This is a genomic window from Cytobacillus sp. FSL W8-0315, from assembly GCF_038002905.1.
Lineage (GTDB): Bacteria > Bacillota > Bacilli > Bacillales > Cytobacillaceae > Cytobacillus > Cytobacillus pseudoceanisediminis.
In genome coordinates this window covers 171991-229661 of the sequence record NZ_JBBOOC010000003.1, presented here as the reverse complement: position 1 = coordinate 229661, position 57671 = coordinate 171991, and the positions used below count along the sequence as shown (strand labels likewise).

Below are 57671 nucleotides of genomic sequence, written 5' to 3'. Positions count from 1 at the left end.
AAATCACCCTGGAAAAGCTGAAGCAGGAAAACTTTCTGCTTGAAACAGAAAAAATGAAGCTCGAGCTTGAGCAAATGAAAATTGAAGGTCCTAAGGATCATACAAAAATCATATAAGAAAAAAATCCCCATCTTTAGCAGAAGGGGATTTTGGTTTATATACGATCAATAATTTTTCTGGCAGTTTCTGCCCCATTTTCGATGCAATCTGGAATTCCTACACCATAATAGGAGCAGCCTGCAAGCCATATTCCAGGGTATTCCTGGTCCAGCCTGTTTTCAAGTGCAGCTACTGTCTGCGGATGGGATATCAAATAGTTTGGCATTTTTTCAGTCCATTTCGTCACTTCACTGGCAGCGGGAACAGATGTAATGCCAAGGCTTTTTTCAATATCGGCCAAAGCCGTCTGCAGCAAATCTTCATCGTTCATTTCCTTTAGAGATGCAAAGGCCGGATGGCTGCTTTTATAAAATAATCTAACAAGCAGATTACCGCTTTCTGAGGTATGCTCCCATTTACGGCTTGTCCATGTACAGGCATTGCAGGTCAATTCATCCGTATTTGCAGTGATGAAGCCTGTCCCGTCTTCAGGCAGCTCGCTGTCTGGAATATCATAAGCAAGATAGATAGAGATTAAGGAACTGTTCTTCAAAAGTTCGAATTCCGCCTTCAGCTCCTCATGATCGAACAGCGCTGCAGCGGCATTATGCGGAATGCTCAGCACCACATGATCGGCCTCCAGGGTTTCGCCATTCGAGAAATCGACTATATATTTACGATCACTTTTCTCTATTTTAACTGCCTTCGTGTTTTTAAATATTTCTGATTCATCCAATTTCTCCTCATAAGCATCTATTAATCCATCCAGACCTTTTTTAAAGGAGAGGAACTTCTTTCCCCCTCCGCTCTGGAACACCTTTTTATTTTCTTCAAAACCTTTAATGATGCTGCCGTATTTTTCTTTATAATCAAACACCTGCGGAAGAGTCGAAGCAATGGTTAAGTCACTGAGATTTCCGGAATATACACCTGAAAGAACAGGCGCAATTTGCTTTTCCACCAGTTCTTTTCCGAAAAAATGCTCCAGGAAATCGCCGATGGAATCGTTTTTTGTAAATCTATCATTTTTCGTATAAAAATCTTTCAGGGCTTCAACCTTTCCTTCTGCTGAAACAAGAGCAGATTTGGCAAGAGATTCAACACTGGCCGGTATCCCAAACACAGAATCTGCCGGTATCAGCTTCAGCTCACCATCACTGTATATATAAGACCGCCCCGCAGCATTGTAGACAACGTCTTCCTCCAGCCCCAGCTCCTGGATAAAGTTCATCGCATTCGCTTTACGGGCAACAATCGAATCAGCTCCCGCTTCTATTACAAATCCGCCTTCCCTGACAGTGCGGATTTTCCCGCCAAGCTGTTCTGCTGATTCTGCCAGTACAAGCCTTATATCCTGATCATTTTCTTTTTTCCACTTATTCAGTTCATACATAGCGGACAATCCTGTTACACCGCCGCCTATGACCAATACTGTTTTCACTCGTATGCACCTCAGTTTACATCCAATTCATATATAAAGTGTACCATAACATGAAGTGATGAAAGAATGTGATGGTTTGTACAAATGATGAATTTATTTTTTCAAAAAAGGAAAAAACGGAGAACACATCTCTCCGTTTCATTATTACCTGAACCAATTCGCCTGTTCATCCATATGCAAAAAAGGAATGTCCGTATCAACTTCACCAGTGATTCTATTCATTTCAATATCCTGTCCATCGAGCCAATGCCCAAAATCAAAAATACTCGGCTCTCTGTCGCCGCCGAGCGCAAACCAGGCCTTCATCTCCCCCGGCAAATAGGCGGATGTATGAATCGTCCCGGCCCAGCTTCCATAAAGATCCGAGAAAACGCCTTTATCGCTATCATTCAAGAGGCGGAAAGCATCATGTGCATCTAATCGCTCACCCTGATGGCTTTTCATGACATCCAGCCTGCGCAGGCTGTCAGCTAGATGGTTGCGATTTTCATCCTTCATGATTTCAAAATGGTTTGTGCAGGCAGTTGTCTGACGGACCTGTACACCTCTCGGAGATGTTTCCACTGCATAAGTCTCTCCGCTTGTATCATGCACCACATATGTAAAGGAATGACGGTGCGGTATTTCCTTTAGCATCTCAACCGCTTCTTCCACATTTGCACATGCCTCCAAAATCAGGCGGCCGATCATACAGCAGATAAAGCCATCAGCAGGCTTTTTCCGATTCATAAAATTATATCCAATCGCAAGTCCTTTTTCGTTCATGCCATCCATCCGCCCGGTCACCCTCTGGCTGGGGCCAATCATCGCATATCCCTGATCTGTTGGCTGATAAAAAGTATAGCGCCCCTCATAGGTTTTCGGATGGTAATCATAATTGCGGATCAGGTAATCAGCCCCTGTAAGGATGGAACAGCCCGAGCGGACATAATCGAGGCGATAGCCGCCAAACTCCTGCATAACCCGCTCCATCGGCCATTGCAATGCTTCCCGTATCCCAAGCAGTTCATCCCAAATACCAGGGGCAAACCTTGTAATCGCTTTTTTCACTTCTGCTTCATTTATTGAAAATCGCGGCTTTCTTACCTTCCATTGATCCTCCCGATTTTTCACAGAAAGAGAATCCTTTATAAGTTCTCCCTGCATGAAACCAAAATCAAAGTGGGTTCCACGGAATTGAATTATATCACTGTAAATCTTTTTCAAGATAAATCCCTCTTCTATTCGTTTCTTTTATTAAGAATAAATGAAGCCTGCATGAAATTCCAGCAGATGGCTTTTAGATATTAATTCACTTCAAGTACCGGACTGCTGCTAGACCGAAATAATACTAACACACGGTGGACAGGGATAATTGATTACGGTGAAAAACCGGATTCATCTAAAATTCTTTCAGTTTAATGCTATAATACCTCATACTTTTCGGAATTCCTTTTATGGCTAATATTCCGTTATAAATTAAGGATCTTACTCTATACTCTGCAAAGCCATCACCAATTGGCTCATCCAGATGCCCAATCACTTCACCAATTAATCTGGCTGATTTTATAAAACCTTTGTTGCTTTTATGCAGCTTTTTGGCTGACTCGATGATAGATTCATCAAAATAACTCTCTGGTACACTATGTATTTCATTATCTTCCCATATACGCAATACTTCCCTTGTTTTGGAGAGGGACTGCCAATCAGATACAAACCTACTTTTTTCTTCTGCAGATAAAGGGCTTCCTAAGTGTTTTTCCAGCATCATCTTCAGCTTCTCAGGAGCTGCTTCGCCTGAGTGCCTTAAAATGGATTGATGCTTTTTCGCAGGGAAAAGCTCCTTATATGACTGAGCAGTATTAATAACATGCACATTATTTTCTTTGTTTCTTAATAAGTGAAGGAAATACCGTAAACCAGTTTGTTCATCTGCATTGTCAGCTGTCCAGATAACGATCGGTTTTCCCGCTGGAATAGAATCTATCTCTTCAAGTGCTTTAGCTACTTTTCTTTCATATCTCATTTCCAGGTAATCTTCATGCATATTAATGTGATCCATCAGCCATTCTAATCGCTTTTTTCTGCCCTCTTCTTCATGCAGCTTCCAGAGAGGTCCGTTACTAAAAAAATCAGGATAGCCAATGACCTTATTTTCTTTACTAAGCCCAACCTTTAAAGCGCCTGCCGGTGATTCTCCGCACACAATATGGTATGTTTCATATTCCCGCTCCAATTTTCTTTCTTGAGAATAAAAGAGTATCCTTTTTTGAATATCATTTAGCAGTTCGAGTATCTCTTCCTGGGAATCAACACTGTTATTCAATAAGTGAACCCGAAGCAATATGTGGAATAAATAGCTCTTCGCTCCCCTCTCCGGGAGTTTCTCAATCGCTTCCCGTAATTCGTCCATCATCATGATCACCCTTTGTAAATGAAATTGAAACCTACCTTTCCTACGAATAAACTTAATGGTAGTTTCATAAAAAGCTGATTTGTTTACAAAAGGAGTTTAGATCGCTTAAGATTAAATCGTACACGATTAAAAGTAGGAGGTATCCTAATGACAACGGTTTATGATTTTGAAGTCAAAAAAACAACTGGTGAATTGAAATCTTTGAAAGAATATGAAGGCAAGCCTCTGATTATTGTAAACACAGCCAGCAAATGCGGATTAACACCCCAATTCAAAGGACTGCAGGAGCTTTATGAAAAGTATAAAGACAGCGGCGTTGAAATTCTTGGGTTTCCTTGTGATCAGTTCAATAACCAGGAATTCGATAATATTGAGGAAACAACTGAGTTCTGCCAGCTTAATTATGGTGTATCCTTTCCGATCTTCGCTAAAATTGATGTAAATGGTGACAATACGGATCCATTATTTGCTTATCTAAAAGAACAGAAAAAGGGAATTCTGTCTAAAAACATTAAGTGGAACTTTACTAAATTTCTTGTGGACCGGAATGGCCAGGTTGTAGAACGGTATGCACCTACAACTGAACCAGGAAAAATCGAGGATGATTTGACGAAATTATTGTAATGCTAGAGATTAGAATCAGGTGATTATGTGAAAGACTTTTTTACACTGGACAAACAGCTATGCTTTGCTGTTTATGAAACAGCAGGCGAATTTACAAAACTGTATACAAGTGCCCTTCAGCCATTTGGCTTAACCTATCCCCAATATCTGGTACTTCTGGCACTTTGGGAAAAGGATGGCGTGACAGCAAAGGAGCTTGGAGAAAGACTAAATCTTGGCACGGGGACACTCACACCTATGATCTCCAGAATGATTTCTAATGGCTGGCTTCGAAAAGAGCGTTCCAAAGCTGATGAACGCAAGGTGTATATCTTCCTCGAGGAAAAAGCACGCAAAGAAAAAGAGGTTATCACCCAAAATGTCGGAGAGGCCATTCAGGCTTGCAGCATTCAGCTGGAAGAATATGAAGAGCTTATGGAGCTTCTCGGAAAACTTAAATTTAAGTTAAGGAGCAGAGTACTTCGCTGATGCGGAGTACTCTTTTCACAGTTCCGTGTTTAATCCCTGCAAAAAAAGCCATATTAAGGGATAGATAATCGGAAGGGAGCATACGTCATGGAGTTTTTACCAAGAGAGCAAATTATCAGTGCATTGCAGGAGCCATTTCAGTCATATTTAGACAAATATGAAATCGATGATATTGGTATTTTCGAGGAAGAAGGCCAGGATCATCATTGCTATATAGGATACACGGTGAAAAAGGCAGGGAAAACTTATCACGTACATAGTCCATTCATTAAAGATGGTAATGGCGGATTAACTCCTGCAGAAAATGAGTGGACAATTGAATCGGATGAACCAGATAGCATTGACCGAAGAGGCTTCAATAATGTAGATCAAGCACTTCAGGAATTATAAAAATTGTCCTGATTTTCACTTTTTGACTTTTGAGCTATATTAAATTTAGAATATTTTGTCTATAATGGAATTGTATTAGGAAGGAGTGAAAGGGATGGCTGTTAATGCCTATCTTAATTTCGAGGGAAATACACGTGAAGCAATTGAATTTTATGTAAAGGCTTTTGAACTGGAAATGCCTGAGATTTCAACTTTTGGTGAATCACCGCAAAATCCTGAATATCCTCTTCCAGAGGAAGCAAAGAATTTGGTCATGCATTCAAGCCTTAACATATGCGGCAGTAATGTTATGTTTTCAGATACTTTTCCCGGTATGCCATTTACAGTAGGAAATAACATTAATCTCGCAGTTGTCATTAATGACCTGGATAAGCTGAGAAAGTATTTTAACAATCTGCAGGCAGGCGGCACAGTAACAATGGAGCTGCAGGAAACTTTCTGGAGCAAGAGCTTTGGCCAGTTAACAGATAAATTTGGTGTAAACTGGATGTTCAGCCACGAAAGTGAATAAGATACATAGACAAAAATGGAGGCATGAGGCCTCCATTTTTATTATTCATCCAGCAAATGATGAAGCATCCTTTTCTTATCATCAAAGAATTGTTTCATGATGCGGTAATGATTCGTTTCCTCCAGCTTCTTTTCTGAAATGCCTTCCTCGCTGAATTCATATATCGCTGCCTCCGGATAGGCCATAATGATCGGAGAATGTGTAGCGATAATAAATTGTGAGTGTTCCCTGACCAAATCATGAATTCTTGTCAGCATGGACATTTGCCGCAAAGGAGAAAGTGCTGCCTCCGGCTCGTCCAGGATGTAAATCCCATTGCCGCGAAACCGGTGAAGAAACGTAGAGAAAAACGCTTCTCCATGAGATTGCTCATGTAAAGAACGGCCTCCAAAGGAGTCGATTACTTTTGGTGCGCCACCTTCCCGATCCATTTCCTCAATATTAGAAGCGACATTATAGAAACTCTCTGCCCTTAGAAAAAAACCATCAGACGGCCTATCTATGCCTTTTATCACCTTGAGATAATCTCCCAGCACAGAATGCGAATCGAAGGTTGAAAAGTTAAAATTGAAAGATCCGCCTTCTGCATTAAATCCTAGTGCAACCGCTACTGCCTCGAGCAGTGTCGACTTTCCCATTCCATTCTCTCCAATCAGAAAGGTTACTTTCGGGTGGAAAGGCACCTCATCCATGGTTTTCAAGCTGGGAAGGTTGAAGGGATACTGATTGAAGGAAGGAATTTCTTCTCTTTTAAGGCTAATACCTCTTACATAATGTGAACTTAATAGATCCATAAAAATACCTCATATATTTTATAGTCAGCTATTTGCCATCAGGGCTGAAGCCAGCCTTGGATACACCTAATTGAATGGGTGCATCTTGAAATTCCCGGTCCAGCATTTTAAGAACCACTTTATATGCAGATGGACTATACCATTTCTCCAAACCAAGCTCATCAAAGATCTTGCGGATTCCAAGTCTCTCAGTCCTGCGTCCGCCGCTTCCATCCCCCATCCAAAAATCGTCAATTGTAACTCGATTTGCAATAGACTTAAGTTTTGCAGGAAATTCTCTTGAACAAGGCAGTAACGGGGCTATTGTTGCTTGAGTTATAATTCCTGCATCTTTTATGTCTTTTAGTGCAGCCATTCTTGCCGGGATGGGAGGGGCCGCTGGTGCAAATGCCTTTCTGACTTCTTCTTTGTCTGTCTCGATTGTCATGGAGATTCTGATACTATCTCCGAATTGCTGAAATAAATCAATATCCCGCTTCACCATAGGAGAACGGGTTTGTACATGTAAAAAGTCAGGCTGATTTTTAAGCATAACTTCCAATAAACTTCTTGTCAGTTTTGAGGCATATTCAATCGGCTGGTAAGGGTCTGTGGAAGAGGACATAAATAAAGCAACTTTTCCCCTCTTTTTAGCTTTAACCAATTCTTTCTCCAAAAGTTCGGCCGCATTTGATTTTATATCAATCCACGCACCCCATTCCTCTTCACGAAAAATGGAAACAGGAAGCTCCCTAACGTAGCAATATTTGCAGCCAAAGGCACAGCCCGCATAGGGGTTCAATGAATGAGTAAAGTTGTCAATTGCACCTTTGGCAGGTGTTAAGATACTTTTTGATATGATTTCTTCAAGATGTATATTCAGGATAATCACCAAATCGAATGTATGTTCTGTCTTAAAAATAACACCGTGATTTCCTGAAGTCAACAATAAAGCACTAACTGCTTAAATAAAAAATGCCTGCCCCACTAATGGGGCCAGGCTTTGCAAAATTACAGCCAACGCTCTAATTGTTCATTTCTCTATATTAAGTTCCGCAAAATGTTCGATATGGCATGCCGGATGGCTCTGGCAGCTTGCAGTATTCTTCCTGTTCTATTGTATAGGCATAAGGATCCTTCAGTGCTGCAAGAAGCTTTTTCATCACGCTGTAATCCCCTTTGGTAACAGCTGCTTCAAGAGCTTCTTCAACTCTGTGATTCCGGGGGATGACGGATGGGTTGCTCTTCCTCATTAATTCATTCACTGCTTCTTTCGATTCCTTTTGCCTGTTCAGCCTTTCCTGCCATTGTCCATGCCAGTTTGCAAATTCTTGATCATCAAATATCGAAGTTTCCTCAGGCTTGTCTAATGTTAATAAACGGAAGGTGTTTGTATAATCTGCTCCAGACTTCTGCATCATCTTTAGAAGGCTGGTAAATAGGGCTTCATCTTGTGCTTCTTCATTAAAAAATCCGAGTTTTGCCCTCATCCCTGCAAGCCAATGGTTTTGATAAATTTTATTGTATTCCGAAATTGCATCCTGGGCTATATTTACAGCATCTTCCTCATTTTCATGCAGCAGGGGCAAGAGGGTTTCAGCAAACCTTGCCAGATTCCATCCGCCTATATAAGGCTGATTTCCATAGGCATACCGGCCTTCTCTGTCAATGGAACTAAATACGGTTGCCAAGTCATACTTATCCATAAAGGCGCACGGACCATAATCGATGGTTTCTCCGCTAATTGTCATATTGTCGGTGTTCATGACTCCATGGATAAAACCTGTTAGCTGCCATTTCGCAATGAGTGCAGCCTGACGTTTGATCACTTTCTGCAAGAGTGTCTTGTAAGGATTTTCATCGCCTTTAATTTCTGGGTAGTGGCGCTGAATCGTGTAATCTGCCAGTGTTTTAAGCTCATCAGCCGGCCTCCAATTTGCCGCATATTGAAAAGTGCCCACCCGTATATGGCTATCAGCCACTCTTGTCAGTACAGCACCTGGAAGCTCAGTTTCCCGGATAATCGCTTCACCTGTTGTTACAACTGCCAGACTGCGGGTAGTGGGAATTCCCAGAGCATACATGGCTTCGCTGATAATGAATTCTCGGAGCATCGGGCCTAGAGCCGCCCGCCCATCTCCCCCGCGTGAAAACGGAGTTCTGCCGGAGCCCTTCAGCTGAATGTCCACCCGTTTATCCTCAGGAGTTATCTGCTCGCCGATCAGCATGGCCCGGCCATCTCCAAGCATATTAAAGTGTCCAAACTGATGCCCTGCATAAGCCTGAGCAAGAGGTTCAGCGTCTTTTGGAACTCGAGAGCCAGAAAGTACCTCAATGCCAGTTTCGCTTGTCAATGCATCAATGTTTAGTCCCAAAAATTTCGCCAGTGGCTCGTTAAGGATCACCAGCTCAGGTGATTGTACAGGATTTGGCTTTACTTTTGAAAAGAATGTCTGCGGCAGCCGTGAATAGCTATTATCAAAATTCCATCCGGTTTCATTAATAGTCGTCATTCTATCTCCTTCCTGTCTGCATGGATTTAGTGTCATTTTCATTTATTATACCCTTTCCGGAGAAACATAGCGGTCTTAATAATCTTCTCTTTTTGTATGTAAAAAAACCTGACGGCCGGGATCGTTAAAATTCTCCAGCAGTCAGGCCTACTCAATCTTATTCACGATGCTCAAACGTTTTACAGGCTGTTTCCTCTACATCATCAGCTTCTCGGCCATTTTGGCCAATCACATAAATAGAGTCGGCAACGCACTTATCACCTTCAGCCCAATACTTGCAGTTCTCAACATTACATAAAACTTCTACTTCCATTCTTGGCCACCTCCTTTTGGATTACTGATCAATACCCCTTTTCCAAGTGAATTAACCATATGGAATTTAATTCCACACACAGGTGAAATGGCTGGGCTGCTGTTATTTGGAGAGAATTAGGCTTCTTAGTTTTATCGTCATTTCTGGAGAAGTTAGGTAAACAGATTCATCTGTAATATACATGAAGGCGCTTTTTTCATTGTCTTCTCCAAGCCACAAATGAATGCCGTGAGAAGGAAGTTCTCCTTTATATTCTACTGCTATATCATACTCAGGTTTACTAATATCTGCATTCCCTGACTGTTTTACAGCAGATGTTATTGCCTTTTCAAATACAGCGATCGATTTTCTATCCTTGAAAGAAATAAAACTTTCTTCATTAATTCCGCCTAGACCCTCCGATTTTGAAACTTTGATTTCTCTGACTTCCTCATCCAGCAGAACCATTGTTTCAGCTGATTGACAGCCTGCTATCATTGCAAAAGAAAATACCATGAATGTGCATAATAAAAAAGCTTTCATCCTCATCCCTCAAGTTTAAAATTTAGGCTCTTTTCGTATAAATTGTTGTTTTTTGCTTATCAATGCTGTCCGTTGATTTCCGCTCCAGGCTGCTCGCTTTCCGCGGGGCGGGCGGTGAGCCTCCTCGACGCTGTGCGTCTGCGGGGTCTCACCTGTCCGCTACTCCCGCAGACATTGAGTAAGCTCCCTTGAGTAAACACCGCACGAAGAAAATGCGAATGCATTTTCAAGGATCTCGCACCTTCCGCTACAATCAACTCAGTAAATATAATACAAAAAGCAACAAACCTTGTGAAAAAAAAGGAGGATGGACCGCTTGCCCATCCCCATTTAGAATTCAGTTATTATTTTCAAGATTCTTTGACACAAACGCATCAAGCAATTCACGCACTTCATCTGTAGACCTTGTGTTCATCAATTGATTTCTTAGTGCACTTGCCCCTGGAAATCCTTTGGCATAGATCTTGAAAAAACGGTGAAGAGCCGTGAACGGCCGCAGCTCTAAATGCGAATATTGATCATGAAGATCCATATGCAATCTTAAAAGGTCCAGCAATTCCTCACTGCTATGATCTTTCTTCTCCGTTTCAAAAGCAAATGGATTATGGAATATGCCGCGCCCAATCATAACTCCATCAATACCGTATTTCTCGGCCAGCTCCAAGCCCTTCTGACGGTCAGGAATATCTCCATTGATCGTCAAAAGGGTATCTGGTGCCACCTGGTCGCGAAGTTTCTTAATCTCCGGGATCAGCTCCCAATGCGCAGGCACTTTGCTCATTTCGTCCCTTGTACGCAGATGAATGGAAAGATTAGCAATGTCCTGCTCCAAAATGTGTTTCAGCCAGACCTTCCATTCGTCTACTTCCGTGAAGCCAAGCCTTGTCTTTACACTTACCGGCAAACCTCCTGCTTTGGCTGCCTGGATCAATTCAGCTGCCACTTCCGGGCGGCGGATCAGGCCGCTTCCCTTCCCGTGCTGTGCCACATTGGGTACAGGACAGCCCATATTGATATCCAATCCCTTAAAGCCCAGTTCCGCCATCCCAATACTCATTTGCCGGAAGTATTCAGGCTTATCCCCCCATATATGGGCTACAATTGGCTGTTCATCCTCTGTAAAAGTCAAACGCCCACGCACACTATTAATCCCCTCAGGGTGACAATAACTATCTGAGTTTGTAAACTCAGTAAAAAACACATCAGGTCTGGCTGCTTCACTCACCACATGGCGAAAAACAACATCCGTCACCTCTTCCATTGGTGCCAGTATAAAAAATGGCCGCGGTAACTCACGCCAAAAATTATCTATCATAGTAAAATTCAAATCCTCTCAATATGGGAAACCAACTTTTAATCCCAAAATTAAAAAGCAGAATATCCCTGCTTCTTTTACACTTATACCATGCTTAAGCACTTTTTATCAAACTGATTAAATAATGTAAATTTTAACTGCACAATTTTTGTACAGCTAAAATATCTCCTGCTGGCATCCATCCCATTAAACAGTATTCCACTGGCTGAGTAAAAAATAAAGCTTTGCTAAAACATCCTAAAAAACAGCAGGGATTAACAGAAAAAAGACCCCGAAACCGCAAAAATATTTTTTACGAAATCAGGGTGGATCAGCAAAAGCTTATGTTTGGGTTACACGTTTAAAACAAGTTGTGTCACACTCTCCACGTGTGCGGTCTGCGGGAACATATCCACAGGCTGTATGCCATTTACTTTATATTTGGGGCTCAGGACCGAAATATCCTTTGCCAATGTAGATGGGTTACATGAGACATAAACCACTTTCTTGGGCTGGACTTTTAAAATAGTCTTTAACAGCTGATGATCAAGTCCTGTTCTTGGCGGATCGACGATAATAACATCCGGACGCCATCCATCTTTTGTCCATTTAGGAAGCCATTCCTCTGCTTTGCCGACAACATATTGGGCATGTTTAATTCCATGGCGGGCAGCATTTTTCTTTGCATCCTCAATGGATTCCCTGATGATATCCATGCCGCGGATTTCCGCTGCCTGATCGGCTACCCATAATCCAATCGTTCCGACGCCGCAGTATGCGTCAGCTACTTTTTCCTTGCCGGTTAAAGCCGCTGCTCTTTTGACTTCATTATAAAGCTTAACGGTCTGTTCAGGGTTCAGCTGGAAAAATGTCCGTGCAGATAGTTCAAACTGCAAATCTCCGAGTGTTTCCTGGATAAAGTCCCTTCCGTCCAGATTCATGGTTTCCTGTCCAAAAATAAGGGAGGTTTTTTCACCATTCACATTTTGGATGATTGATTTTACTTCAGGAAGCTCGCTTTTGATTTTTCCTATTATGATCTCTTTCTTTGGAAGCTCTTTTTGAGTTGTGATCAGTACAATCTGAAGCTCTCCTGTCTGGATTCCCACCCTGGCAACGATTGTTCTTACTATACCCTTTCGGCTTCTTTCATTATAGATTGGGATTCTCAAATCCTGGAGAATTCGTTTCACTGTTTCAGTCGCCTTTGTTGTTTGCGGATGCTGCACTGCACAGTGCTCAATATTAATCAGGCGGTGCGAATTCATGCCATATAATCCGGCAAGCACCTTCCCGTCTTTTTGGCCAACCTGGAACTGGCTTTTATTTCTGTAGCTCCACGGATCTTCCATTCCAATGGTTTCTTTGATATCCAGCTTCTCGGGATTCAGCTTAGTATGGCGTTCTAAAGCTTGAATAATGATATCCCGTTTCTCCTTCAGCTGCTGATCATACCGGAGATGCTGCAGCTGGCAGCCTCCACACTCATGATATACCGGGCATGGCGGCTGAACACGGAATTCCGATTTTTTACGGATATTTTTTATTTTGGCCTCAGCAAACTTTGGGTTTACCTTTGTTGCTTCTGCTGTGATTTCCTCGCCAGGCAGTGCTCCTGGAACAAATACGACTTGCCTTTTAAAATAACCGACACCTTCCCCATTGATGCCAAGCCTTTTGATTGTCAGCGGGAATGTTTGCTTTAGTTTTAATTTAGCTGTTTGTTCTTGTTTCATGGTGCTTCATCACTCCAAATTACTCGATACTCCTCCACAAATAAAGAGAAGCATAGCTCAAATAAGGATCCCAGCTCTTCGAGAATGTCTCCATTTCCTCAAGAGTCGGTTTCGCTTCTAATTTATATAGTTTTTTTAAGGCATTCTGGATGCCAATGTCTGCAGCTGGAAAAAGATTTGGCCGGCCCAGCCCGAACATCAAGAAGTTTTGAACAGTCCAGGGTCCGACACCGCGCAATTTGATAAGTTTATCATAAATTTCTTCATCTGAAAGGTTTTTAAGCTCGTCAAAGTTTAAATTTCCCGAGGCCGTTTCTTTTGCGATGCCAATTACATACTCAGCCTTTCGTCCACTGAACTGCAGCTCTCTTAATTCATCCACTTTCAGTTCTGCAACTTTTTCGGGAAGCGGATAAAACCACACTCCATCCTTTTCGAATCCAAATGCTTTTACAAACCGTTCTGTTAACGTGTGTGCGAAAGCAAGATTAAGCTGCTGGTGAATAATGCATTTTAATATACAGCTATACGGATCAAAATCAAGAACAATTGGAGTACCATAATGAGCATCGAAAATTGGCTGTAATTCTGTGTTTTGAAAATGTTCGTGAATCCTCTCAAGAGGCAGATGCCATTGAAAAATTTCCGATAAACGCTCTGCTGCTTTTTCTTTAAAAGCGCCATCAGTTCCGGTTATTAAAAATTCTGGCTTATCAGTTGTACCGATTGCTTTTACATTTGCAACAACTGGATGTTGGCCGAGCAGCATAGGCACTTTCACAGACCGATTTTCTATATCAACCTGATTAAGAGGGTCATTCGAAAGCCTGTCCAGTACCAGATCAAAATTATAAGGTCCTTCTACCTGAATCTTTTCCAAGAAGAATCCGTCCTTTATCATTTTCCCCGATTATAGCATTTTTTGCCGTTATTTTACTAAAATTGTTGGACTATATACAAAATAGACCCTGAAAAGTTGGGTCTATTTCATGCAATTTATAAATTCCTGCAGTGTTACCGGCCGAAATTGGGCATTTACCGGCCATCTTAAAAAAATATCGGCCAAAGCACATAATTTACCGGCCTAATCTTAAGTTTTACGGCCAATATCACTTTGTTGTGCCCATCCAAATTTTTTATCGGCCGAAACTATCGTTTATCAGCCAAATCTTGGATTTATCGGCAAAATGTCCAGCTTTAACGGCCTACCACAATATTTATCGGCCAAACATATATTAGTACAGCATCCGCTCCCCAATTGCCTGTTCCCATGTCAGATCATCAAGGCTCTTAAAGGTGTACCCGCGTTTTTTCAGATCCTGTATGGCCTTTTGGAGAGCATCGGCATTGTCCTTTGAAACAGTATGCAAGAGAAGGATACAGCCTGGATGGATCTGACGCATAATATTGTCGTAAGAATACTGCCAGCCTTTCTGCCGGTCTGTGTTCCAGTCGACAAAGGCCAGTGACCAGAATACATGCGTATAGCCTTCCTTTTTAGCCAAAGCCAAAGTGCGTTCGCTGAAAATGCCTCGAGGCGGCCGCAAATATGCCATATGCTTAACACCTGTAAGCTTTTCGTTTTCAGCACGGACCATTTCAAGTTCTTTAATAAATTTCTCATCGCTCACTCTTGTCATATCAGGATGATGCCAGGAGTGATTGCCTATGATATGCCCTTCATCCGCCATCCTCTTTACAAGATCGGGTGCGCTTTTTAAATAATGTCCTGTTACAAAAAAGGCAGCAGGAACATTTTCCTTTTTCAGAACATCCAAAATTTGCCCTGTATAGCCGTTTTCATATCCATTATCAAATGTTAAATAAATGTCTTTTTTGCTTGGATCGCCTTTATAATAGGAGCCATGTCTTTCAAGCAGTGAGTCGAGCGGCTTTCCTGCTTCGGCAGGCACCTCATTTTTTGCTTTTTTGAATCCCCAGTGAACCGGCGAATTGCCATAATTCGCATAAGCTGTTCCGGAAAAAAACAAAATAAAAACACTCAGGAAGATACTTAATTTTTTCATCTGAGCTCCTCCAATATTTTTTTCTTAGTGTTTGTGAATGAAATAAAAACATTCGCAGGGATCATTGGCAAAAAAATGCACAAAAAAGAGAGGCCGCAAACAGCCTCTCTCCCGTTCATCTATTAGAATACACGCTCTTTGAATTGAGCCAATTTCTCAAGTGAAGATTTATCTACATCCCTATGAAGACTGTTCCCGTGGGAATCCATCGTCACAACTGCAGTAAAGCCTTCAACCTTAAGGTGCCACATAGCTTCCGGAATACCGAATTCCATGAGGTCCACGCCTTCAACCGACTTGATGCAGTCAGCATAATATTGTGCAGCACCGCCGATTGCATTTAAGTAAACGCCGCCATGTTCCTGAAGTGCTTCCAATGTTTTTGGCCCCATTCCGCCTTTACCGATAACAGCACGGATGCCGAACTTTTTCATGATATCTCCCTGATATGGCTCCTCACGAATACTTGTAGTCGGTCCAGCAGCTTTTACATGCCACTTGCCGTCTTCGTCCTTCATCATGACCGGGCCGCAGTGGTAAATGACCTGCCCATTCAGATCGACTGGTGCATCATGGTCCATAAGGTGATGGTGGATGGCATCGCGGCCCGTGTACATCATGCCGTTGATCTGTACCACATCACCAACCTTAAGGTTGCGGATCTGTTCTTCAGTAATCGGCGCCTGCAATGTTACGATGTTTGTTTGCTCTGCTGTTTCTGCTGCTGCCGCTGTCTCTAGTTCAGCTTCAGAAGCACCAAAGTCGATGTGCTCGCCTTCCTGATACATCCATTCATTAATTTCGCCTGTTTCCATGCTGATGGCTGCTCCTAGGCGGCGGAACGCCCAGCAATTATAGGCAACAGATACGAAGAAGCTTGCCGGAATACGGTTCATAACACCGACTTTACAGCCTAAAAGCGTGGTTTCCCCGCCGAAGCCCATTGTTCCGATTCCTAACTCATTTGCATTCTCCATCACGTAATCCTCGAGTTTGCGGAGATCTTCATTAGGATTTACATCATCTACAGAACGGAACAGCTGCTCTTTCGCCAGGTCATAGCCTGAAGAGCGGTCTCCCCCGATGCCGACACCGATAAAGCCGGCGCTGCATCCCTGTCCCTGCGCCTGGTATACAGAGTGCATGATGCATTTGCGGATTCCATCTAGGTCGCGTCCAGCTCGGCCAAGGCCTTCAAGTTCGCAGGGAAGGCTATATTGGATATTTTTATTTTCACAGCCGCCGCCTTTAAGAATCAGGCGGGCGTCTATATAATCTTTTTCCCATTGTTCAAATTTAATGACAGGTGTTCCGTAGCCAAGGTTGTCCCCGCTGTTGGCGCCAGTTAAGGAATCAACAGAGTTCGGGCGAAGCTTTCCGTCCTTAGTTGCCTGGGCGATTGCGTTTTTGATTGCTTCCTTCATGACCAGCTGGTTAGCACCGACTGGCGTCTTGATTTTGAAAGTCGGCAATCCGGTATCCTGGCAAATTGGCGACACATTATCATCAGCCATTTTAATATTATTCGTAATGGTATCTAAGCTCATCGCTGCTCTAGTGCCGGCATTTTCTCTTTCTTTCGCTGATTTGATTGCACGGCGCACATCACGCGGAAGATTAGTAGATGTCTCAACAATCAGCTGATACATGCTTTCCTGAAATTTGTCGATATTCATTGCTTTAGTCCCCTTCCCTTTGCTCCCTATATAGCTCATATCTTTTATGAAAATTACAATTATTAATCGTAATCATTATACTCCTATCTGATGCGTATTTAAAGACAAAGGTTGCAATCGTTTACAGGATGAAAGAGGAAATTCCCAAAGCAATTTCCATAAAAAAAGAGCCCTCAGGCTCCTGTTTTAATCGCGGTTATTAAATTCACGGCATTTGGATTCGAGGTCATCGATCATAGCAATTAAACGGTCGATGTCTTCGATTTCGGTGTCTTCCGGCTCAATAGCTTCCAGTACGTCCAGGAACATATTTAAGCGCTGTTTTAGAAAAGTAACCTGTGAATTCTTATCTTGAATCGGACTGCCCAAAACGTTCTCTCCTTTCGTCTCGATAACATCCTACATGAAATTAGTTATTTCAGCAAATAAGTATTTTTATTTAATATACCCTTCAATTGCCTCCATGCAACATGAATGGAGATAAAAATCTTCCGTTTACTGTCTTCCTATAAAAGGAATAAAAACCATATAGAAGGGAGGCAATCATGTTTTTTCAAGCTGGCAAGATTTATGGAGAGTTCTTTCAAATGGAGCTATAAGCTATATTTTTCTGATTCTGTTCCTGAGACTATCAGGAAAACGGACCTTAACAAAAATGATGCATTTGATTTAGTGGTAACAGTTGCCCTTGGGTCTACCCTGGCGACTATTTTCCTTAACAAACAGGTATCACTTGCAGAGGGTCTGACTGCATATGCACTTTTGATCGGCCTATATAGTAGCCTGGCTTTCTCTTCATTCAGCCACATTCAATAAAGCAAGTCCTGACCTGCTTTATTATCAAGGTCAATTCATAGAGTCAGCCTTATATAAAAACAGGGTTTTGAAATCAGTAATTATGCAGGCTATTCGTTCCAATGGGTTTTCCTCAATGGAAGATGTGGAAGCAGTTGTATTCGAGACTAACGGCAGTATGTTAGTCATTAAAAGGAGCAGCTCAAACAGCAAAACGAGCACACTATCTGATATTGATTCAAAGAAAAGCTGATGCCAGGCGGCATCAGCTTTTTATTTGCTCCTCTGTAATTCCGGCTGCCTTTCCTTCACGGCTGGAGTCAGCCGCACCATATAGACGGCCCTTCTCCCGGTCAATCTGAATGGCCTGAACATTCCCGATTCGGCTTGGCTTGTCTCCAAATTCAAATCCGCTTGACTCCATTTCGCCTTTGGATTCCATGCTTATTCCCGGCTCCCATTCAATAAGCGGGCCTGTTGTGGCAAAGATCCGGGGCTCTTCAATGGCTTCCTTTAGATTCATTTTATGGTCAATGATATTCACGATCGTCTGAAAAACCGAGCCAATAATGGTCGGTCCGCCTGGAGAACCAAGAGTTAGAACGGGCTGGTCATCCTTAAATAAGATCGTCGGGCTTTTGCAGCTGACCGGCCTTTTGTCCGGTTTTGGTTCATTGATTCCGCCAGGGTTGGCATCAAAGTCTGTAAGTTCATTGTTTAATAAAAATCCGTAGCCCTTTACTATAATCCCTGACCCAAATGGATGCTCAACGGTTGATGTACATGCGGCAATATTGCCCCATTGGTCAATAACCGTGAAATGAGTTGTTTCACTTTTCTCTAAGTCATCCGGCTGGCGAATAATCTGCTTTGGTTCGCCCCCTTGATATTTCCAGGGGTTTCCAAAATCTATTGCATCATTTCTCCTTTTAAAATTTATAGCCTTTACCCTTTCAGCAATATAATCATCATGTAGCAGGCCTTCAATAGGGAGATCAGAAAATTCCGGATCCCCTGAATAGGCAACTTTGTCCGCAAAAGCCAAACGCATAGCTTCGGTTATCAGATAATACTTTTCCCAGGACTTTGCGTCATATTGGCTTAAATCAAACTTCTCCAGCATTTTAAGAATTTGGATAACGGTTACCCCGCCTGCACTGGGAGGAGCGGACGAAGCGATCTTATAGCCTTTATACTCGCCCCATATCGGCTCATCAATGGTAAGCCGGTAATTTTTCAGGTCCTCCAGCGTCATAAAGCCGCCTTCTTCTTTTAACGTTTCTACGATGGCTTCAGCTATCTCTCCTTCATAAAAGGAGGCTATTCCTTCTTTTTGCAGGATCCTGAATGTCTTGGCTAAATGATCCTTGACAAGTCTGTCACCTTCCTTTAGAGATTTGCCTTCCGGAAAATAAAAAGCTTTGGCTTCCTCACCCAGCCTGTAATGAAAGTTCTGAAGAGCTTCCTCCATTACCCAGTTCACTTCAATGCCGCTTTCTGCGGCTTCTATTGCCGGCTGAATCAGATCGGCTAATGACTTTGAACCGTGATCCTTTACAGCTGAATCCATAGCTTTTAATATTCCCGGGATTCCTACTGCTGTTCCATGCGTAGAGCGTTTGCGAAAATCGATTACTTCCCCATTGTCATCGAGGAACATTTCCGGATGCACACCTTTTGGCGCCCTTGTGTGTCCATCATATATTTTTACATCTTTCTTTTTATTGTCGTAAACCATTAAAAATCCGCTTCCGCCAATGCCTGTCATCATTGGTTCTACTACATTTAATGCAAATTGGATGGCAGCTGCAGCATCTACTGCATTGCCGCCCTCCCGCAGTATTTTTTCACCTATATCTGTGGCAACTGAATGAGGACTGACTACCATCCCTGCAGTTCCAACAGCTGTTTCTCTTTCGTAAGATTGTTTTTCCATATCCTTTGATAATGATTTCCCTCGTCTATAACCCATAAATGTAACCTCCAAAAAATGTCCTATACCTATAGTTAAGGGTTACCCCCTCCATGTATATATAAAACAACCATCATTAGGAAACAGAACCAATAAAAAATCCTCCACTCATAAGAGCAGAGGAAATTTTATATTATTAATTAAAGGTTATTGCTGTTCTTTTGAGTCTCAGGACTATAGGTGACAGCACTTTCTCCACGCTCTACCGGGAAAGCAGTTTCTGAACTGCTCACTGAACTTGCTGCCTGGTTGTTCGAGCCAGTGGAATTTCCACCGTTCTCAACAGGGCTTTCCATTAATTCTGAACCTGCTTCCTTTACTTTTGACCCGATATCAGCCAGCTCGCTTTTTGCTTCCTTTGCTGTTGACATGGCTTCATTAGACACTTCTTTTACCATATCCATGTTGCCGAAAACATCTTCGTTGACACGCTGGTACAAACTCTGGGCATCTTTAATGGCCTCTTTAAGAGTATTGGAAGCACTCTTAAACTGGTTAATCATATTATCCTTTACATCACCAGGATTTTCTTTCACTTCAGAAATAAGATTTGCAGAAGAATCCTTTAGATCCATCGCTTTCGTTTTTACTTTTGTTCTTGTTGTACTATCCAGCATTGCTAAAGCCCCGCCAATAATACCGCCAATGACAATCCCTTTCATCAGCTTGCTGTTTGATCCGTTATCATGGTCATAATTCATATCCTGTCCATAATCTGATCTTAAAGCAGTTGTTGTGTTTGTTGTATTATAAGTGTTATTCTGTTCCATGTTAAATCCTCCTCTTAAGTTAAAAAGTGTTTCGCGTTTGTTATTGAGTTAATTCCCGCATGAGGAGAAATTAAACGTTTTTATATCATTTTTAGTCCAAACTATCGATTGACATGGGATATGAAAGATTAAATAATGACAAAGGACTTAGATTTAAAAGGAGATACATATGAAAACACAACTTTCACCTATCACACCGGAAAATGATCCATGGGAAGCTTATTCCGATATCGATCAGCACGGAAAATTGGTGCTTTCAAATATTGAATTCACAACCACTGTATTATGCAACATGCGCTGTGAACACTGCGCTGTCGGCTATACACTTCAGCCCAGGGACCCCGATGCCCTGCCCATTGATTTGATGCTTAAGAGGCTGGATGAAGTTTCTCATTTAAGCTCACTGAGCATTACCGGCGGGGAGCCGATGCTTTCAAAAAAATCGGTTAAAAATTATGTTGCGCCGCTGCTTCGCTATGCGCACGAAAGAGGGGTCAGAACACAGATTAATTCTAATCTGACACTGGAGTTAGCCCGTTATGAAGAAATCATTCCATATTTGGATGTCCTTCATATTTCTCATAACTGGGGAACTGAGGAGGACTTTATCGAAGGCGGCTTTGCGATGATGGAGCGAAAGCCGACGATAGAGCAGCGTCAGCGGCTCTTTTACAGGATGATTGAAAACAGCAGGGAGCTCGTGAAAGCGGGGGTAATGGTTTCTGCTGAAACAATGCTCAACAAACGGACATTGCCTTATCTTGAAAAAATTCATAAACAGATTATAGAAGAAATGAACTGTCAGCGCCATGAGGTCCATCCAATGTATCCATCAGACTTCGCCTCATCATTAGAAACATTAACTCTTGAAGAAATGAGATCAGCCATCCATCATCTGCTGGATATCCGGGATGAGAATACATGGATGCTGTTTGGCACCCTGCCCTTTTATGCCTGCAGCAGCAATAAAGAAGACCTGGATCTTTTAAGAAGACTGCATTCATCAAATAATGTAACCGTCCGGAATGACCCTGACGGAAGATCACGGCTGAATATAAATATTTTCACCGGCGATGTCATTGTCACTGACTTTGGCGATACACCGCCGCTGGGAAATATCCAAACTGATCAGCTTGAGGATATTTATCAAAAGTGGAGCAAAACAGAACTCGCTGATTCTCTGAACTGTCATTGTGCGGGGGTTAGATGCCTTGGCCCTAACGTTCTGGTAAAGAACAGCTACTATAAAGAAACAGATTTCAAAACAAGACGTTCGAATATCTAATAGATTAAGCCAGCCTATATGTCAGGCTGGCTTTTTTATTATCTAGGCCTTTCCGAAACAAGAAACCCAAACGTCACATGATCCTGAATCGGAATCCAGGCACCTATTCCCTGTGAAGTGACATTTTTAATGACAATCATTTTCTTGCTGCCTTTCAGCATCAAATACACTTCTCCATACGTTACTTTCCCCTTTTCATTGATTGCGGGAGCATAGCCGTATAGATACCCTAATCTTTTGGGCGGAATGTTATAGATATGATCTTTTTTGGTGCCTGCTCCAACAATCGTTTCAAAAGCAAGAGGCAGACCGGATTTCTCCATGGCTTTGAGAAGCATCATCTTTTTTACATCCTCGGCATTGGGAACCTTGGCAGTCAAACCTCCACGGACAACCTTTTGGGCTTCCTGAACATAATGAATCTGGTATGGGGCCTTGCCGCCGCGGTTGTCGAAATAATTCGTGTTAATCCTCTGATATTCCCAATTAGGGGAGGTTTCAGCAGACTCATAATTAAGCGGCCACTGACCGAGATAGACGATGGCCCTGTATCCAAGTGCGAACGGAGTGCTGCTCACAGAGGTTTCATTCAGCATCCGAATGAGATCCGGATTTTCGATTTTAACCTTGGATGAATCAATGAGCTGCTGGGTTAATTCACTCGGCTGGAGTGTCGGCATATCCTGAGCCGGATTAGGATACGTATTTTCCTTTGTAACATTCAGCACCGAATTAGGGACAACAATGGCCTTCGGCGGCTGTTTTGCCGATTTCTCAGTCCCTTTCTGCGCTTCTGCGGCCGGATGGAATGACAGTATTAATATAAGACCTAAAAAAAGAATGCTTACGTATTTTTTCATGATGTCTTTCTCCTTTCAAGTCACAATCTTTTTAGGTTGATATTAGTTTTTTCGGAGAAAGTGGATATTATCCGTCCCGTGAAAAATAACGGAGGGATTTGAGGAGGAATCAGCAGCAAAAATATTTCATTTGTAATGATTTTGTAAAAATCTGAATATTTACAAATATCTAATAATGTTTTATAATAGGCTTACTAAACTAAAGGAGGGCAGTGGAAATCAACCCCACTACTATGTAAAAGGAGGAGAATCGTTTTTTTGTTAAGTCTTCTGCAAGTCATGATAATGGTCAAAAATCAGCGTAAAGGTTGGTGATCAATGACTGAAAGCGAACAGAACCATTCTCTGAAAAACATAATCCTTTAAAAAAGTACTTAAATACCCATATAAATAACCGGCCCTGAGATTTTTTCAGAGCCGGTTTTCTGTTTGGTCATGACTATAAAAGATAAAATCCGATTCCCATTATAACGTAAGCTGCCAGCAGAGTGGCGCCTTCGAACCAATTGGTTTCCCCATCATTGCCAATGACAATCATAAGCAGCACCGCTGTCACCATGGCAATTAACTCAGGCAATGTAAAGACAAGAGGCATTGCAGCCGGGAACAGCAATGAAAGCAGTACAAGAACAGGTGCTACAAACATCGCAACCTGCAGCGTGGAACCAACAGCAATTTCAACAGCTATATCCATTTTATTTTTATAAGCCATAATGATGGCAGAAGCATGCTCAGCCGCATTTCCCACGATTGCCACAATGACCACCCCAATAAACAATTCCGTCCAGCCAAACGCTTCTCCAACTTCTTCGAAGGTGTGAACCAGATTCTCTGATACATAAGCAACCGCAATGGTAGAAATGGCAAGTACAGCAATGGCTTTTCCTTTGCTCCACTCCGGAGTTTCCTCCTCATGAGAGCTTCTGTCATCCTCTTTTGATTGATAAACGCCCCGGTGAGTGACCAGTTTGAAGAACAAAGCCGCTAAATAAAGAGCTATTAATATGACAGAGATGCCAATGCTGAAAGTTATCGTTTCAGCTTCATCCATGGTCATTGAAAAAACTTCAGGAATCACAAAAGCCACAATGACGGCAAACATCAGAAGTCCTGAGTTATGACGTGCATCATATACATTAAAGGACTGGGTCTTGTATTTAACTCCTCCAACGAAAAATGAAAGGCCGGCCACTAACAGTAAATTTCCCAATACGGACCCTGTCAGTGAGGCAAGAACAACACTAATCAGGCCGGCCTTTAAAGCAAAAATCGAAATGATCAGTTCAACCGCATTTCCAAAGGTGGCATTCAGCAGCCCTCCAATTCGGGGGCCGGTTACTATGGCAAGGCTTTCTGTCGCCCTTCCCATATAGCTGGCCAATGCGATAATGGTGATGCAGTAGATCACAAACAGCAAAATATTGGACCAGTGCATCAATGTTCCGATGACAGACAGGGGCACACCTGCAAACGCCAATACCATGAAAACTTTATTAGTCATATCTTTTTTCTCCTTACGTTTTAATATTTTTAGTATTGCCTGCTCATTCACGCCTATGTGATTATATGCAGTAAGTTTATGTAAAACGTTTCTTTCTCTTTAGCCGCTTTCGAAAAAATTCAAACTTGAAGCAGGATTTAGGCATTTTAAAAACAGGGAAGAAATTTAGCTTTTGCTGTCCGAACACAGGGCGACTTGGGACACAATCCACGGTTCTTCCTCTTCTCTTGTCCGAACTCGGGGCGACTTCCGACACAATTCACGGTTTTTCCTCTTCTCTTGTCTGAACTCGGGACGACTTCGGACACAATTCACGATTTCCCCTCTTTTTCTGTCCGAACATAGAGCGACTTCGGACTCAATCCACGGTTTTTCCTCTTCTCCTGTCCGAACATAGGGCAACTTCGGACACAATTCACGATTTCCCCTCTTTTTCTGTCCGAACATAGGGCGACTTCGGACTCAGTCCACGATATTTCTTCTTCTCCTGTCCGAACATGGAGCGGCTTCGGACAGAATTCAAGGTTTTCCCTTTTTTTCTTGTCTGAACTCAGGGAGACCCTAGGCCCAAACCACGACTTTTGCTGTCCGAACTTAACCGCTAATTCAGACATGAAGACAACAAAATACCCCAATCACCAGGCGATTGGGGCTACGATGAAATAAGTTTTTTAAATAATAACTAAAGCTGCTAAGAGAGCAGCCTTCCGGGTTACTTTATAGCTTTTTTTGCTAAGGCCAGAATGGTCATATCATCCATTGGCGGATTATGCAGGCCGGCACGCACATCCCTGTAATATCGCTGCAGAGGATTTTTTGCTGATAAACTGCGGGCACCTGCCACACGCATGGCTAAATCGACTACTGCTATGGCTGCGTTTGTTACAGCCAGCTTGACTGCTCCCAATTCAGGCTGCATCCTGCTTCTGGCTTCATCGTTTGCTTCATCCCATTTCTTTGCAACTGAATAGAGAAAATGGCGTGCTCTCATGAGTTCAAGCTCCATCTCGCCAATTTTTTGCTGAACATTTGGCAAATCAATGATTGCACCACTAATGCTGTTCGGGGAATAATTTTTGGCAAAGGTAATGGCATAATCTTGAGCCGCTTGTGCAATGCCTAAATAACAGGCCGGTATATGGAGAAGCCAGCCAGCCGCTCCTTTTTTTCCAGGCTGAAACAGCTCGACTAGCGCGTCCTGCTTCACTCTTACATTTTTTAAAAGAAGATCATGGCTCCCCGTTCCTCTCATGGCAATGCTGTCCCATGTTTCCTCTATTTCCAGGCCTTCGGAACTTCTCGGAATTAAAAAGTTTCCTATTTCCCCGCTTTCTTCAATCGTGGCGCTCACATTGAAGTAATCAAGCACAGGGGCCATGGTTGTAAAGCTTTTCCGGCCATTAATGATCCAAAAACCCTCTTCTTTTCTGGCAGAGGTAATTGGCTTTCCTCCCCTTGTAGGGCTGCCCGTCTGAGGTTCTGATGCACAGTTATTCATTAAAGCCCCCTTTTTTACTTCTTCACATAAAGCCCTAAATACGGATTCATCCCAGTTGTTTTTCTCGCCCAGGCTTTTGATAATGCCCATATGCCAGCCAATGGATAAGGCTGTGGAGCCATCTCCTTCAGCAATCTTTTCCTGGAGGCGCAGAAATTCAGAAAGGGAGATTTCCTTTCCTCCATATCGTCTGGGGACTGTTAATGATGTATATCCCGATTCTTTAAGTTCTTTTATATTTTCAAAGGGAAAAAGACCCTCTTCATCATTTTTGCCAGCTCTTGATAAAAACGTTTCCGAGAGTTTTTCCATGAGCTGGATTCTTGCTTCGGCTGTATATAAGTCTTGGAATTTCATTGCGGGGCACCTCACTTCTAATTTTCAATTCTTATTATTTTTATAGGAATTATTATACTATTTTTCAGTTACCCTTCACAAAGATACTGATGAAAAGCTTGCCTATAAAAAAAAGAAAGAGGCATCCTCTTCCTTGTTTGCGTTTTAAATAAGTTCAAATGTCTCTTCTATTTCAATGCTTCCTTCCACTGAGCGCACCATTGAACAATTTTTTCTAGTCAATTCCAATGCTTTGTGAAGTTTCGCTTCATTTAAGTCAGTTCCTTTTATGATGAAATGAATATGTACTTTCTCTACACGATCAGCGACTTCAGGATTTCTTTCCACATTGGTTTTTATTTCGATGTCTTCGAATTCCATGCGCATTTTTTTCATGATTTTCCTCAAAACACCCCCGCTGCACACAGCCAGCGAAGCGACAAGCAGCTGGTACGGTCTGAAGCCATGCTCTTCATCCCCGGCAACATCCAGGCGTCCAAATGGCAAATCGGTATAAAAGCCTGCTTCTTCCTTCATTTTAAATTCCATGGTATTCGCCCCTTTTTATCTTATTAATATTAGAGATTACACTATTTTATCTACAAACAAAAATATTATGACCAGCAACTTTCTCTTGCCAAGATTCTCTATTCCCGATACCATCATTTAGGAGACATTTATATTTCACGTCAGAAAATGAGGTTTTAATATGAATAAAGAAACAATGCGTTTTTGGATTCTCATCAGCATTGTGGCCATTTCAGGTTTCAGTCAGGGAATGCTGCTTCCTTTAATTGCAATTATTTTTGAAAATGACGGCATTTCCTCCAGCTTGAATGGTTTGAATGCAACAGGTTTATACATTGGGATCCTGCTCATCTCTCCTTTTATGGAATATCCATTGCGCAAATACGGCTACAAGCCTGTTATCATACTTGGAGGTTTATTAGTGGTGGTATCTCTCATCCTGTTTCCTCTCTGGAAATCATTTTGGTTTTGGTTCATTCTCCGGCTTTTAATCGGAATTGGCGACCATGCCCTGCACTTTGGCACACAAACATGGATCACATCCTTCTCACCTGAAAACAAGCGCGGCCGGAATATTTCATTATATGGACTTTTCTTCGGGGTGGGTTTTGCAGTAGGTCCATTAATGGCTCCGCTTGTCAAAATTAATGAAACCATGCCGTTTGTCCTTTCTTCCATACTATGTCTAATCGCCTGGCTGTTCTTATTTACATTGAAAAATGACTTCCCTGAACAGGCCATTGAAATCAACTCATTCAGGGAAACAATGAAACGTTTTTCAAAAGCCACAAAATATGGATGGGTTGCCTTCTTGCCTGCACTCGGCTATGGGTTCCTTGAAGCCTCCTTGAACGGCAGCTTCCCTATTTACGGCCTGCGCATAGGACTTGAGGTTTCAAGTGTTTCCCTTCTGCTCACTTCATTTGCAATCGGCGGAATCATATTCCAGCTTCCTTTAGGGATCATGAGTGATAAATTCGGCAGACGCAACGTATTAATGAGTGTTCTTTTTATCGGGTTTATCAGCTTCATCGCCGCAAGCATGCTCGAAGAATTGGTCTTTGCTCTAACAGTTTGCTTATTCATTGCCGGTATGGCAGTCGGATCAACCTTTTCACTTGGCATCACCTATATGGCAGACTTAATGCCTAAAAACCTGCTTCCAACCGGCAATCTCCTATGCGGAGTAGCATTTAGCATTGGCAGCCTGATTGGCCCCTATTTCGGCGGCCTTTTCATTGAATTATTCAAATCCATAAGCTTCTTCAATATTATCAGTGTCATGCTTTTGATTATCTTTGGTGCAGTCACATTGTTTGGGAATAAACAGCAGGTATTGGAAAAGAGCCAGTCATTCTAAGCATTGTAAAGCAGTTTAATATTGGTGCGGGGTTTTTAAATGCAAATTAAATTACTGAGTTGATTGGAGCGGAAAGCAAGTACCCGCAGCGGAAATCGACGTGCAAAATTCATAAGCTAAATAAATTTATTTAATTTTTATAGAGACCGTTTAACTTTCCTTTTCATAGGCTATATAGTAATATAAGAGTAATAGAATACAATATTTGCATAATGCTAGCTGGCATTACCTGATATGACTGGATTTTAACGCTGTCACCTAATTGGTGGCAGCTTTCGTCGTTTTTTAGGGGTATTGAATGTGATTATTCTTCTCAATAAGACAACTGAAAAAACTTTAAAATCATTTTTAGGAGGACAAACGATGAGTATGGAGGCAAAGGCTCTGCTTAAAAGCAGCACTGCATCTGAAGAAAATCTTTTAGAAAAAATCAAACCGCATGCTGAACTGATTGCCGCTCTTCTAAGCGGTGTATTGATTCTGGCAGGCTGGTTATTAGACCGAAGCAATATGGAGGCTGCATCGATTGCCTCTTATCTGCTTGCTTTCATTATAGGCGGCTTTGCGAAAGCAAAAGAAGGTATTGAAGAGACCATTGAGAATAAAGAACTGAATGTTGAAATGCTGATGATTTTTGCTGCGATCGGGTCAGCCATTATCGGGTATTGGACAGAAGGTGCAATCCTGATATTCATCTTCGCCGTCAGCGGCGCTTTAGAAACATACACCATGAACAAGAGCCATAAAGAAATCTCTTCCCTCATGGAACTTCAGCCGGAAGAAGCCCTGAGGATCATAGATGGGGCCGAGGAACGTGTGCATGTTTCTGAGCTGAAGATTGGGGATTTAATCCTGGTGAAACCAGGTGAACGTGTTCCATCAGATGGAACGATTGTAAAAGGCCATTCCTCATTGGACGAGGCAGCCATCACGGGTGAATCACTGCCAGTTTCCAAAGGTGCAGATGACCAGGTATTTGCCGGTACTGTGAATCTGAACGGATCGATTACCGTTGAAATAACAAAACCAAATAATGAAACTCTTTTTCAAAAAATCATTGAGCTGGTCCAATCTGCCCAAAGCGAGAAATCTCCTTCACAGCTTTTCATTGAAAAGTTTGAAGGAACCTATGTCAAAGTGGTTTTGGCTGTTGTCGTTTTAATGATGTTTGCTCCTCACTTTCTTTTAGGATGGAGCTGGACAGAAACCTTTTATCGGGCAATGATTCTGCTTGTCGTCGCTTCACCTTGTGCCCTGGTTGCATCGATCATGCCCGCAACCTTATCCGCTATTTCGAATGGTGCGAAACACGGCATTCTGTTTAAAGGAGGCGTGCACCTCGAAAACTTAAGCCATCTTAAGGCAATCGCCTTTGATAAAACCGGCACCCTGACAAAAGGAAAACCGGAAGTTACCGATGTAATAATCAAGGATGGTCTTTCCAGGGAAGATCTGCTTTTAAAGGTAGCTTCCATTGAGAGTCATTCAAACCACCCGCTTGCAAATGCCATAGTCAAATATGCTAAAGAAACACTATCAGAATCCCTTGTTCGTCCTGAAAGCATTGAAGATGTTACCGGATTTGGAGTCAAAGCCAAAGTTGATCAAGATGAATGGAAAATCGGCAAAGCCTCTTTTGTCGGTAAAACAGAGGCCAAGGCATTTGCAGAAGCTGCTGCCGATCGAATGGCAAGTGAAGGAAAGACTATTGTGTTTGTACAGAAAAATGATGAAGTAATCGGCCTTATTTCCCTCAAGGATGTTGTCCGCGAAGAGACGAAGCAGGCAATAGACCTATTGAAGCAGCAAGGGATTTACACCATCATGCTTACTGGAGACAGCCAGACCACGGCCGCAGCGATTGCCAGCGAAAGCCATGTGAATGAGCATATTGCCGAATGCCTGCCTGAAAACAAAGTGGAGCATTTAAAAAAGCTCAAAGAAAAATACAGCAATGTCGCCATGGTCGGTGACGGAATAAACGATGCCCCTGCCCTTGCAACGGCAAATGTCGGAATTGCCATGGGCGAAGGAACGGATGTAGCGCTTGAAACAGCTGATGTTGTCTTAATGAAAAATGACCTGCCAAAAATTGCCGAAGCCATTAAACTTTCAAGCCGAATGAATCGCATTATCAAACAAAATGTCATCTTTTCTATAACGGTCATTATGTTTTTAATTGCATCCAACTTCCTGCAGATACTTGACCTTCCTTATGGAGTAATCGGCCATGAAGGGTCTACCATTTTAGTTATTTTAAATAGCCTGAGGTTATTGAGATCATAAGAAAAAAGCCTGGGAACTCAGTTTCCCAGGCTTTTATTATGTCTGGCGCAAGCAGCCTGCCCCCTCGAGTACACAAACCAATCCTGCCACAAAGGCAAAGGACGCCTTTCAGGCTCGTCTTGTGCTTGGGGCCCCCAGGATGGGGGTCATGCAGACGTTTCCACAGGTCGTGGTGTCCTTAGTCCTGCGGTCCTGCGTGATAAGGCGCTTACGCCTTTCTTTTTAATGGTAGCCGTTCTGCCCGTTAGCAGATCCGGATGTTTTTTGTTTAGGTTTATTTTTGCCTTTTTGCTTTGTGCCGCCGTCTTTTTTCGTGTGTTTTGTCATTTCGATGCCCTCCTGAAAATTCATTTTCCCCCATTACTATTGTGCTACGGAGAGAATGTTTTTAAGAAGGAAACTTTTTCATCAGCAATCCTCTTTATTAATCTTAGAATTGATGGCATTGATTTCCCCGCCAAGAATGATGATAATGCCGGATATGTAAAACCAGATCATAAGCACGATAATGGCCCCAATGCTTCCATATGTCGCGGAAAAATTGCCGAAGCTGCTGACATAGTATGAAAAGGCAAGTGATGACAGCACCCAGCCGGCTGTTGCAAAAATGGCACCAGGTACAACACTTATACACTTTAATTTTTTATTTGGGGCAATCCAGTATAACCCTGTAAACACCACAAAGAGAATGAATGGACTCACTAACCAGCGGACCATATTCCATATCGCCAGAAATTGGCCTGACAAACCAAATTCTGAAGAAATAAACAAACCAATCTGTCTTCCGAAAACAGGAAGGAGCAATGCCAGTACAAACACAAAAATCATGGCAAACGTCAGTAATATCGCCATCCCTCGTGCAATAATAAAATGACGGGTTTCCTTAACGTCATACGCCTTATTAAAAGCCTTCACCACGGCATTGATTCCATTTGAAGCTGACCAGAGCGTAGCGATGATCCCAAAGGAAAGCAGCTTTCCATTTCTTTGCGTAATTTCATAGATATTGCTTTCAATAAGCTTCATGGTCTCTCCTGGTGCAAAATCCCGAACAACATTTAAGATATCCTGCTGTGTGATCGGCAAATAAGGAACGAGTGTGACCAAGAAAATTAGCAGTGGAAAAAGAGAGAGGAGAAAGAAATACGCCAATTGGGCTGCAAGTCCAAACACGTCATCCTCTTCTACTCTCCTCCATAAGTTTGGAATCAGAGCCGAAAAAGTTCGTCCCATTCCAACACCTCACTTGTTTTTAATGCGGAATCTGAACTGAATCGTCAGCAGATTTTTCCGGCAGTTCACTTGATCCCTTCAGCTTAATATCTGAAAAGGCCTGCTTTGTATTCTGGACAATCTGTGTTACTTCCGGTGCCATTTCTCTTATTTCTTCCACTGTTCCAGTAATAAAAGCAACGTCTTCACTTACTTGGTCAATCGCTGTTTTGACCTTGTTGGAAACATCCTTCACCTGATTAACTGCTTCACTTGGGTGCTTTAAGTAATAGCCGACATTGCTGGACGTTTTCCGGCAATTTTCAAAAACGGTTTCCCTTGTAGATTTGTCAAGAAGGCTTAGCGCACCGCCTGCAAGTGCTCCATATAGTACGCCTTTCCAAAACAATGATTTCCCCATATTTTATTCTCCTTTAGCAAAATTATTATATGAAAATTTGATTCAATTTTTCCCTTTTTTCCGGCTGACGAAACCTGACTCGTCCATTTCTTGTATTATCTTATGTGATTTGTACAAACTTTCTCCTTTATTTTCTACTAATTTCCATGGTACATGCAAGCCTAATTTATATTGACAATTTATTGAGAACATGGAAAGATGAAAAGAATACGAAGATTCGTGAATACATAGTGATGAGAGGGTGTTGGGAATGAATAATTTGTCAGAGAAATCGGTTGAGAATGTGGAGTTTATGATTGAGGCGATTAAGGAAAAGCTGAAGGTTTTAAACTTAGGTGCTATAAAGCCTTCCCACTTTGATGAGGAAATGTATGAGGAATTGAAGGATATTTATGATCTTGTTATGAAGAAGGATTCTTTTAGCCCGAATGAAATGCAGGCTTTGGTGGAAGAGCTGGGGAGTTTGAGGAAGAATAAATAATTATTGGAGCAGCCTATTGATGGCTGCTTTTTTTGATGGGTTGTACCCTTTAAACATAATGTGCAGCTGTTGATATGGGTGCTGATTTCCACTGCAGGCACTCGCTTTCCACGGGGCTACCGCGAGCCTCCTCGGCGTGACCGCCTGCGGGGTCTCCCCTGGTTCGCTACTCCCGTAGGAGTCTCGTACCTTTCGCTCCAATCAGCACAGTTATTTAACAATTATACGGAATCAAAACCCATATTAAGTGTATATATTAAGCCCTCTACCAACTAAGGCAGAGGGCTGTCAATTTTATTAACCTAACAACTTAAGCGATTCACGTGTAAATGCCGGAATATCATCTGGCTGTCGGCTTGTTACTAACTGGTTTTGGCAGACGACGACTTCTGAGTCCTGGAATTTGGCTCCTGCGTATTCCATGTCGACTTGGATGGATTTATAGCCGGTTGCGTCGCGGCCTTCGAGTGTTTTAGCTGTCAGCAATAGCTGTGGTCCGTGGCAGATGGCGAATACTGGTTTCTTTTCGTCCATGAAGGATTTTGTAAATTGAACAAATCGGTCATCGGCACGAAGCTGGTCCGGTGAGAATCCGCCTGGCAGGAATAGTGCATCAAAGTCCTGCGGATTTACGTTATCAATACTTTGATCTATTTGAACAGTGGCTTCGCCCTGTTTTCCTTTAACAGATTTGCCTTGTTCCTTTTCAATTGTCACAACTTCATGGCCGGCTTCTTTAAATGCTTTGGCAGGTTCCGTGTATTCACTATCTTCGAACATCTCGGTAATTAAGCATGCGATTTTTTTACTCATTTATAACATCTCCTTTGAAAAATCTTCACATAAGGAGATTTCCCTGAATGGACAATCTTAAACGTAAAAAGGCATATTCACCTTTAAAATACCTGGCTGTCCATTCTTCTGGCAAAGTCAACAAACCTGAATTTGTCGGGTCTGTGCCTGGATTCTGTGTATTGAAAAAGGGTGGCATCGTCAAAGTAGATATAATTTTTCACCACGACAATGGCATGGAACCCTTCCATATCAAGGAGCCTGCGGTCTTCAGCAGTTGGTTCTTCCACAGTAAATTCCTTTTTGGCAAAACTGATTTTTTTCCCGAGTTCGCCCTCAATGTAGGCAAAAATAGAGCTCTGGCATATTTCTTTGTTCAAGCCCGGGACATATTTCTCAATTAAAAAATCCTTGTCCAAAATAATCCGCTCATCTTCAATCTTCCGGACACGATACACTTTCCATACCTTTTCACTTTTATCAATATGGAGATGCTTCATCTTTTCTGCATCAGGCTGAATAAGTGAAAATTCGTCCACAATCGTTTCGGCACGCTGACCCATCTTCCCGGCCAGCTCTTTAAAGCTGACCAGACCCGATATGGGGAACTGAAGCTTTTTTAAATCAAGGACCAGCGAGCCTTTCCCGCGGATTTTCTGGATAAAGCCGTTTTGCGCAAGCAAATTCAACGCTTTTCGGATGGTTTCCCTTGAAGTGGAATACATCTCCGTCAATTCATGTTCAGATGGCAGAATGGATCTGGCGGGATACTTGCCTTCCTGAATTTGCTGGGCAAGCTCCTCATAAATCACTAGGTATTTATTATTTCTCATTTCAATCACCATTTCAGTCATGTTTTACACCATTCTACCATTTATCTAGCTTGCTTTCATTTACCTGTTGGACAGCTGGATAAAATACCATCCGCCTTCGGTTACGACCGGCTTGAAGGTTTTTACTTTCAGCTTCAGCTCTTTAGCGATTTGATGTATATCCTCCTCGGTCGGGGTAGGATAGAGATTTTCAAATGCAGAGAAGAAGCTGTTAAAAACACTTGAAAACTCTTCCCCTTTTTTCGAATGAAGAATGGGCGTGATAATAGTTATGGATCCTTTTCGGCTAAGCCAGCCTTTCAAGCGGAATAGCAGCTGCTTGCGATCCTCCGGCTGGATATAGTGCAGTAAGTTATTGACCATAATTAAATCAGCCTGATGCTCAGGTGAGTATTCATGGACATCCGCTGTGACAATTTTAATGTTGGGAATATCTTTGCAATTGGTTCTGGCGGAATCTGCCACCTCTTCATTCATTTCAATGCCTGCCAGTTTTGCCTGCGGGAACTTTTGGCTGATTCTGCTTAAATAGCCGCCTTCCCCGCACCCAATGTCGATGATCCTTTCCATTTTGTTTTTCTTAATGGTTTTCATCAGACGCGGCAATGCAAGCTGTTCAAGCAGTGACGAGGTTCTCGCTACGGTAGGTCCATGCTCTTCATGGTCAAAAGTGTTTTTCTTATTGGAACGGAGCAGTTCTGGATAAGAGAGTAAAGTCGGGATATGCAATTCCATCATTTCCTTCAGGATGATTCCTGTAGATCGGGGGTTTTTCGGCGTAGATGGAAGACTGAATTTAGATGCTGTCTTAATTTTATCCTTCCCTTTCTTTTTCAAATGACGGATCGAAAGCCCCACCTCCACCCACCTTAAAAGCAGCTCCTCCTGAAGATTTTTGCTTGATGCCACCTCTTTTACCGTTTTCCAGCTGCGGAACTGGGAAAAAAGGTCAAGCTCGAAGCCTACGTATGCGTGCCAGCTATATAAAAACGGCTGGTTCTTTTTCATCCAATTTCGTGCTTTTAGTAATCTCACATATTCATTTATCATGGCTGTTCAACCTTCTTCCAGGGATAGTCATCTTTTTCTGTATAAAAGTAATCGCTTTTAACGGCAGCTGATAATTCTGTTCTTCTTGCCGGCAGCATTCCTGCCTGAATCAATCGATCCCACAGGCTCTCTGACCAATATCCAAGGCCTGAAACATTCAGCATTTGCTTATATTGCAATGTTTTATCTCTTTCAATCTGCTTCAGGCCATTGCGGCGTATTCCAGTAATAACCCGGTTGGAATAGGAATAGGCTATGGCCGATAAATGGCTGAGGCTGATCATGTTTTCAGCGCGGGGCTTCCGGACTTTTTCATACCATTTAAGCTTGTCCGGCGAAATTCTTCCGCTCGCATACATCTCTGCAAGCAATTCACCAAGCACATCCGCATCCTGAATCGCCATATTCATCCCTTCACCTGCCATCGGATGGACCGTATGGGCTGCATCCCCCAAGATAGCGAGCTTTCCATCCACATATTTATCTGCATAAAAGGCTGTCGGAATCATCAGCTGAATATCCTTCCAATTTTCCAGCCTGGTCACATACCCCTCCAATTCCGGAAAAAGCTCTAAATAGTTTTTATGGAAATGGTGAATTCCTTTTTTGAGATGTTCCTTATAAGTGCCCTCCGGAATTAAATAGACAGACCGTACTTTCGCATCCGGCAGCGGAAATAATCCGAGAAACCGTTCACCCTTAGAAATGATCTTCCCTTCCTCCAATGATTGAGGCCGGGGGAAAGTAACAGTTAAAAATTGATGATTGTACTCAATCTTTTTAATCTTGCTATTCATTACTTTTCTTGTTATGGAATTCCTTCCCTCAGCACCTATAAAAAAGTCAGCCTTCACCGTCAGCTGCTCCTTTAAATTCTTCCGCTCAACCATTAATTCGCCATTTTCATAGCCTTTTGCCAGGGTCCCTGACAAGTAATGAAAGTTTGGATATTGAAGCGCCTGTTTGAGGAGGATTCCTTTCAGCCTTTCATGCTCGATCATGAGTGAGTATTTATAATCTCCCGGCAGAATGCTGTAATCCATGGCAAACTCTTTTTCCCCTTCCTTAAACGCAATTCGGGAAAATGAAAAGCCATTCTCGCGGATTACATCCAAAGCATCAAGCCGCTTAAAAATTTTCAGGCTCTTCGGCTGCAGGAGTTCTCCCTTATAAACGGAAGATGGGGCATCCAGTTTCTCCAGAACGAGGACATCAATATTGGCTTGGGCCAGCTTCAATCCAAGCGTCAAGCCGCCAATCCCTCCGCCCACAATTGCAACCGCTGTATTCAAGGACATGTTTCCACCACCTTTGCCTTTTATTTAACCTCCTTTTTAAAAAGCAAAACCAATGGATATGCTGATATTACAATGTCTGGAAAAAATTATTAGAACAAACTTTTAAAAATAGGAGTATGATTGTGGGAGACACCTATATTTTCAAAATCCTGTATAATAGAGAGAGTAAAATCAATTAACGTTCCTTTTCGGACGATATATAGCATTATTTTTTGGAGGCAATAATAATGAGAGAAATAGCAGTCGAACAATATATCCAAATGGACAACGCAGTTCCGGTCGATGTCAGGTCTCCAATTGAATTTGAGGAGTGCAGCATTCCCGGTGCTGTCAATGTTCCGCTTTTCACCAATGAAGAGCGTGTGGAAATCGGAACACTATATAAGAGAGAAGGTTCTGATGCGGCTAAGTGGAGAGCGATGGAAATCGTTTCACCTAAAATTCCGTCCATGATGCAGAAAATCAGAGACCTGAAAAATGATGGCTTACAGCCTGTCATTTACTGCTGGCGCGGCGGCATGCGCAGTAAAGCGGTCACCACATTTATAACGTATGCAGGCGTTTCAATCCCCCGTTTAATTGGGGGCTATAGAGCGTACCGTCAATATATTCTTGAAAACACAGCAGACTTGATTCCTGAAAAAGCAGTTGTTCTGCACGGAATGACCGGCGTCGGGAAAACGGATGTGCTGAAGGTATTAAGCGAAAAAGGATATCCTGTTATTGACCTTGAAGAAATGGCAGGACATCGCGGTTCAATCTTCGGATCCTTTGGCATGGGAGACGGCAGCACACAAAAAACATTTGATGCACTATTGTATCAATCCCTTTCTGAGGTTAAAGGTTCCCCTTATATTATTATGGAAGCTGAAAGCAAGCGAATAGGAAAGGCTGTTCAGCCGGACGAGCTTCTTGATACCAAAAAAACTGGTATTCATATTGATATGTTTGCCAGCATGGAGTCCCGTGTGCAGCGTATCCTCCGTGACTATGTGGAACCTTATCAAAGAGAAGAATGGTTCAAGCCGAAAGTGGATGAAAGCCTTGTGTTTATTAAAAAACGTCTGAAAGATACTGAAATCCGCGAGCAGCTGGATGAATCAGCTGAAGCAGAAAACTACGAGCTATTTATAAAGCTTTTATTAGAACACTATTACGATCCGCGCTATGCTTTTAAACAGCATGACTATGAAGGCCAATTCCACCACGTAAATGCGGATGATGTGGAAGCTGCTGCACAGCAAATTATTCACATTATTGAAAACCAAAATGCTCCCGTCCTCTGACGCGGAGCATTACTTTTTGCGAGCGACAAAAGATATATTTTTATAAATCACAGATAACTAACTATTTAAACCGGTTGACACTGTGGTATGATGGTAATAATATTGAACAAATCGTTCTTAATATGGAACTAGATATATGATATAATCCTATTACATACAAAATAAGGTGTGTGGTATACGATGATCGGTGATCGTGTAAAAAAACTTCGCCAGGAAAAGAAAATGTCCTTATCCGAGCTTGCCGACCAGGCCGGTGTGGCAAAATCATATTTAAGCTCGCTTGAGCGCAATCTGCAAACTAATCCATCGATTCAATTTCTTGAGAAAATCGCAGGTGTTCTGAATGTTCCCGTGGACCATCTGATCCATGAGCAGATCAACAAGGAAGACCTCGATTCAGAATGGATGAAAATTGTAAAGGAAGCGATGGAGTCTGGTGTTTCTAAGGAGCAATTTCGGGAGTTTTTGGATTTTAATAAGTGGAGAAGCGGACAAAAATCATAGATGCAATGAGCCTGAAGGTACAGGCTTATTTTTTTTGCAAAATTAGGATCCTTTCTCATAGTGTGTTGTTTTTGCTTATTATTCTGCCCGTTGATTTCCGCTGCGGGAACTTGCTTTCCGCGGGGAGGAACGGGAGCCTCCCGCAGGAGTCAAGTCCCCTCCGCTCCAATCAACTCAGTAAATTAAATCAATTTATTAAATAGCAACAAACTTTACGAAAACAGCCAAAATAAAAAGCATTTCCGTATATAGAGATACCTCTAACAGAAATACTTAGCAATACCGGATATTAGGCTTCCATCAGAAGCTCTTTGGCTTTGTTATTATGTAAAAACTCTCTAATTTCTTCCTTTTGCAGGCCTAGGTTCTTTGCTTCCATAATTAACTGCAGCCACTCCAAATCAATTCCTTCGACCTTTACATTTTGCTCCGTCAAAATTCTTCCCCCCAGGATACATATCGTATTCCAGGCAACCCAGCCATCGTAGTATCATCCAATACCTTAGACCCGTGACTTTGCGTCCTCATCTTTCAATGAGTTTGCCTTTTTCTGCGCCTATCGGCTCAAAGAAATTTTTACCATAAATGTATTCTACTATGGCCGTATTGCTAACGTTGTCAGATTTTGTAATTTTTATTAATTATTTTAATATTAAATTAATTTGATTTTCGACAAATTTCTAATTGATCTAGGTTCTTTTGATTACCTGTACCCCTCATCTTTTAAAGGAAGTTGTTATTAATGGTCGAACTCTTTTTTGAGTAGTAGGAAAGTCCGATTCTTTTTCTGAAATTTTTGCTGATTTGTTTTATTGAATCGGTATGCGGATTTATACATTTTTTAAAGGTCGTGTGGACTGGTTCGAGGGTCATAGCATTCAGAAAGACTTCATCCGTTAAATTAGATCCGCATATCGGGCATAGCCAGTCACCCGATTCACTGCTGCTGTATGAAGGCTTGTGGCATTTATTGCAGTTCTTTCGGTACATTTTCAGCCTCCTTATTTGACTAAGAATAGTATTTTTACTCTATCGGTTATTAAGATAGATCTTCATAAATCCATAAAACATGAAGTACTAATATGAATGAATAAAAATAAGCTGCACCTCTTCTTTACCTTGGTTTACGTTGGAAAATTAGTCGAAGTTGAGTTTAGAATTAAAAAGCCTGAAAAAACAGCTTTAACAGAAAGAAATAATAGGGGTTCTATAGTATATAGAAAATCCATTATTAGATTCACTTCTTCAATCAGCCATAGTCTAATTCCAAAGAACGTCAAGAGACTATCCAGAAGATTAATGAAGGCAAGATACTGCAGATTTTTTTTCATAAGTTCACCGCTTAATGAGCAGCTATTTGATTATATTCATTAATTGCTTAAATAAGTTCTAAACACGAATTAAAATTAAGGCCTTAAAGAATCAGTTCCTCAGGCCTTAATCTAAGTATCACTCCGAAGCCTTCTATAACGCCATAATAAAATTACGCTTCCAGTACTTAAAAATAGTGCACCAATAAGTAATAAATTATAATTATTAGTTGCGGTATTTGGGAGCTTATTCACTTTCTCTGGAATTACCGTGGCATCTGTTGATGGTGGTGAAGTATTAGTTCCCCCTCCAGAATTATTATCTCCTGATCCGGGAGTCTCGTTGTCGGTTCCAGAATCACCTGTTGCTTCCGCAAGAAAAATGATTTCAACCTCTGCGGCGGAATTTTGAAATTCATTTCCCAAATGCTCTGGCATTGTTACTTGGAAAAATAAAGTTTCTTCTGTCCCCTTCCCTAATTCTCTGGGAGAGAAGCCTTTAAAATCCTTAAGTTTTCCTTCGTAAAGCATCTTTGTATCTTTCTTAACCTCAAGCTCTAATTCCTCAAAAAGTCCTTTAATAGACTTCGATTTTCCAATGTTAGAAGTATATTTAAAATCTTGATTGCCATCATTTTTTATCGTTATATTTCGCGGCATCCAGTCGCCTGGTTTTAGGTTTTCTACTTTAAATAGGTATCTATTTGAGTTATCTAAGTTCGTATTAATATCAATTTCCTTGTCCAGTGCTATTGCAGTTTTGTTTCCAAAAACAATTAAGAAAACAAAGCTATATATAATAAATATTTTTATAGGTTTTGCCAGCAAACTTTTAACTTTCATGGCATTCCCTCACAACGATAGATTTAACAAAAGGCGGGAAATTAATTCCCACCCTTTGTTCTGAAAAATAATTATCTTGCAACACCAGCGCCTTGCTTACCGTCAAATGTCCATTTCAGTTCTAAAGAATCTCCTTGGAATTCGTTTTGATCAGCATTGTTTTCTACAAACTCATATTGTACATAAAGAGTATCAGAAGTGCCTGCTGCTAAATTTCCTCCATTTTCTGCAAACCAACCACTCCAGAAGTTTCCAGCAATTACATCAGGGCTTGAATTTTTCAGATCATAAAGTGTTGTTGACCAAATTGGCGCGTCTAATTTATCAGCATTTATTAAGAAATTTACACGGATATGTTTCCCAAGATCATCCCCATTATTTCCATTTGCATCATTAATTTTATAATCAGTCATTAAATCAATTGTAGCTATATCCAAGGTACCACCATTAACTAATTTGAATGAGCGGAGCATAGTATCTCCTGGTTTAATATTATTTACATCAATAATAGTTGTTGGACTTACACTTAAATCCAATGTTCCAGCTGCAAATTTAGCAGTGGCTTCTGCACTGTCACTAAAATATGCAAATGTCCCCCCACCAACTAATGAAATACCTAAAGCTGCTGATGCAATTCCCATACCTAATTTTTTCTTAAGATTCATAATAAAGCTTCCTCCTCTTACCCCTTTTTGGGTATGTATAATTTTATATATTGACCCCTGTATTTCTATAGGGAGTTCAACCAAATTAAGCTGTTTTTTCTTCTGAATCCGTTTTGCTGCTTTTAGGATCAATTTCTCTTATAGTCTGGAAGATGCTAAATGCTGCATACCCCAGGAGCAGTAAGCCAGGGCCAATAAGCAAGATGGCACTTCCTTCTTTCGATTGAGCAAAATCTATAAAATATCCCACATAAGGAATGGTGAAACCAGTATAAACAGCTCTTACATTTTCAGATAGCACAGGTTCCATGTCTGCAGTTTTGTTGTTATCTCCCTTTGTTTCATACATGACATGATCTCCGCTGCTGCTGACACCGATTACGCGGTGAGTAATTAATTTTTCTTCGCTTGCTTGGAATGTAATGACATCATCTTTCTTAAGAGACTTTCTTTCTTCAGAGCTAAGCGGCTTTACTGCAATAACAGATCCAGTTTGGAAGGTAGGCTCCATAGAGCCTGATAACACTGTCTTAAGCTGATATCCAAAGGCCTGCGGCTCTCCTCCTGATGCTTTGGAGGAGACCACTAGGATGGCCATTAAAATTAAATTAATGAATAGAACCGCTGTTATAATGTTGCTTATCATTTTCAATGCTTTTTTCAAGCTATTCACCTGCCTCATTTGTGCTTTCTTCAGAATTAACAGGAGCTTCTGAAGACTTAGCCTTGGTATCTTCCGGCTTTGATTCTTCTTTTGGTTTCTCTTGTGGCTTTTCTTCAACTTTAGGCTGTTCTACCTTCTGCTCTTCTTTTGGTTCTTCTGCTGGCTTTTGCTCAGGCTTCTCTTGAGGTTTATCTTTCGTTGGTTCAGCTGCTTCTTTGCCTGTTTCCTCTGTCTTATTGCTTACCTGTTCCTTGGCAGTCTCTTCTGTTACATCTGCCTTTTGTTCCGTTTTTTCTTCTTCCACATTGTCAGTCTTACCTGCATCTATGCTTACTGTTATAGCTTCACTCCACAGCTCCCCATTTCCAGGATGATCTTTGTGCTGATAGGCTTTAAACATATAGGATCCACTTTGCTGAGGAATAAAAGAAACTTCTATTATTTTTCCTTCTTTAATAGGAGCAAATGTCAGCACTTCACCAACAGGCTTTCCTTTCTTGGGGTTCCCTTTCTCAATGTAATAAATTTCATATGTTCCATTCGTTTTCATATCTGACCCTGTGTTTTGAATGGTTGCATATATCTTCTGCCCATCATACTTTTGTCCAACGAATTTTAGAGAGCTGCAATCCCATTCCCCATGCTTCTCACCTTTAGAGCACCCTGGCTCTTCTGTCTCCCAGGTACCGGCTTGAATGGTCCCAGTTACTGTGTCACTATCACTAAAATAGGCATTCGTCTGCCCAGTCAAAGTTGCCGACATCCCAATAAGCAGATACCAGGCAGCCACAAACTTAAATGCAAGCAATAGGATCTTATTCTTCTTCCCAAATTTTCTAATCCGTTTGTATCGTATAAGAACCCCCTCCTAGTGAGTTGATGTTCTTTGTTTTTGTTCGTTTCGTTCTTTTTATCGAACCGATAAGTCGAGTATAGTCCATCCGCCTTATTTTGAGAAATACCAAATTCAGCCGTAATTTCGTTTTAAAGAACGTTTTTCGTTCTTTTTCTAAGAATATCTCGAGAATTCTCACTATTTTGCATTTTTTATTGAACATTTTGTTCGTTATAATGAAAATGTCTTTACATTTTATGATAAGGGAGTATTATGCCTATGATAGGTAGCCGGATTAAAACCTTAAGAATCAAGAAAGGATACTCAATTAATGAGCTTTCTGAAAAAGCAGAGGTATCCAAATCGTACCTAAGCTATATTGAGAGAGGCATACAGGAGAACCCTTCATTGCAGGTTTTATCGCGAATCGCCAGGACACTGGATGCTAATCTTGAGGATCTGCTGGAAGAGAATAGAGAAGATATTACAGACTTGTCTAAGCTGGATGAGGAGTGGGTTTCCCTTGTCAAAGAAGCAATCAGGCAGGGAATTACGAAAGAGGATTTCGCTTATTATCTGGACTTTATTAAATTTAAGAAGTTGAATGGAGGTAATTCTTAATTGAAGGTTAAAAGCCGTTTGCTGCTATTAGCTGCCTCCTTCTTTATCTTAATCGGAGGCGGATTGGTCCTGTTCTCGCTGCAGGAAATGTACGCTCAAGAGAAGAAAACAAAGGATTCTTTAGCCCAGGCACAAGAAGGAATTCAGAACGAAGTAAACAAAGAAAGTAAAAGTGTTCTCCTAACAGAACAGCCAATAGATATATCCTTCGAGCAGGGTGAAGCTATTGGCATCTTAAGTATCCCCCGTTTAAAAGCAGAACTTCCCATTATAGAAGGAACAGATGAGGATGAGCTGGAAAAAGGGGTTGGCCACTACTCCACAACTGTACTTCCCGGGCAGCCCGATCAGATTTTATTGTCAGGGCATCGGGATACGGTCTTTCGAAGACTCGGCGAACTTGAAATCGGTGATATTTTTGAAGTCAGCATGCCATATGGTAAATTTACATATGAAATTACCGATTCTAAGATTGTTGATGCAGACGATACCACTGTGATCCGCTCCACCGCTCCTAACGAAATTCTCACTGTTTCCACCTGCTACCCCTTCTCATATGTGGGCAATGCACCATCCCGGTATATCCTGAATGCCAAAAGAATACAAAATTAAGAGGCACATTCCAAAGGAAGTGCCCTTTTTACTGCATATAGACAAACACCCTTCCCCCATATAAGACCCTGTACATATCATCTAATATATGGGTTCCAGAAGGGACAGATCCTGATGATCAATTTCTTAAGATTATTATTATATTTAGCCATCATCATCACAGCTATCATTCTATCAGTATAAAAAGCCAGACTCCCTAAGTCTGGCTTTCCCCTTACTTATTCAAACTAACAGCAATCTTAGAGCCCACTTCCGCATTATGCTTCACCAATGCAATGTTCGCTGTCAAGCTTCTTCCTTCTGTTAACTCCTTCACTTTACCTAGTAGGAATGGCGTTACTTTTTTGCCTGCGATATTGTTTTCTTTTGCTTCTTTAAGAGCAGTTTCAATAACATTTGTGATGAACGCTTCTTCCAGCGCATCTTTTTCAGGGATTGGGTTGGCAATGACAACGCCGCCTTTTAGGCCCAGTTCCCATTTTGTGCGGATCATTTCGGCTGCTTCTTCTGCATTATCCACCCGGTAGTTCACGCTGAACGGACTTGTGCGTGTATAAAAGGCAGGCAATACATCTGTTTCAAATCCAACGACCGGAACGCCGTGGGTTTCTAGATATTCGAGCGTTAACCCGATATCCAGGATGGATTTTGCACCTGCACAGATAACAGCAACATTGGTCATCGCAAGCTCCTGAAGGTCAGCCGAGATGTCCATTGTGGTTTCAGCTTCGCGGTGAACTCCGCCAATTCCGCCTGTTACAAACACTTCAATGCCGGCAAGCTCTGCACAGATCATGGTGGCTGCTACAGTTGTCGCACCATTTTTCTTTTTCGCTACCAAATATGGAAGGTCACGGCGGCTTGCTTTTTCCACGTCCTTGCTTTGGGCCAGGAACTCCAGTTCCTCATCTGACAGACCGATTTTAATTTTTCCGTTTAAAATGGCGATCGTTGCAGGAACAGCACCGTTTTTGCGGATGATTTCCTCTACCTCTTTTGCCGTCTGAACATTTTGCGGGTAGGGCATTCCATGTGAAATGATTGTGGACTCAAGGGCAACAACCGGTTTATTTGCTTTCTTTGCTTCTAACACTTCTTCTGAGTACTCAAGCCATTTTTCTAACATGATGTCACTTCTCCTTAGTCGAAATATTGTTTGAATGTTTCCTGCAAGCGTGTGTTGTTAAGATTAGGATTAACGGTTTCAAGGGACTGCAGAGCCAGCATGGAGCAGGACATGCCGATTTTGCAGGCATCCTCTGTGCTCAGGCCCTTTAAATGGGCAAAAATAATTCCTGATACAAGCGAATCACCTGCACCTGTCACATCGGCAATTTTCACCTTCGGAGGAAGCTGCACACCTGCTTCACCCCTGTTTGTAAAGTAGATCAGCCCTTTATCTCCCCGGCTGATAACGACTCTTTCAACGCCTTTTTTCATAATCTCCTGTGCCGCCTTAAAGAAGTCTCCTTCATTGCTGATCTCCATCCCCGTTAGTGCTTCTGCCTCATTTTGGTTGGCAATCAGCCAGGTAACACCCTTCAGATCATCCGGCAGATTTTTTATTTTTGGTGCAGAAACAGGAGTAATGCAAAGAGGAATGTTCTCTTCATAGCACCTTGTAATAATCTGTTCCAGAACCTTGGGCGGGAAGTTTGTATCGAGTATCACCATTTCGGATGATGCCAGGTAACCCCACTTTTTCTCGACAAATTCTCTGCTAACGCTTTCATAAATGGACATATCAGCGAGTGCTACAGCCATTTCTCCTTCATTATCGAGCACTGCGGTATAGGTACCGGTGGTGGACCCTGCCAGCGACTGTGAAGGAGTGACATCAGCAAAAGCTTTCGTATATTCAAGAAGCCATTCGCCTTCCGGATCATCTCCCACTACTGTCATCAAACCCACATCACAGCCCAGCCTGCCAAGGTTTTCAGCAATGTTGCGTGCCACTCCGCCACAGGATTGGGAGCTTTCTGCAGGGTTCGATGTTCCGTATTGGAGCTGCCCTGTTGTCTGGATTTTTCTGTCCACATTGGCGCCTCCAACACAAAGCACTTCTTTCTTTTGCGGCAGGATATAAGCTCTGCCAAGAATTTTCCCCTGCTTGGTCAGTGAAGAGATATAGCCGGCTACTGCGGACCTGGAAAGTCCCGTTTTTTCTGCCAGCTCGTTTTGGGCAATAAAAGGATCCTCTTTAATCAGCTGCAAAATCAATATTTCTTTATCATTCATAATTGACCAGCCCTGCCTTATTAAACTTTTGTCTATATTATAAACTTATGTCCATTTGTAACACAAGTGTTATTTTTCAAAAAATTTGCGAAGTTAATAAAAAAGCCTCCCGCCATAAGCGGAAGACCAAACTTTACGCAGCATTATCATCTTTTTTAATATCCTTTAAATAATATTTTTCTGAAGTGAAAAACTCGTTTTTCAGCTGTTTAACCTCTTTGCTTAGAAGGAGAACAGCAACGATGTTTGGTATCAAAATCATGGCAAGAGCCAGATCAAGGAACTGCCAGATTGTTTTCGCCGCTCCCACTGAGCCAAGAACAATGGCAGCAATGTAAACGACTTTAATGGCTTTTCCGGCAAATGAGCCAAATAGGAACTCTGCCATTTTGGATCCATAAAAGACTACGACAATGATCGTCGAAATGACAAAGAATACCAGGGATACAGCAACAAGAATACCTCCAAATGATCCAAAGTATTCCGTAAATGCCGCTGCTGTCAGGGCTGAAGGATCTTCCATTGCCCCTTCCCTTGTCCACACCCCGGAGGATAGGACAACAAATGCCGTTGCAGTACAAACAATCAGCGTATCAACAACGATTCCGATGATCGCCCAAAATCCCTGGCGCACCGGGTGATCGGTTGTGGCTGCAGCATGGGCAATCGGAGCGGTTCCGAGTCCTGCCTCATTGGAATATAATCCTCGAGCAAATCCCCAGCGAATGATTTCGCCAATTGCCGCTCCGGCAAATCCGCCCATTGCAGACATTGGCTGAAACGCATAAGTGAAGATTAATTCCAACACTTCAGGAAGTTTGCCAAGATTCATAAATAAGACTACTAACGCCGCACCTACATAAATGAGAGCCATAAACGGAACAAAGATTTCGGTCACCTTGCCGATTCTCTGAATCCCGCCAAAAACAACTAACGAAACAAGTACTGCTACAGCAATTCCTGTATAAAGGCCATCAATTTTAAATGTCTCGCCAACCGCAGCTGCTACTGCATTTCCCTGTACCATGATGCTTGGAATCAGTTCAATCATCAGCGCGAACGCAAAGATCACACCAAGCCACTTCATGTTAAGCCCCTTCGTCATATAATACATAGGGCCGCCCACATATTCTCCATCTTCATTTTTTTCTCTGTACTTAATGGCTAATACACTTTCCGAGAACTTGATGGCCATTCCAATGAGCGCAATGATCCACATCCAGAATACGGCACCTGGACCGCCAAACATGATGGCTGCCGGCACACCTACAATATTCGCGGCACCAATGGTAGAAGCAAGTGCTGAAGTGAGTGCCTGCAGCGGTGTAACGGTTCCTTTCCCCTTCGGCTTTTTAAACACACTTCCGAATGTTTGCTTAAAAATATATACCGGATAACGGAACTGGAAGAAACCAAGCAAAAAGGTTAAATACAGTCCTGTTCCGGCTAATAATAGGATGATGGGATATCCCCACAGCCATCCTGAAATATCTCCTACGGCTTCTAATAACTTATCCAAAAAAATTTCCCCCTTATTGTTGTGCACAGTTGCCCTTATTCTTCCATTCCCTTTTATTTGGCAGTTAAACACTTAGTTAGCAAAAGAATAGAAGAGGTGGACATTTTCGTAAATTTCATGTATAGTTAGCTAGGTAATTATTTTAAGCAGGTGAATACATGCACCCTAATCAAAGTGAATTTTTTCATTCTATTAACCAATTTACACGCCATTTTTCCAAAGTACTTAATGAAAGTTTAGTGCCGCTTGGTTTATACGCTGCTCAATGGACGATTATTTACCGTCTGAAAATTGGAGGCCCGAGCACTCAAAAAGAGATTTCTTCTTATCTTGGCGTTGAGGCTCCGACCATGACCAGGACATTGGCCCGTCTTGAGAAATCGGGCTGGATCACGAGAACGGCAGGAAAGGACAAACGTGAAAAATTGATTTCTCTGACTGATGCAGCCATCCAGGAATACGACAATTGGCTTGCTGCAGTAAGATCAAGTGAAAGCAATGTCCTGCAGAATATTACGGAAGAAGAAATCAGCACGATGATCACAATTATGGCAAAAATGAGAGAAAATATGGTACCAGGCACCTAGACCAGTTCACCAAAGTGGTCTAGGTACCTGGTACTTCATTGTTAGGAGGACAACTATGAAGAAACAGCCATTATGGACGAAGGATTTTTTGAGTATTTCTATTACTAGTTTTTTCTTATTTATGGGGTTTTATGTTTTGCTGACTACGCTTCCCCTTTATATTTTGGATGATTTAAAAGGGGATGAAACACAGGTAGGTCTGATTATTTCAGTCTTTCTGATTGCTGCAGTGATCAGCCGGCCTTTTACAGGGAAATGGATTGACGAGGTTGGACGCCGAAAGATCCTGATTGCTTCCTTGATTGTATTTGCCGTATCTTCTCTGCTTTACTTCTGGGCTGACTCTACACCCGCTCTTTTAGCACTGAGATTCCTGCACGGAGTTGGATTTGGCATGGCTACCACTGCAACTGGAGCTATCGTTGCTGATATTGTACCGAATGAACGCAGAGGCGAAGGACTTGGATATTATGCAATGTTCATGAATCTGGCCATGGTCATTGGCCCGTTTGCCGGTTTGACGATTGTTCAATATGCAAATTTCTCATGGATTTTTGCTTTATGTACAGTTTTATCTTTTATTGCTATCGTGCTGGGTGCTTTTGTAAGAATACCGCATAAAGCAGAGAACTCTGTGAAGCATCCAAAATTTACCCTTTCAAGCTTATTTGAAAAAAGTGCAGTTCCCGTGGCAATTTCTGCAGGCATCCTTGCTTTCGCTTACTCAGGAATTCTTTCCTTTATTTCTGTTTATGCGAAAGAGCTTGATTTGCTTGAAGCTGCAAGCTTCTTTTTTGTGGTATATGCGGCATTTATTATTATGTCCCGCCCATTTACAGGCCGCTGGTTTGATGCGTACGGAGAAAATAGAGTGATCTATCCGGCCATTATTCTTTTTGCAGCAGGGTTATTTTTACTAAGCCAGGCAAACAGTACCTTTGTGTTTTTGCTGTCAGGTGCGATAATCGGATTGGGATATGGCACCATTGTTCCGGGTCTCCAAACGGTTGCAATTAAGCAGGCTGATCCAGCTAAACGCGGACTTGCTACCTCAACCTTCTTCACACTTTTTGATACCGGAATTGGACTGGGATCCTATGTTCTTGGAATACTTGCTGTAAAAACAGGCTTCGCTTCACTTTATTTTATGCTTGCGGGCGTGGCACTGTTTGGATTACTCGTTTACTATTTGCTCCATGGAAAAAAGACAGAACCAAAAACCATTCATTCAGAAGCAGATCTTCCATTATAAGAGCCCATTTGCGGCTCTTTTCTTTTTGTCAGTCTTAAATTATGTGTATTTTCTGAATATTTTTTTGTGGACGTTGGCATATAATGTAATTAATACCTTTTGGGAGGTTTGCTAATGACCATTGTTCATGTATTGAATTTTTCTATTCCAATTGCCTGTGTATTACTATTTGGTGTAATGGTCGGCCGCATGTGTAAACCGGATGGCTCGGAACAGGAAGCAAATGAATAATGTTTTTCACTTCAAAGTGGCTGGATTTCAGCGCTTTTTTTATTTCAATAAAAAAACCAGCCCCCTAAGGCTGATTCCCCGTTCTTGGCAATATTAAAATTTCTACCCGTCTGTTCTTCGCTCTGCCTTCCTTGGTATCATTTCCGGCAACCGGCTGGAATTCTCCGAAGCCTTTGGCACTGAACCATTTAGGGTCCAGCTGGTCATTTTTCAGAATTATTTTCATAAAATTGACAGCGCGCATCACACTGAGTTCCCAGTTGGACTCGAAGTTTGAGTTACGGATCGGGACGTTGTCTGTATGGCCGCTTATGATAATGTTTCTTGGCGGGTCCATGATGAGAAGCTCTGCAATTTCACTTGCCATATTTAAATCCTGCTCACGGACCTCTGCACTTCCTGAGCCGAACAGGACATTATCCCTGATTGACACAAGCAGTCCTTCGGTGGTTAAAGAGGTTTCCAGTTTATCCGCCAGGTTTTGATTTTCAATAAAAGCATTGACTCTTTGCTGCAGCTCTGCCAGTTCTTCCTGATCGGCAGCCTGCTTCAGCTTTTCTTTTTCCAATTCATCCATTGCTGCCATCTCCTCCAAATCCTTGCTTGGCTTTTCGGACACAGCATCAGTGGATTGCATTTGGCCTTCTGGCATTGGACTTGGGAATTCAAATACCCCTGTCCCCCCTGAAAAGACATCATTGAATGCCTTTGAGAGCTTCTGAAATTTCTGGGCATCTACGGAACTCATTGCGAATAGGACAATGAATAGGGCCAGAAGCAGTGTTAATAAATCAGCATACGGCAATAGCCAGGATTCATCTACATGCTCCTCATGGTGCTGCTTCTTTTTCCGCCTACTCATCCTTCGCCACGCTGCTTTCTTCAAGGAATTTCCGGCGTTCCCCTGCAGGAAGGTAGGAAGCAAGCTTTTGTTCTATTACCCGAGGCGCCTCCCCTTCTAAAATAGAGAGAATGCCTTCGATCATCATACTTTTAATTTTTGCTTCCTGCTTGGATTTTCTCTTAAGCTTATTGGCAAACGGATGCCAAAACACATAACCTGTGAAAATCCCCAGCAAAGTCGCTACGAATGCCGCACTGATGGCATGACCGAGGCTCGTGGTGTCCTCCATATTACCCAGTGCTGCAATTAATCCTATTACTGCTCCCAGCACTCCAAGAGATGGGGCATAGGTGCCTGCCTGGCTGAAAATCTGGGCTCCGGCCTGATGTCTTTCTTCCATCGCTTCGATTTCTTCGCTTAATACATCACGTATATAATCGGCACTTTGCCCATCAACGGCCAGAGATAAGCCGTTCTTTAAAAAAGTATTTTCGATTTCGTTCGTTTTGACTTCAAGTGCAAGCAATCCTTCTTTTCTTGCCAGCTGAGCCCAATCCGAAAACATCTTAATCATCTCAGCAGGGTTCATCAGCTTTTCTTCTTTAAATAAAATGCCGAAAAGCTTGGGCACCCGTTTGATTTCATTTGTTGGAAATGCAATAGCCACTGCTGCTGCAGTTCCCAGGATAATGATCAGAATAGCGGCCGGATTAATCAGAACAGACGGGGAAACCCCTTTAAAAACCATCCCTACTCCAACTGCTATGATCCCTAATATTACGCCTATAATCGTTGTTTTATCCATGCAAGCCACACCTTCTATGTAGTCTGAAAATCTCTATTACCTTCTATTATTAATTTCGGATGATTTTTACAGTTCTTTAGGGAATTTTTCATATATAAAAGGCAGAGGTGCTTCCCCTGCCTTCGTTTTCATTGTTTTTAGATCCAGCGGCATCCGCAGAAACCTCTTCTTCTGCGGTCATCATCATCTCGGCGGCGTCTGCATCCTCTTCCAGATCCGGCTAAGTCTCTGTTGTACCATAAGTCACCAGCACCGCGTACGTCATCACGGCGATGTTTTCTGCGGTCGTCTTCTGCTCCGCCCACACTGTCTCTTCCACAGCCGCAATGGTTTCTGCGATTGTCTTCGATACCAAATACATCGTCATCACGGTGGTGCTTCCTGCGGCGGTCTTCTGCTCCACCTACATCATCCCGACGGTGCTTCCTGCGGCGGTCTTCCGCTCCACCTACATCATCACGGCGGCGATCATCATCTTCTTTTACAATAACTCTTTCGGCTCTGATTTCTACTTCATCTGCATTAATCTCAAATCTTCTTCTCCAATCTCTCGACATATTTCTACCTCCTTTCTCATGGATACTATAGAATATGTGCCACCGGAGGTTTTCGCATGGACAAATCCCCAAAGGGAAAGAAAATGTGCCTGTTCAATGAAAAAAACCCCTGTCCTATTCAGGAGAGGAGTTTTTGAGAATTTATATTTTTTGAAAGACGAGGCTGTTTATTTTCATTAAATGCTTTAAGCCCGCCTGGAAGGTTGCATGTGTTTCAGCATTTAGCTCTATTCCGGAAAGGACGATTTCCTTTATCAGCTGCGGGGTCATTCCTACAAAGTAAGGCTTAACTCCCATGAGGTTAATGGAATCAGTCAGGTTGCGGATTTGCTGTCCAAGTTCGGAAAGGCACATCTGCTCTATGCGGTCGACGGTAATGTCTGTAAAATCTATGATGGCGAATTCAGTGTCATGCTCTTTAATATGATTCAGGATTTTAGCCGTAATTTTTTCGAATCTTTCTGCCATGAGCAGGCCTGTAATAGGCACCAGTATCGTCTGGGGAATGATCGATGGTATAATCGGTGCAGTCATATCCGCTATGGCTGCCTCATATTCTTCCACTCTTTTTTCAAGGACCGTTATATATTCATCTTTGTTCATGTATTCTCCTCAATTCCAATCATCTGATCCATTAGAATAATTTATTGTTAATTTTCTCTTCGTAGTTTTTGAAAAGGGATGAATTGGTGTTTTGTCTTCTTTTCGACATCATGCTGTTAAAGCGGATCATCTTTTCGTTAAGCTTCTTCTGCAATGCCTTTTTTTCTTCCTGATCCTCACATTGTTTAATCAGGTCTTCGATCGTTAGCATTTCCTTCTTCATTTGGTTTTCTTCATCAGTGAATCCGGCATTCTTCATGATGCGGTAGGCCATGCGCAAATTTTCAGGGACGGAAGACAGGTCATCGAACGGAAGCGGTTTCCCATAGCCTGGCAAATTATCAAACTCGCCATCCTTGTACGCTTTTTTGATCCGATCTTCAGACAGTATAGAAAAGAAGTCCAATCTCTAGTTCCCCCTTCACTTCATTTGTTACTTATTATTATATATTTTCAGCGCTGCTTATTAAAGCAATTATGTATATGGAGGACCTGCAGAAAAATCAAGAGAAAGCTTGCGCCTCCTCCCTTCAGATTTTGCCTATTAAGTTCGGATCCATGTTTATCCCGGTCTGGCCAGGCTGCCAATTGGCCGGCACACCTTTTCCTGTCTGCTGAGCATATTGAATTCCCTGCATGATTCTGACATGTTCATGCAGATTTCTTCCAACTTCTCCAGGGTAAATGATCTTCGCCGCAATAATGCCATTAGGGTCGATAAAAACGGATGCCCTGATGGCCGCTCCTGAATTCTCGTCCAAAACCCTGTAAGCTCTGCTTATTTGATGGGTTCGATCACTTACCATTGGATAATTTACATTTTTCAAAGAGGGAGATGTTTCCTTAAATACTTTATGGGCGTATACACTGTCCGTGCTGATGGACATTACTTCACAGTTTAAAGCTTTTAAATATGGATTCACAGCGGCGACCGCCGCCAATTCTGTCGGTCAGACAAATGTGAAATCACTCGGATAAAAAAACAGCAGAACCCATTTTCCGATATAATTCTCCAAATTGACTTTTTTTATTTGATGATCAATGACAGCATCTGCAGTAAAAACAGGAGCTCGATCTCCCCGGCCCGCACAAAATACGGAGGCATTCGAATCGTTCATGGCTATCCCCCTCCCTTCCTCTTTCGTCTCTGCTATATATACTTATGCGGCCAAAGACAAAATTGAACGGAAAATATTGAGTGAATCAGCCGTACATAGTCCAGGTGTCCAAGGGAAAAATAGTGAAAGAATATGAATTCAAGAATGAAAGGAGCCAGACTATGTCACGCGGAGTCCATTTTAATCATAAAAGAAAACATCACCCTGGGGAATTTCCTGAACACACAATGGTCGAGCGCCACACAACTGAAGCACAGGAAGACGAAGAATTTATTGTGACACAGGAAGCTTTTAAGAACCGCTTTGAAGAAGATGAAGCAAAGCAACTTGAGGAAAGAGCCAAAGATTAAAAAGCCGGGGGCCTGAATAACATTCAGACCCCCGCTGCTTATATTGCGTCTACTTCCACTTCTTTCAGCCAGGACGCGCATGCTTCAATATCCTTTGAGAATACGCGGTCTTTTGTGATGGAAGGCACCACTTTTCTTGCTTCTTCATAAAAACGTTTTGTTTTATCAGCCATTTTATCTGAACCGCGGTATTCTGCTGCCTGGAGTGCGCAAATCAGTTCAATTGCAAGCACTTTATTAACATTCTGGATAATCTGATATGCATGTCTTGATCCGATGGTTCCCATGCTCACATGGTCTTCCTGATTCCCGGATGAGGGGATCGAATCCACACTTGCGGGATGGGCAAGTGTCTTATTCTCCGATACAAGTGAAGCTGCAACATATTGGAGAATCATCGCACCAGACTGCAGTCCAGGTTCCGGGCTTAAAAATGGCGGCAAATCACTCAGCTGCGGGTTAACAAGCCTTTCAATCCGGCGCTCTGAAATATTGGCCAATTCCGCAACCGCGATTTTCATGAAGTCCATTGCAAGTGCGATTGGCTGCCCATGAAAGTTTCCGCCGGATATAACGCTTTCCCCGTTTTCAAAAATCAGCGGGTTATCTGTGGCTGCATTCATTTCAATTTCAAGCTTTTCTTTCACATAATCAAGCGCCTGCCAAGATGCTCCATGCACCTGCGGGATGCAGCGGATGGAGTACGCGTCCTGGACCCGGATTTCTCCCTGTCTTGTGATCAGGCTGCTGCCTGAGAGATATTCCCTCACTCTTCTTGCTGTATCGACCTGCTGCTGATAGCCTCTTGCCTGATGGATATTCTCATCAAACGCATCAATAATTCCGTTTAAGCCCTCCATTGTAACTGCAGCGATCAATTCACTTTGATAAGCGATTTTTTCCGCTTCCAGATAGCCAATCACTCCCATTGCCGTCATCGCTTGAGTGCCGTTAATCAGGGCAAGCCCTTCCTTCGCCTGTAATGTTAAAGGCTCGATTCCCTCCTGAACAAGCACTTCAAGAGCAGGCTTTCTTACCCCCTTGAAAAACACTTCCCCTTCTCCCATTAACACTAATGCCAAATGGGAAAGAGGAGCCAAATCGCCGCTCGCTCCAAGAGATCCCTGCTGCGGGATGACAGGATGGATTTGTTTATTCACAAGCGCTAAAAGAGTTTCTATCACGACAGGACGGACTCCTGAAAATCCTTTCAATAAAGCATTGGCTCTTAATAGGAGCATAGCTCTCGAAACAGCCTCCGGAAATGGTTCCCCTACACCGCAGGCATGCGAGCGGATTAAATTCAGCTGAAGATCCTCTACATCTCCCTGATCAATTCTTACATCGCTGAATTTGCCAAAGCCAGTGTTAATGCCGTAAATGACCTTTTCTTCACTTACAATTCTCTTAACAGCTTCACGGCTGTTTTTTACACGCAGCATGCTTTCCTCCGATGCTGCAGCCTTTACTCCTTCAAAAAGCACTCTTTTGGCTTCAGACAAAGTAAGGGTATTTCCATTTAAAGTAACCACTTTGTTCTCCTCCCCGCGAGTTAAAGTCATCATCGAATCTGTCAATTTTTCCATTTCATTTCCTCCTCGGTACATTAGCGAGATAAAGAAAAGGCTGTATCTCAAACACAGGTTTGAAATACAGCCTTTTTAAAAAGATTATTTGCAGTATCAGTTTTTAGATGCCTCATCTTTATCACAGCCTAATTTTGATATATTTTCTGAATATAATTAATTCTATGTGCCATATGAGAGGATGTCAATTAATTTTTACCATTTTTTAACAAGTTAGATTGTTAGAATGGTAACACAGTAAAGCGTTTTTATTATAGCTATATAAAAAGCCGGCATTTCTGCCAGCTTGATTTCATTCAATGTCTTTTCTTTTCAGTGCTTGCTTTAATGTACCGTAAGTATTAATGCCTGTGAAGTCCAGGCCAAGCTGAATGGAAGTCTGGGCAACTTCAGGGCTGATGCCGGAGATGGTGGATTTTACCCCCAGCAGCTTTAAAGCTGTCGTTAAAGAGAATATTTGATGGGCAACCATCGTGTCGATGATGGCCACACCTGATAAATCAATGAATAGATGTTCCACATCTTCTTTTGCACATTTTTTCGGAATTTCCTCCAGCAGGATTCGTGCACGTTCGGTGTCTATATTTCCGATAAGAGGGAGTACAGCTGTATGGTCTTTTATCGGAATAACAGGAGTTCCAAGTTCATTGATCAGACTTTGCTGGGCAACAAGCCTGTTGGTCGTTAATTGATAATACTTCTCTGAAAATTTATTAATGAGCTTATCAAAAGCCTTGTTAATAATTGTGCTCCATTTCAATACATCATCTGCTGTGACTTCAGACTTGTTTTCGTTAATGAACTTTTCAACAAAATGCCAATAGGTTTCCCGCACATTGCTTAAAGCTTCAAGCACTTGAAAAATGGGCGTATTAGAATCCACTCTGCTCTCCGCTACTGTAATGGCCCATTCTTCCATATTCTCGTTAAAAGTGTCCTCATCAATCAGAGCTGCTGAAACGGTGCGGTTGGTAAACGTATTTTGTTCTCTCAGGAGCTTCTCATAAGCAGGGTCTGCATCTGCAGAATAAATGGAACCTTTCTGTTTATCCCTTAAAGACAGCCACATATCTGTGATATTGATTGAATTCTCCTGAATGTAATCATAAAGAAGCCGATCTTTTGCATTCATTCATTTCACCTTGTCTCTTTCTATTTGTAAACAAACGGGTAAGTTCATTGTAGAATGAATTGTGGCTGATGAAAAGCAATACAACTTAGGCAGTTATTCACTTTACTGCCCATCAAAGTTTATCCCATTACAAATATTGATTAATTTCAGCTATACTTAGTTTGTACAGAAATGGCTGAATGTAATTTGAAAGGAGTTCTTATGAAATCACTTGTTCTTGCTGAAAAGCCCAGTGTTGCCCGTGAAATTGCACGGGTTCTGGGATGCCGGCAATCTCATAAAAGCTATATGGAAGGCGATAAATATATCGTGACATGGGCTCTTGGCCATCTAATCGAGTTAAAGATGCCTGAGCATTATGACACCAAATACAAAAACTGGAATCTGGAGGATCTGCCGATTATTCCTGATCAAATGGGCCTGAAGGTGATGAAGCAGACCAGCCACCAGTATAAAGCGATTGAGAACCTGGCAAAGCGGAAGGATATTAAAGAAATTATCATTGCTACTGATGCAGGACGCGAAGGGGAGCTTGTCGCACGCTGGATTTTGGAGAAAATCCGCTGGCGTAAGACAATCAAACGCTTATGGATATCTTCTGTAACGGACCGCGCCATCCGGGACGGCTTCCAAAACCTTAAGCCAGGAAAACAATTTGAAGATTTGTATGAATCCGCCGTCTGCCGGGCAGAGGCCGATTGGCTCATCGGCTTGAATGTCACAAGGGCCCTGACTACTAAATACAAGGATCCCCTATCTGCTGGACGGGTGCAGACACCGACACTGGCTCTCGTGATGGAAAGGGAAGCATTAATTCAAAAATTTGTTCCAAAAGAGTACTGGACGATTCGCGCTCAAATTGGCCCCCTGCAGGCTGACTGGGAGAAAAATGGTGAAAAGCGCATCTTTTCTAAAGAAGCAGCTGATGGAGTCCTTTCTAAAGTGAAGGGGCAAAAAGCAGTTATCCACTCCATTATCCGGAAGGAAAAAACAGAGCCGCAGCCGCTTCCTTATGATTTGACGGAGCTGCAGCGTGACGCCAATAAGCGTTACGGCTTCTCCGCCAAGAAAACATCGAATGTGCTGCAGAAACTTTATGAGCAGCATAAGCTTGTCACCTATCCGCGTACTGACTCGCGCTATTTGACAAAAGATATGGAAGCCACCATGATGGATCGCCTTCATGGCATTGCAGCTTCCTATAAGGACGAAGTGAAGCCGATCCTTGCGAATCAGGGCAAGGTCCTGGCAAAGCGAGTCTTTAATAATGAAAAAGTAACTGATCATCATGCAATTATTCCGACTGAAGAACGTGTACACCTCAGTGATTTGTCTGCTGATGAGCGGAAGCTGTACGAATTGATTCTGCGCAGATTTCTGGCCATTTTCCATAACCCTTATAAGTATGAAACCATCCATGCTTCGATAGAAGTTAACAGTGAGACATTC

The 57671-nt window shown here is 42.2% G+C and carries 63 protein-coding genes and 1 riboswitch (2 of these 64 only partly in view); of the genes, 19 read left to right on the top strand and 44 right to left on the bottom strand.

The genetic code is table 11. The annotated features are described in order from the left end of the window. Positions 1–116, top strand: the 3' portion of a protein-coding gene (locus MKY20_RS26925) for a hypothetical protein (protein ID WP_009335778.1). It extends 109 nt beyond the left edge of the window; only the last 116 of its 225 coding nucleotides appear in the window; the start codon falls outside the window, past its left edge; its stop codon occupies positions 114–116. A 38-nt stretch (positions 117–154) separates the two neighbouring features. Here MKY20_RS26925 and hemG read toward each other — a convergent pair whose 3' ends face one another. The 3 genes from hemG to MKY20_RS26910 form a co-directional block, all read right to left on the bottom strand. Next, on the bottom strand, positions 155–1540 hold the full coding sequence (hemG, locus tag MKY20_RS26920) for a protoporphyrinogen oxidase (RefSeq protein WP_251173955.1): 1386 nt from the start codon (positions 1538–1540) through the stop codon (positions 155–157). A 144-nt stretch (positions 1541–1684) separates the two neighbouring features. Beyond that, positions 1685–2746: a C45 family autoproteolytic acyltransferase/hydolase gene (locus tag MKY20_RS26915; protein ID WP_251173956.1), complete on the bottom strand. Its 1062-nt coding sequence runs from the start codon at positions 2744–2746 to the stop codon at positions 1685–1687. A gap of 175 nt (positions 2747–2921) precedes the next feature. Beyond that, entirely contained in the window at positions 2922–3935 is a 1014-nt protein-coding gene (locus MKY20_RS26910; protein ID WP_341004426.1) for a DUF1835 domain-containing protein, read from the bottom strand. Between the two features lie 147 nt (positions 3936–4082). Here MKY20_RS26910 and MKY20_RS26905 point away from each other — a divergent pair, with 147 nt between their 5' ends. The 4 genes from MKY20_RS26905 (at position 4083) to MKY20_RS26890 (ending at position 5928) form a co-directional block, all read left to right on the top strand. Next, positions 4083–4559 carry a glutathione peroxidase gene (locus MKY20_RS26905; RefSeq protein WP_217025737.1) on the top strand — a complete coding sequence of 159 codons (477 nt, stop codon included), beginning with the start codon at positions 4083–4085 and terminating at the stop codon, positions 4557–4559. Positions 4560–4586: 27 nt separating this feature from the next. Beyond that, entirely contained in the window at positions 4587–5027 is a 441-nt protein-coding gene (locus tag MKY20_RS26900; protein WP_019383463.1) for a MarR family winged helix-turn-helix transcriptional regulator, read from the top strand. Positions 5028–5114: 87 nt separating this feature from the next. Further along, positions 5115–5417, top strand: a complete 303-nt coding sequence (locus tag MKY20_RS26895; protein WP_019383462.1) for a DUF5634 family protein — start codon at positions 5115–5117, stop codon at positions 5415–5417. Between the two features lie 94 nt (positions 5418–5511). Then, a complete protein-coding gene (locus tag MKY20_RS26890; RefSeq protein ID WP_019383461.1) occupies positions 5512–5928 on the top strand; it encodes a VOC family protein in 417 nt (138 codons plus the stop codon). A gap of 41 nt (positions 5929–5969) precedes the next feature. On the opposite strand, the gene MKY20_RS26885 is transcribed toward MKY20_RS26890, so the two are convergent. The 11 genes from MKY20_RS26885 to MKY20_RS26835 form a co-directional block, all read right to left on the bottom strand. After that, positions 5970–6722 carry an AAA family ATPase gene (locus tag MKY20_RS26885; protein WP_009335770.1) on the bottom strand — a complete coding sequence of 251 codons (753 nt, stop codon included), beginning with the start codon at positions 6720–6722 and terminating at the stop codon, positions 5970–5972. 28 nt (positions 6723–6750) lie between these two features. Further along, positions 6751–7593, bottom strand: coding sequence for an SPL family radical SAM protein (locus MKY20_RS26880; RefSeq protein ID WP_374940683.1), 843 nt, complete (start codon positions 7591–7593; stop codon positions 6751–6753). 154 nt (positions 7594–7747) lie between these two features. After that, entirely contained in the window at positions 7748–9214 is a 1467-nt protein-coding gene (locus tag MKY20_RS26875; RefSeq protein ID WP_009335768.1) for a protein adenylyltransferase SelO, read from the bottom strand. A gap of 157 nt (positions 9215–9371) precedes the next feature. Continuing rightward, positions 9372–9527 (bottom strand): DUF1540 domain-containing protein, encoded by a 156-nt coding sequence (locus MKY20_RS26870; protein ID WP_019383459.1) that lies wholly within the window; start codon positions 9525–9527, stop codon positions 9372–9374. Between the two features lie 102 nt (positions 9528–9629). Next, positions 9630–10049: a hypothetical protein gene (locus MKY20_RS26865; protein ID WP_019383458.1), complete on the bottom strand. Its 420-nt coding sequence runs from the start codon at positions 10047–10049 to the stop codon at positions 9630–9632. 337 nt (positions 10050–10386) lie between these two features. After that, positions 10387–11364, bottom strand: coding sequence for a tRNA dihydrouridine synthase (locus MKY20_RS26860; protein ID WP_251173959.1), 978 nt, complete (start codon positions 11362–11364; stop codon positions 10387–10389). 332 nt (positions 11365–11696) lie between these two features. Next, on the bottom strand, positions 11697–13079 hold the full coding sequence (gene rlmD / locus MKY20_RS26855) for a 23S rRNA (uracil(1939)-C(5))-methyltransferase RlmD (protein ID WP_251173960.1): 1383 nt from the start codon (positions 13077–13079) through the stop codon (positions 11697–11699). 19 nt (positions 13080–13098) lie between these two features. Next, on the bottom strand, positions 13099–13980 hold the full coding sequence (locus MKY20_RS26850) for a DNA-3-methyladenine glycosylase family protein (RefSeq protein WP_217025741.1): 882 nt from the start codon (positions 13978–13980) through the stop codon (positions 13099–13101). A 334-nt stretch (positions 13981–14314) separates the two neighbouring features. Further along, positions 14315–15106: a delta-lactam-biosynthetic de-N-acetylase gene (pdaA, locus tag MKY20_RS26845; protein ID WP_251173961.1), complete on the bottom strand. Its 792-nt coding sequence runs from the start codon at positions 15104–15106 to the stop codon at positions 14315–14317. 122 nt (positions 15107–15228) lie between these two features. Next, positions 15229–16782, bottom strand: coding sequence for a fumarate hydratase (locus MKY20_RS26840; RefSeq protein WP_284521341.1), 1554 nt, complete (start codon positions 16780–16782; stop codon positions 15229–15231). Positions 16783–16968: 186 nt separating this feature from the next. Continuing rightward, a complete protein-coding gene (locus MKY20_RS26835) occupies positions 16969–17151 on the bottom strand; it encodes an SE1561 family protein (RefSeq protein ID WP_009335760.1) in 183 nt (60 codons plus the stop codon). 201 nt (positions 17152–17352) lie between these two features. On the opposite strand from MKY20_RS26835, the gene MKY20_RS26830 reads away from it, so the two are divergent. Continuing rightward, positions 17353–17598: a hypothetical protein gene (locus tag MKY20_RS26830; protein ID WP_251173962.1), complete on the top strand. Its 246-nt coding sequence runs from the start codon at positions 17353–17355 to the stop codon at positions 17596–17598. Then, positions 17558–17830, top strand: coding sequence for a YetF domain-containing protein (locus MKY20_RS26825; protein ID WP_341004436.1), 273 nt, complete (start codon positions 17558–17560; stop codon positions 17828–17830). The genes MKY20_RS26830 and MKY20_RS26825 overlap by 41 nt, the downstream gene beginning before the upstream one ends. 12 nt (positions 17831–17842) lie before the next feature. Here MKY20_RS26825 and ggt read toward each other — a convergent pair whose 3' ends face one another. Both ggt and MKY20_RS26815 read right to left on the bottom strand, forming a co-directional pair. Further along, entirely contained in the window at positions 17843–19549 is a 1707-nt protein-coding gene (ggt, locus tag MKY20_RS26820; RefSeq protein ID WP_071155890.1) for a gamma-glutamyltransferase, read from the bottom strand. 140 nt (positions 19550–19689) lie between these two features. Next, positions 19690–20319: a hypothetical protein gene (locus tag MKY20_RS26815; protein WP_009335757.1), complete on the bottom strand. Its 630-nt coding sequence runs from the start codon at positions 20317–20319 to the stop codon at positions 19690–19692. Between the two features lie 169 nt (positions 20320–20488). Here MKY20_RS26815 and yfkAB point away from each other — a divergent pair, with 169 nt between their 5' ends. Next, entirely contained in the window at positions 20489–21604 is a 1116-nt protein-coding gene (gene yfkAB / locus MKY20_RS26810; protein WP_071155886.1) for a radical SAM/CxCxxxxC motif protein YfkAB, read from the top strand. Between the two features lie 38 nt (positions 21605–21642). Here the strand turns inward: yfkAB and MKY20_RS26805 are convergent, their stop codons facing one another. From MKY20_RS26805 to MKY20_RS26790, 4 genes are all read right to left on the bottom strand, one after another. After that, complete coding sequence (locus MKY20_RS26805; protein WP_009335737.1) at positions 21643–22464, bottom strand: YfkD famly protein; 822 nt, start codon at positions 22462–22464, stop codon at positions 21643–21645. Between the two features lie 439 nt (positions 22465–22903). Beyond that, entirely contained in the window at positions 22904–23965 is a 1062-nt protein-coding gene (cax, locus tag MKY20_RS26800) for a calcium/proton exchanger (RefSeq protein ID WP_009335736.1), read from the bottom strand. A gap of 712 nt (positions 23966–24677) precedes the next feature. Beyond that, positions 24678–25820: an acyl-CoA dehydrogenase family protein gene (locus tag MKY20_RS26795; RefSeq protein WP_251173963.1), complete on the bottom strand. Its 1143-nt coding sequence runs from the start codon at positions 25818–25820 to the stop codon at positions 24678–24680. A gap of 144 nt (positions 25821–25964) precedes the next feature. Then, a complete protein-coding gene (locus MKY20_RS26790) occupies positions 25965–26348 on the bottom strand; it encodes an OsmC family protein (protein ID WP_009335734.1) in 384 nt (127 codons plus the stop codon). 160 nt (positions 26349–26508) lie between these two features. Between MKY20_RS26790 and MKY20_RS26785 the strand changes: the two genes are divergently transcribed. Both MKY20_RS26785 and MKY20_RS26780 read left to right on the top strand, forming a co-directional pair. After that, a complete protein-coding gene (locus tag MKY20_RS26785) occupies positions 26509–27687 on the top strand; it encodes an MFS transporter (protein ID WP_009335733.1) in 1179 nt (392 codons plus the stop codon). A gap of 363 nt (positions 27688–28050) precedes the next feature. Then, positions 28051–29973, top strand: a complete 1923-nt coding sequence (locus MKY20_RS26780; RefSeq protein WP_251173964.1) for a heavy metal translocating P-type ATPase — start codon at positions 28051–28053, stop codon at positions 29971–29973. A 408-nt stretch (positions 29974–30381) separates the two neighbouring features. Here the strand turns inward: MKY20_RS26780 and MKY20_RS26775 are convergent, their stop codons facing one another. Together MKY20_RS26775 and MKY20_RS26770 are read right to left on the bottom strand one after the other, a co-directional pair. Next, positions 30382–31206, bottom strand: a complete 825-nt coding sequence (locus MKY20_RS26775; RefSeq protein WP_009334894.1) for a YihY/virulence factor BrkB family protein — start codon at positions 31204–31206, stop codon at positions 30382–30384. 19 nt (positions 31207–31225) lie between these two features. Then, complete coding sequence (locus MKY20_RS26770) at positions 31226–31606, bottom strand: YtxH domain-containing protein (RefSeq protein ID WP_217025746.1); 381 nt, start codon at positions 31604–31606, stop codon at positions 31226–31228. A 250-nt stretch (positions 31607–31856) separates the two neighbouring features. Between MKY20_RS26770 and MKY20_RS26765 the strand changes: the two genes are divergently transcribed. Further along, complete coding sequence (locus MKY20_RS26765; RefSeq protein ID WP_009334896.1) at positions 31857–32087, top strand: DUF1128 domain-containing protein; 231 nt, start codon at positions 31857–31859, stop codon at positions 32085–32087. Between the two features lie 297 nt (positions 32088–32384). Here the strand turns inward: MKY20_RS26765 and MKY20_RS26760 are convergent, their stop codons facing one another. The 4 genes from MKY20_RS26760 to MKY20_RS26745 form a co-directional block, all read right to left on the bottom strand. Next, on the bottom strand, positions 32385–32900 hold the full coding sequence (locus MKY20_RS26760) for a type 1 glutamine amidotransferase domain-containing protein (RefSeq protein WP_009334897.1): 516 nt from the start codon (positions 32898–32900) through the stop codon (positions 32385–32387). Between the two features lie 83 nt (positions 32901–32983). Continuing rightward, positions 32984–33733 carry a trehalose operon repressor gene (gene treR, locus MKY20_RS26755; protein WP_009334898.1) on the bottom strand — a complete coding sequence of 250 codons (750 nt, stop codon included), beginning with the start codon at positions 33731–33733 and terminating at the stop codon, positions 32984–32986. A gap of 39 nt (positions 33734–33772) precedes the next feature. After that, positions 33773–34762 carry a class I SAM-dependent methyltransferase gene (locus MKY20_RS26750; protein ID WP_251173965.1) on the bottom strand — a complete coding sequence of 330 codons (990 nt, stop codon included), beginning with the start codon at positions 34760–34762 and terminating at the stop codon, positions 33773–33775. Then, positions 34759–36060 (bottom strand): FAD-dependent oxidoreductase, encoded by a 1302-nt coding sequence (locus MKY20_RS26745; RefSeq protein ID WP_341004413.1) that lies wholly within the window; start codon positions 36058–36060, stop codon positions 34759–34761. The genes MKY20_RS26750 and MKY20_RS26745 overlap by 4 nt, the downstream gene beginning before the upstream one ends. A gap of 227 nt (positions 36061–36287) precedes the next feature. Between MKY20_RS26745 and mnmH the strand changes: the two genes are divergently transcribed. Continuing rightward, positions 36288–37346, top strand: coding sequence for a tRNA 2-selenouridine(34) synthase MnmH (gene mnmH / locus MKY20_RS26740; protein ID WP_251173967.1), 1059 nt, complete (start codon positions 36288–36290; stop codon positions 37344–37346). Between the two features lie 180 nt (positions 37347–37526). Then, positions 37527–37850 carry a helix-turn-helix domain-containing protein gene (locus MKY20_RS26735; protein WP_048010430.1) on the top strand — a complete coding sequence of 108 codons (324 nt, stop codon included), beginning with the start codon at positions 37527–37529 and terminating at the stop codon, positions 37848–37850. Between the two features lie 289 nt (positions 37851–38139). Here MKY20_RS26735 and MKY20_RS26730 read toward each other — a convergent pair whose 3' ends face one another. The 7 genes from MKY20_RS26730 to tapA all read right to left on the bottom strand — a co-directional run bounded on the left by MKY20_RS26730 (position 38140) and on the right by tapA (position 42173). Continuing rightward, positions 38140–38286, bottom strand: coding sequence for an anti-repressor SinI family protein (locus tag MKY20_RS26730; protein ID WP_019382411.1), 147 nt, complete (start codon positions 38284–38286; stop codon positions 38140–38142). 30 nt (positions 38287–38316) lie between these two features. After that, positions 38317–38405: riboswitch (cyclic di-GMP riboswitch) on the bottom strand. Between the two features lie 168 nt (positions 38406–38573). Then, positions 38574–38840, bottom strand: coding sequence for a hypothetical protein (locus MKY20_RS26725; RefSeq protein ID WP_217025751.1), 267 nt, complete (start codon positions 38838–38840; stop codon positions 38574–38576). A gap of 134 nt (positions 38841–38974) precedes the next feature. Beyond that, positions 38975–39181: a DUF5658 family protein gene (locus MKY20_RS26720; protein ID WP_251173968.1), complete on the bottom strand. Its 207-nt coding sequence runs from the start codon at positions 39179–39181 to the stop codon at positions 38975–38977. Positions 39182–39292: 111 nt separating this feature from the next. Further along, positions 39293–40003, bottom strand: coding sequence for an LPXTG cell wall anchor domain-containing protein (locus tag MKY20_RS26715; protein WP_251173969.1), 711 nt, complete (start codon positions 40001–40003; stop codon positions 39293–39295). 71 nt (positions 40004–40074) lie between these two features. Next, positions 40075–40668: a CalY family protein gene (locus tag MKY20_RS26710; protein ID WP_341004403.1), complete on the bottom strand. Its 594-nt coding sequence runs from the start codon at positions 40666–40668 to the stop codon at positions 40075–40077. Between the two features lie 85 nt (positions 40669–40753). Next, entirely contained in the window at positions 40754–41332 is a 579-nt protein-coding gene (sipW, locus tag MKY20_RS26705) for a signal peptidase I SipW (RefSeq protein WP_251173971.1), read from the bottom strand. 1 nt (position 41333) lies between these two features. Next, complete coding sequence (tapA, locus tag MKY20_RS26700) at positions 41334–42173, bottom strand: amyloid fiber anchoring/assembly protein TapA (RefSeq protein ID WP_341004435.1); 840 nt, start codon at positions 42171–42173, stop codon at positions 41334–41336. Between the two features lie 273 nt (positions 42174–42446). Here tapA and MKY20_RS26695 point away from each other — a divergent pair, with 273 nt between their 5' ends. Together MKY20_RS26695 and MKY20_RS26690 are read left to right on the top strand one after the other, a co-directional pair. Beyond that, the gene (locus MKY20_RS26695; protein ID WP_019382417.1) at positions 42447–42788 is read left to right on the top strand and encodes a helix-turn-helix domain-containing protein; all 342 of its coding nucleotides are present in this window, start codon (positions 42447–42449) and stop codon (positions 42786–42788) included. Further along, entirely contained in the window at positions 42789–43400 is a 612-nt protein-coding gene (locus tag MKY20_RS26690) for a class D sortase (RefSeq protein ID WP_251173973.1), read from the top strand. Between the two features lie 214 nt (positions 43401–43614). Here the strand turns inward: MKY20_RS26690 and MKY20_RS26685 are convergent, their stop codons facing one another. The 3 genes from MKY20_RS26685 to MKY20_RS26675 all read right to left on the bottom strand — a co-directional run bounded on the left by MKY20_RS26685 (position 43615) and on the right by MKY20_RS26675 (position 47157). Then, a complete protein-coding gene (locus tag MKY20_RS26685; RefSeq protein ID WP_019382419.1) occupies positions 43615–44526 on the bottom strand; it encodes a pseudouridine-5'-phosphate glycosidase in 912 nt (303 codons plus the stop codon). A gap of 14 nt (positions 44527–44540) precedes the next feature. After that, complete coding sequence (locus tag MKY20_RS26680) at positions 44541–45638, bottom strand: carbohydrate kinase (RefSeq protein WP_009334911.1); 1098 nt, start codon at positions 45636–45638, stop codon at positions 44541–44543. A 133-nt stretch (positions 45639–45771) separates the two neighbouring features. Further along, the gene (locus tag MKY20_RS26675; protein WP_009334912.1) at positions 45772–47157 is read right to left on the bottom strand and encodes an alanine/glycine:cation symporter family protein; all 1386 of its coding nucleotides are present in this window, start codon (positions 47155–47157) and stop codon (positions 45772–45774) included. A 158-nt stretch (positions 47158–47315) separates the two neighbouring features. Between MKY20_RS26675 and MKY20_RS26670 the strand changes: the two genes are divergently transcribed. Next, positions 47316–47744 (top strand): MarR family winged helix-turn-helix transcriptional regulator, encoded by a 429-nt coding sequence (locus MKY20_RS26670; RefSeq protein ID WP_019382422.1) that lies wholly within the window; start codon positions 47316–47318, stop codon positions 47742–47744. Positions 47745–47799: 55 nt separating this feature from the next. After that, positions 47800–48996 carry an MFS transporter gene (locus MKY20_RS26665; protein ID WP_251267346.1) on the top strand — a complete coding sequence of 399 codons (1197 nt, stop codon included), beginning with the start codon at positions 47800–47802 and terminating at the stop codon, positions 48994–48996. Positions 48997–49291: 295 nt separating this feature from the next. Here MKY20_RS26665 and motB read toward each other — a convergent pair whose 3' ends face one another. The 6 genes from motB to MKY20_RS26635 all read right to left on the bottom strand — a co-directional run bounded on the left by motB (position 49292) and on the right by MKY20_RS26635 (position 53154). Further along, entirely contained in the window at positions 49292–50089 is a 798-nt protein-coding gene (gene motB, locus MKY20_RS26660) for a flagellar motor protein MotB (RefSeq protein ID WP_251267347.1), read from the bottom strand. After that, positions 50082–50876 carry a flagellar motor stator protein MotA gene (gene motA, locus MKY20_RS26655; RefSeq protein WP_009334916.1) on the bottom strand — a complete coding sequence of 265 codons (795 nt, stop codon included), beginning with the start codon at positions 50874–50876 and terminating at the stop codon, positions 50082–50084. Before motA ends, motB begins: the two co-directional genes overlap by 8 nt. Positions 50877–51013: 137 nt before the next feature. Beyond that, a complete protein-coding gene (locus tag MKY20_RS26650) occupies positions 51014–51433 on the bottom strand; it encodes a hypothetical protein (protein ID WP_251267348.1) in 420 nt (139 codons plus the stop codon). Between the two features lie 141 nt (positions 51434–51574). Further along, a complete protein-coding gene (locus MKY20_RS26645; RefSeq protein ID WP_251267349.1) occupies positions 51575–52036 on the bottom strand; it encodes an STAS domain-containing protein in 462 nt (153 codons plus the stop codon). 31 nt (positions 52037–52067) lie between these two features. Then, positions 52068–52442: a DnaJ family domain-containing protein gene (locus tag MKY20_RS26640; RefSeq protein WP_019382427.1), complete on the bottom strand. Its 375-nt coding sequence runs from the start codon at positions 52440–52442 to the stop codon at positions 52068–52070. A 124-nt stretch (positions 52443–52566) separates the two neighbouring features. Next, positions 52567–53154, bottom strand: coding sequence for a peroxiredoxin (locus MKY20_RS26635; protein WP_226280810.1), 588 nt, complete (start codon positions 53152–53154; stop codon positions 52567–52569). An 80-nt stretch (positions 53155–53234) separates the two neighbouring features. On the opposite strand from MKY20_RS26635, the gene MKY20_RS26630 reads away from it, so the two are divergent. After that, the gene (locus MKY20_RS26630; RefSeq protein ID WP_306576498.1) at positions 53235–53504 is read left to right on the top strand and encodes a hypothetical protein; all 270 of its coding nucleotides are present in this window, start codon (positions 53235–53237) and stop codon (positions 53502–53504) included. Positions 53505–53542: 38 nt separating this feature from the next. Here the strand turns inward: MKY20_RS26630 and hutH are convergent, their stop codons facing one another. Both hutH and MKY20_RS26620 read right to left on the bottom strand, forming a co-directional pair. Continuing rightward, positions 53543–55036 (bottom strand): histidine ammonia-lyase, encoded by a 1494-nt coding sequence (gene hutH, locus MKY20_RS26625; protein WP_026041753.1) that lies wholly within the window; start codon positions 55034–55036, stop codon positions 53543–53545. 346 nt (positions 55037–55382) lie between these two features. Next, the gene (locus tag MKY20_RS26620) at positions 55383–56222 is read right to left on the bottom strand and encodes an STAS domain-containing protein (protein ID WP_251267351.1); all 840 of its coding nucleotides are present in this window, start codon (positions 56220–56222) and stop codon (positions 55383–55385) included. A gap of 201 nt (positions 56223–56423) precedes the next feature. On the opposite strand from MKY20_RS26620, the gene MKY20_RS26615 reads away from it, so the two are divergent. Next, on the top strand, positions 56424–57671 hold the 5' portion of the coding sequence (locus MKY20_RS26615) for a DNA topoisomerase III (RefSeq protein ID WP_251267352.1). It continues 846 nt past the right edge of the window; the window shows 1248 of its 2094 coding nt (coding positions 1–1248); it begins with the start codon at positions 56424–56426; its stop codon lies beyond the right edge, outside the window.

Coding starts and splice junctions, on each gene's coding strand:
- MKY20_RS26910 (WP_341004426.1), bottom strand. CDS start 3,935: ATGATGGACGAATTACGGGAAGCGATTGAGAAACTCCCGGAGAGGGGA.
- MKY20_RS26905 (WP_217025737.1), top strand. CDS start 4,083: ATGACAACGGTTTATGATTTTGAAGTCAAAAAAACAACTGGTGAATTG.
- MKY20_RS26895 (WP_019383462.1), top strand. CDS start 5,115: ATGGAGTTTTTACCAAGAGAGCAAATTATCAGTGCATTGCAGGAGCCA.
- MKY20_RS26890 (WP_019383461.1), top strand. CDS start 5,512: ATGGCTGTTAATGCCTATCTTAATTTCGAGGGAAATACACGTGAAGCA.
- MKY20_RS26885 (WP_009335770.1), bottom strand. CDS start 6,722: ATGGATCTATTAAGTTCACATTATGTAAGAGGTATTAGCCTTAAAAGA.
- MKY20_RS26875 (WP_009335768.1), bottom strand. CDS start 9,214: ATGACGACTATTAATGAAACCGGATGGAATTTTGATAATAGCTATTCA.
- MKY20_RS26870 (WP_019383459.1), bottom strand. CDS start 9,527: ATGGAAGTAGAAGTTTTATGTAATGTTGAGAACTGCAAGTATTGGGCT.
- MKY20_RS26865 (WP_019383458.1), bottom strand. CDS start 10,049: ATGAAAGCTTTTTTATTATGCACATTCATGGTATTTTCTTTTGCAATG.
- MKY20_RS26860 (WP_251173959.1), bottom strand. CDS start 11,364: ATGATAGATAATTTTTGGCGTGAGTTACCGCGGCCATTTTTTATACTG.
- rlmD (WP_251173960.1), bottom strand. CDS start 13,079: ATGAAACAAGAACAAACAGCTAAATTAAAACTAAAGCAAACATTCCCG.
- MKY20_RS26850 (WP_217025741.1), bottom strand. CDS start 13,980: ATGATAAAGGACGGATTCTTCTTGGAAAAGATTCAGGTAGAAGGACCT.
- pdaA (WP_251173961.1), bottom strand. CDS start 15,106: ATGAAAAAATTAAGTATCTTCCTGAGTGTTTTTATTTTGTTTTTTTCC.
- MKY20_RS26840 (WP_284521341.1), bottom strand. CDS start 16,782: ATGAATATCGACAAATTTCAGGAAAGCATGTATCAGCTGATTGTTGAG.
- MKY20_RS26830 (WP_251173962.1), top strand. CDS start 17,353: ATGGAGAGTTCTTTCAAATGGAGCTATAAGCTATATTTTTCTGATTCT.
- ggt (WP_071155890.1), bottom strand. CDS start 19,549: ATGGGTTATAGACGAGGGAAATCATTATCAAAGGATATGGAAAAACAA.
- MKY20_RS26815 (WP_009335757.1), bottom strand. CDS start 20,319: ATGGAACAGAATAACACTTATAATACAACAAACACAACAACTGCTTTA.
- yfkAB (WP_071155886.1), top strand. CDS start 20,489: ATGAAAACACAACTTTCACCTATCACACCGGAAAATGATCCATGGGAA.
- MKY20_RS26805 (WP_009335737.1), bottom strand. CDS start 22,464: ATGAAAAAATACGTAAGCATTCTTTTTTTAGGTCTTATATTAATACTG.
- cax (WP_009335736.1), bottom strand. CDS start 23,965: ATGACTAATAAAGTTTTCATGGTATTGGCGTTTGCAGGTGTGCCCCTG.
- MKY20_RS26795 (WP_251173963.1), bottom strand. CDS start 25,820: ATGAAATTCCAAGACTTATATACAGCCGAAGCAAGAATCCAGCTCATG.
- MKY20_RS26790 (WP_009335734.1), bottom strand. CDS start 26,348: ATGGAATTTAAAATGAAGGAAGAAGCAGGCTTTTATACCGATTTGCCA.
- MKY20_RS26785 (WP_009335733.1), top strand. CDS start 26,509: ATGAATAAAGAAACAATGCGTTTTTGGATTCTCATCAGCATTGTGGCC.
- MKY20_RS26780 (WP_251173964.1), top strand. CDS start 28,051: ATGAGTATGGAGGCAAAGGCTCTGCTTAAAAGCAGCACTGCATCTGAA.
- MKY20_RS26775 (WP_009334894.1), bottom strand. CDS start 31,206: ATGGGACGAACTTTTTCGGCTCTGATTCCAAACTTATGGAGGAGAGTA.
- MKY20_RS26770 (WP_217025746.1), bottom strand. CDS start 31,606: ATGGGGAAATCATTGTTTTGGAAAGGCGTACTATATGGAGCACTTGCA.
- MKY20_RS26765 (WP_009334896.1), top strand. CDS start 31,857: ATGAATAATTTGTCAGAGAAATCGGTTGAGAATGTGGAGTTTATGATT.
- MKY20_RS26760 (WP_009334897.1), bottom strand. CDS start 32,900: ATGAGTAAAAAAATCGCATGCTTAATTACCGAGATGTTCGAAGATAGT.
- treR (WP_009334898.1), bottom strand. CDS start 33,733: ATGACTGAAATGGTGATTGAAATGAGAAATAATAAATACCTAGTGATT.
- MKY20_RS26750 (WP_251173965.1), bottom strand. CDS start 34,762: ATGATAAATGAATATGTGAGATTACTAAAAGCACGAAATTGGATGAAA.
- MKY20_RS26745 (WP_341004413.1), bottom strand. CDS start 36,060: ATGTCCTTGAATACAGCGGTTGCAATTGTGGGCGGAGGGATTGGCGGC.
- mnmH (WP_251173967.1), top strand. CDS start 36,288: ATGAGAGAAATAGCAGTCGAACAATATATCCAAATGGACAACGCAGTT.
- MKY20_RS26735 (WP_048010430.1), top strand. CDS start 37,527: ATGATCGGTGATCGTGTAAAAAAACTTCGCCAGGAAAAGAAAATGTCC.
- MKY20_RS26725 (WP_217025751.1), bottom strand. CDS start 38,840: ATGTACCGAAAGAACTGCAATAAATGCCACAAGCCTTCATACAGCAGC.
- MKY20_RS26720 (WP_251173968.1), bottom strand. CDS start 39,181: ATGAAAAAAAATCTGCAGTATCTTGCCTTCATTAATCTTCTGGATAGT.
- MKY20_RS26715 (WP_251173969.1), bottom strand. CDS start 40,003: ATGAAAGTTAAAAGTTTGCTGGCAAAACCTATAAAAATATTTATTATA.
- MKY20_RS26710 (WP_341004403.1), bottom strand. CDS start 40,668: ATGAATCTTAAGAAAAAATTAGGTATGGGAATTGCATCAGCAGCTTTA.
- MKY20_RS26695 (WP_019382417.1), top strand. CDS start 42,447: ATGATAGGTAGCCGGATTAAAACCTTAAGAATCAAGAAAGGATACTCA.
- MKY20_RS26685 (WP_019382419.1), bottom strand. CDS start 44,526: ATGTTAGAAAAATGGCTTGAGTACTCAGAAGAAGTGTTAGAAGCAAAG.
- MKY20_RS26680 (WP_009334911.1), bottom strand. CDS start 45,638: ATGAATGATAAAGAAATATTGATTTTGCAGCTGATTAAAGAGGATCCT.
- MKY20_RS26670 (WP_019382422.1), top strand. CDS start 47,316: ATGCACCCTAATCAAAGTGAATTTTTTCATTCTATTAACCAATTTACA.
- MKY20_RS26665 (WP_251267346.1), top strand. CDS start 47,800: ATGAAGAAACAGCCATTATGGACGAAGGATTTTTTGAGTATTTCTATT.
- motB (WP_251267347.1), bottom strand. CDS start 50,089: ATGAGTAGGCGGAAAAAGAAGCAGCACCATGAGGAGCATGTAGATGAA.
- motA (WP_009334916.1), bottom strand. CDS start 50,876: ATGGATAAAACAACGATTATAGGCGTAATATTAGGGATCATAGCAGTT.
- MKY20_RS26650 (WP_251267348.1), bottom strand. CDS start 51,433: ATGTCGAGAGATTGGAGAAGAAGATTTGAGATTAATGCAGATGAAGTA.
- MKY20_RS26645 (WP_251267349.1), bottom strand. CDS start 52,036: ATGAACAAAGATGAATATATAACGGTCCTTGAAAAAAGAGTGGAAGAA.
- MKY20_RS26620 (WP_251267351.1), bottom strand. CDS start 56,222: ATGAATGCAAAAGATCGGCTTCTTTATGATTACATTCAGGAGAATTCA.